This is a genomic window from Streptosporangium pseudovulgare, assembly GCF_014648055.1.
GTDB lineage: Bacteria > Actinomycetota > Actinomycetes > Streptosporangiales > Streptosporangiaceae > Streptosporangium > Streptosporangium pseudovulgare.
Map to the genome: position 1 here is coordinate 1 of NZ_BMQJ01000026.1, position 47,144 is coordinate 47,144.

Annotated in this window: 49 protein-coding genes and 2 pseudogenes; 19 read left to right on the forward strand and 32 right to left on the reverse strand. The window is 73.3% G+C overall.

All coding sequences use genetic code 11. The annotated features are described in order from the left end of the window. Positions 1-94: 94 nt before the first annotated feature. Entirely contained in the window at positions 95-490 is a 396-nt protein-coding gene (locus IEZ10_RS34115; protein WP_189250645.1) for a trypsin-like serine peptidase, read from the forward strand. A gap of 173 nt (positions 491-663) precedes the next feature. Here IEZ10_RS34115 and IEZ10_RS34120 read toward each other — a convergent pair whose 3' ends face one another. After that, on the reverse strand, positions 664-1,113 hold the full coding sequence (locus IEZ10_RS34120) for an HIT family protein (protein WP_189250646.1): 450 nt from the start codon (positions 1,111-1,113) through the stop codon (positions 664-666). A gap of 99 nt (positions 1,114-1,212) precedes the next feature. Here IEZ10_RS34120 and IEZ10_RS34125 point away from each other — a divergent pair. Further along, positions 1,213-1,296 (forward strand): annotated as a pseudogene (locus IEZ10_RS34125) (IS5/IS1182 family transposase); the annotation flags it as partial. Positions 1,297-1,539: 243 nt separating this feature from the next. Here IEZ10_RS34125 and IEZ10_RS34130 read toward each other — a convergent pair. Beyond that, entirely contained in the window at positions 1,540-1,923 is a 384-nt protein-coding gene (locus IEZ10_RS34130; RefSeq protein ID WP_268246406.1) for a DUF6461 domain-containing protein, read from the reverse strand. 94 nt (positions 1,924-2,017) lie between these two features. Between IEZ10_RS34130 and IEZ10_RS34135 the strand changes: the two genes are divergently transcribed. Next, positions 2,018-2,566, forward strand: a complete 549-nt coding sequence (locus tag IEZ10_RS34135; protein WP_189250648.1) for an AAA family ATPase — start codon at positions 2,018-2,020, stop codon at positions 2,564-2,566. 64 nt (positions 2,567-2,630) lie between these two features. Here the strand turns inward: IEZ10_RS34135 and IEZ10_RS34140 are convergent, their stop codons facing one another. From IEZ10_RS34140 to IEZ10_RS34170, 7 genes are all read right to left on the reverse strand, one after another. Continuing rightward, the gene (locus IEZ10_RS34140; protein WP_189250649.1) at positions 2,631-3,194 is read right to left on the reverse strand and encodes an RICIN domain-containing protein; all 564 of its coding nucleotides are present in this window, start codon (positions 3,192-3,194) and stop codon (positions 2,631-2,633) included. A 453-nt stretch (positions 3,195-3,647) separates the two neighbouring features. Continuing rightward, positions 3,648-4,070 carry a hypothetical protein gene (locus IEZ10_RS34145; protein WP_229811924.1) on the reverse strand — a complete coding sequence of 141 codons (423 nt, stop codon included), beginning with the start codon at positions 4,068-4,070 and terminating at the stop codon, positions 3,648-3,650. Between the two features lie 197 nt (positions 4,071-4,267). Continuing rightward, complete coding sequence (locus tag IEZ10_RS34150; RefSeq protein WP_189250650.1) at positions 4,268-6,445, reverse strand: M28 family peptidase; 2,178 nt, start codon at positions 6,443-6,445, stop codon at positions 4,268-4,270. A 92-nt stretch (positions 6,446-6,537) separates the two neighbouring features. Further along, positions 6,538-7,194 carry an RICIN domain-containing protein gene (locus IEZ10_RS34155; protein ID WP_229811925.1) on the reverse strand — a complete coding sequence of 219 codons (657 nt, stop codon included), beginning with the start codon at positions 7,192-7,194 and terminating at the stop codon, positions 6,538-6,540. A gap of 352 nt (positions 7,195-7,546) precedes the next feature. Continuing rightward, positions 7,547-7,942, reverse strand: a complete 396-nt coding sequence (locus IEZ10_RS34160; protein WP_189250651.1) for a VOC family protein — start codon at positions 7,940-7,942, stop codon at positions 7,547-7,549. Positions 7,943-7,977: 35 nt separating this feature from the next. Beyond that, on the reverse strand, positions 7,978-8,583 hold the full coding sequence (locus IEZ10_RS34165; protein WP_189250652.1) for an SRPBCC family protein: 606 nt from the start codon (positions 8,581-8,583) through the stop codon (positions 7,978-7,980). Further along, entirely contained in the window at positions 8,580-8,969 is a 390-nt protein-coding gene (locus IEZ10_RS34170; protein ID WP_189250653.1) for an ArsR/SmtB family transcription factor, read from the reverse strand. Before IEZ10_RS34170 ends, IEZ10_RS34165 begins: the two co-directional genes overlap by 4 nt. Positions 8,970-9,231: 262 nt before the next feature. On the opposite strand from IEZ10_RS34170, the gene IEZ10_RS34175 reads away from it, so the two are divergent. From IEZ10_RS34175 to IEZ10_RS34190, 4 genes are all read left to right on the forward strand, one after another. Continuing rightward, positions 9,232-10,365 carry an FAD-dependent oxidoreductase gene (locus tag IEZ10_RS34175; protein ID WP_189250654.1) on the forward strand — a complete coding sequence of 378 codons (1,134 nt, stop codon included), beginning with the start codon at positions 9,232-9,234 and terminating at the stop codon, positions 10,363-10,365. A gap of 136 nt (positions 10,366-10,501) precedes the next feature. After that, positions 10,502-11,380, forward strand: coding sequence for a carotenoid biosynthesis protein (locus IEZ10_RS34180; RefSeq protein ID WP_229811926.1), 879 nt, complete (start codon positions 10,502-10,504; stop codon positions 11,378-11,380). 80 nt (positions 11,381-11,460) lie between these two features. Next, a complete protein-coding gene (locus IEZ10_RS34185) occupies positions 11,461-12,957 on the forward strand; it encodes a phytoene desaturase family protein (RefSeq protein ID WP_229811927.1) in 1,497 nt (498 codons plus the stop codon). 106 nt (positions 12,958-13,063) lie between these two features. Beyond that, a complete protein-coding gene (locus tag IEZ10_RS34190; RefSeq protein WP_189250655.1) occupies positions 13,064-14,296 on the forward strand; it encodes a glycosyltransferase family 2 protein in 1,233 nt (410 codons plus the stop codon). Here the strand turns inward: IEZ10_RS34190 and IEZ10_RS34195 are convergent. Continuing rightward, a complete protein-coding gene (locus IEZ10_RS34195) occupies positions 14,238-14,879 on the reverse strand; it encodes a glycerol-3-phosphate acyltransferase (RefSeq protein ID WP_189250656.1) in 642 nt (213 codons plus the stop codon). The genes IEZ10_RS34190 and IEZ10_RS34195 overlap by 59 nt on opposite strands. A 40-nt stretch (positions 14,880-14,919) precedes the next feature. Here IEZ10_RS34195 and IEZ10_RS34200 point away from each other — a divergent pair, with 40 nt between their 5' ends. After that, a complete protein-coding gene (locus tag IEZ10_RS34200) occupies positions 14,920-15,576 on the forward strand; it encodes a spheroidene monooxygenase (protein ID WP_229811928.1) in 657 nt (218 codons plus the stop codon). Positions 15,577-15,599: 23 nt separating this feature from the next. Here IEZ10_RS34200 and plsX read toward each other — a convergent pair whose 3' ends face one another. The 20 genes from plsX to IEZ10_RS34295 form a co-directional block, all read right to left on the reverse strand. Next, on the reverse strand, positions 15,600-16,589 hold the full coding sequence (gene plsX, locus IEZ10_RS34205; RefSeq protein ID WP_189250657.1) for a phosphate acyltransferase PlsX: 990 nt from the start codon (positions 16,587-16,589) through the stop codon (positions 15,600-15,602). A 165-nt stretch (positions 16,590-16,754) separates the two neighbouring features. After that, a complete protein-coding gene (locus tag IEZ10_RS34210; RefSeq protein WP_189250658.1) occupies positions 16,755-17,654 on the reverse strand; it encodes a phytoene/squalene synthase family protein in 900 nt (299 codons plus the stop codon). Then, a complete protein-coding gene (gene crtI / locus IEZ10_RS34215; protein WP_189250659.1) occupies positions 17,651-19,120 on the reverse strand; it encodes a phytoene desaturase family protein in 1,470 nt (489 codons plus the stop codon). Before crtI ends, IEZ10_RS34210 begins: the two co-directional genes overlap by 4 nt. 276 nt (positions 19,121-19,396) lie before the next feature. Beyond that, a complete protein-coding gene (locus tag IEZ10_RS40355) occupies positions 19,397-19,876 on the reverse strand; it encodes an antibiotic biosynthesis monooxygenase (RefSeq protein WP_308426331.1) in 480 nt (159 codons plus the stop codon). 91 nt (positions 19,877-19,967) lie between these two features. Further along, the gene (locus IEZ10_RS34225; RefSeq protein ID WP_189250661.1) at positions 19,968-20,423 is read right to left on the reverse strand and encodes a hypothetical protein; all 456 of its coding nucleotides are present in this window, start codon (positions 20,421-20,423) and stop codon (positions 19,968-19,970) included. Positions 20,424-20,474: 51 nt separating this feature from the next. Then, a complete protein-coding gene (hypE, locus tag IEZ10_RS34230) occupies positions 20,475-21,521 on the reverse strand; it encodes a hydrogenase expression/formation protein HypE (protein WP_189250662.1) in 1,047 nt (348 codons plus the stop codon). A 224-nt stretch (positions 21,522-21,745) separates the two neighbouring features. Continuing rightward, on the reverse strand, positions 21,746-22,873 hold the full coding sequence (gene hypD / locus IEZ10_RS34235; protein ID WP_179817771.1) for a hydrogenase formation protein HypD: 1,128 nt from the start codon (positions 22,871-22,873) through the stop codon (positions 21,746-21,748). 6 nt (positions 22,874-22,879) lie between these two features. After that, a complete protein-coding gene (locus IEZ10_RS34240) occupies positions 22,880-23,158 on the reverse strand; it encodes a HypC/HybG/HupF family hydrogenase formation chaperone (RefSeq protein ID WP_189250663.1) in 279 nt (92 codons plus the stop codon). Further along, entirely contained in the window at positions 23,106-23,498 is a 393-nt protein-coding gene (locus IEZ10_RS34245) for a hydrogenase maturation nickel metallochaperone HypA/HybF (RefSeq protein ID WP_179817773.1), read from the reverse strand. The genes IEZ10_RS34240 and IEZ10_RS34245 overlap by 53 nt, the downstream gene beginning before the upstream one ends. 75 nt (positions 23,499-23,573) lie before the next feature. Then, entirely contained in the window at positions 23,574-23,678 is a 105-nt protein-coding gene (locus IEZ10_RS40500) for a DUF6893 family small protein (protein ID WP_373287446.1), read from the reverse strand. 22 nt (positions 23,679-23,700) lie between these two features. Further along, a complete protein-coding gene (locus IEZ10_RS34250; RefSeq protein WP_189250664.1) occupies positions 23,701-24,192 on the reverse strand; it encodes a hydrogenase maturation protease in 492 nt (163 codons plus the stop codon). Then, positions 24,189-26,027, reverse strand: a complete 1,839-nt coding sequence (locus tag IEZ10_RS39490) for a hypothetical protein (protein WP_229811929.1) — start codon at positions 26,025-26,027, stop codon at positions 24,189-24,191. Before IEZ10_RS39490 ends, IEZ10_RS34250 begins: the two co-directional genes overlap by 4 nt. Next, the gene (locus IEZ10_RS34260; RefSeq protein ID WP_189250665.1) at positions 26,024-26,656 is read right to left on the reverse strand and encodes a DUF6084 family protein; all 633 of its coding nucleotides are present in this window, start codon (positions 26,654-26,656) and stop codon (positions 26,024-26,026) included. The genes IEZ10_RS39490 and IEZ10_RS34260 overlap by 4 nt, the downstream gene beginning before the upstream one ends. Beyond that, entirely contained in the window at positions 26,649-27,623 is a 975-nt protein-coding gene (locus IEZ10_RS40150; RefSeq protein ID WP_268246407.1) for a DUF5947 family protein, read from the reverse strand. Before IEZ10_RS40150 ends, IEZ10_RS34260 begins: the two co-directional genes overlap by 8 nt. Continuing rightward, positions 27,620-28,285, reverse strand: a complete 666-nt coding sequence (locus IEZ10_RS34270; protein WP_189250666.1) for a NifU family protein — start codon at positions 28,283-28,285, stop codon at positions 27,620-27,622. The genes IEZ10_RS40150 and IEZ10_RS34270 overlap by 4 nt, the downstream gene beginning before the upstream one ends. After that, a complete protein-coding gene (locus IEZ10_RS34275; RefSeq protein WP_189250667.1) occupies positions 28,282-30,087 on the reverse strand; it encodes a nickel-dependent hydrogenase large subunit in 1,806 nt (601 codons plus the stop codon). The genes IEZ10_RS34270 and IEZ10_RS34275 overlap by 4 nt, the downstream gene beginning before the upstream one ends. Positions 30,088-30,089: 2 nt before the next feature. Further along, positions 30,090-31,181 carry an NADH-quinone oxidoreductase subunit B family protein gene (locus tag IEZ10_RS34280; protein WP_189250668.1) on the reverse strand — a complete coding sequence of 364 codons (1,092 nt, stop codon included), beginning with the start codon at positions 31,179-31,181 and terminating at the stop codon, positions 30,090-30,092. A 137-nt stretch (positions 31,182-31,318) separates the two neighbouring features. Continuing rightward, positions 31,319-32,011, reverse strand: a complete 693-nt coding sequence (locus IEZ10_RS34285) for a D-sedoheptulose-7-phosphate isomerase (protein ID WP_189250669.1) — start codon at positions 32,009-32,011, stop codon at positions 31,319-31,321. A gap of 18 nt (positions 32,012-32,029) precedes the next feature. Further along, positions 32,030-32,413 carry a HypC/HybG/HupF family hydrogenase formation chaperone gene (locus IEZ10_RS34290; RefSeq protein ID WP_189250670.1) on the reverse strand — a complete coding sequence of 128 codons (384 nt, stop codon included), beginning with the start codon at positions 32,411-32,413 and terminating at the stop codon, positions 32,030-32,032. Continuing rightward, positions 32,410-33,030, reverse strand: coding sequence for a D-sedoheptulose-7-phosphate isomerase (locus tag IEZ10_RS34295; protein WP_179817782.1), 621 nt, complete (start codon positions 33,028-33,030; stop codon positions 32,410-32,412). The genes IEZ10_RS34290 and IEZ10_RS34295 overlap by 4 nt, the downstream gene beginning before the upstream one ends. A gap of 414 nt (positions 33,031-33,444) precedes the next feature. Here IEZ10_RS34295 and IEZ10_RS34300 point away from each other — a divergent pair, with 414 nt between their 5' ends. The 8 genes from IEZ10_RS34300 to IEZ10_RS34335 all read left to right on the forward strand — a co-directional run bounded on the left by IEZ10_RS34300 (position 33,445) and on the right by IEZ10_RS34335 (position 42,641). Further along, positions 33,445-34,182, forward strand: a complete 738-nt coding sequence (locus IEZ10_RS34300) for a thioesterase II family protein (protein WP_229811930.1) — start codon at positions 33,445-33,447, stop codon at positions 34,180-34,182. After that, positions 34,179-35,021 (forward strand): metallophosphoesterase family protein, encoded by an 843-nt coding sequence (locus IEZ10_RS34305; protein ID WP_189250671.1) that lies wholly within the window; start codon positions 34,179-34,181, stop codon positions 35,019-35,021. The genes IEZ10_RS34300 and IEZ10_RS34305 overlap by 4 nt, the downstream gene beginning before the upstream one ends. Next, entirely contained in the window at positions 35,018-35,659 is a 642-nt protein-coding gene (locus tag IEZ10_RS34310) for a 4'-phosphopantetheinyl transferase family protein (protein WP_189250672.1), read from the forward strand. The genes IEZ10_RS34305 and IEZ10_RS34310 overlap by 4 nt, the downstream gene beginning before the upstream one ends. 452 nt (positions 35,660-36,111) lie before the next feature. Next, positions 36,112-36,627: a CGNR zinc finger domain-containing protein gene (locus IEZ10_RS39495; protein WP_229811931.1), complete on the forward strand. Its 516-nt coding sequence runs from the start codon at positions 36,112-36,114 to the stop codon at positions 36,625-36,627. A 135-nt stretch (positions 36,628-36,762) separates the two neighbouring features. After that, complete coding sequence (locus tag IEZ10_RS34320) at positions 36,763-37,161, forward strand: nuclear transport factor 2 family protein (protein ID WP_189250673.1); 399 nt, start codon at positions 36,763-36,765, stop codon at positions 37,159-37,161. Positions 37,162-37,285: 124 nt separating this feature from the next. Further along, positions 37,286-38,185: a phosphotransferase gene (locus tag IEZ10_RS34325; protein ID WP_189250674.1), complete on the forward strand. Its 900-nt coding sequence runs from the start codon at positions 37,286-37,288 to the stop codon at positions 38,183-38,185. A gap of 578 nt (positions 38,186-38,763) precedes the next feature. Beyond that, a complete protein-coding gene (locus IEZ10_RS34330; protein ID WP_189250675.1) occupies positions 38,764-40,680 on the forward strand; it encodes an ABC transporter ATP-binding protein in 1,917 nt (638 codons plus the stop codon). Beyond that, positions 40,677-42,641, forward strand: a complete 1,965-nt coding sequence (locus IEZ10_RS34335) for an ABC transporter ATP-binding protein (RefSeq protein WP_189250676.1) — start codon at positions 40,677-40,679, stop codon at positions 42,639-42,641. Before IEZ10_RS34330 ends, IEZ10_RS34335 begins: the two co-directional genes overlap by 4 nt. Positions 42,642-42,725: 84 nt before the next feature. On the opposite strand, the gene IEZ10_RS34340 is transcribed toward IEZ10_RS34335, so the two are convergent. Further along, a complete protein-coding gene (locus tag IEZ10_RS34340; protein WP_189250677.1) occupies positions 42,726-43,613 on the reverse strand; it encodes an EamA family transporter in 888 nt (295 codons plus the stop codon). Between the two features lie 105 nt (positions 43,614-43,718). On the opposite strand from IEZ10_RS34340, the gene IEZ10_RS34345 reads away from it, so the two are divergent. Further along, positions 43,719-44,219, forward strand: coding sequence for a MarR family winged helix-turn-helix transcriptional regulator (locus IEZ10_RS34345; RefSeq protein ID WP_189250678.1), 501 nt, complete (start codon positions 43,719-43,721; stop codon positions 44,217-44,219). 96 nt (positions 44,220-44,315) lie between these two features. Here the strand turns inward: IEZ10_RS34345 and IEZ10_RS34350 are convergent, their stop codons facing one another. Continuing rightward, positions 44,316-45,164, reverse strand: a complete 849-nt coding sequence (locus IEZ10_RS34350; protein ID WP_189250679.1) for an MBL fold metallo-hydrolase — start codon at positions 45,162-45,164, stop codon at positions 44,316-44,318. A gap of 157 nt (positions 45,165-45,321) precedes the next feature. On the opposite strand from IEZ10_RS34350, the gene IEZ10_RS40505 reads away from it, so the two are divergent. Both IEZ10_RS40505 and IEZ10_RS40510 read left to right on the forward strand, forming a co-directional pair. Then, positions 45,322-46,008 (forward strand): class I SAM-dependent methyltransferase, encoded by a 687-nt coding sequence (locus tag IEZ10_RS40505; RefSeq protein ID WP_373287447.1) that lies wholly within the window; start codon positions 45,322-45,324, stop codon positions 46,006-46,008. Positions 46,009-46,327: 319 nt separating this feature from the next. Continuing rightward, a pseudogene (locus IEZ10_RS40510) lies at positions 46,328-47,144 on the forward strand (RNA polymerase sigma factor); the annotation flags it as partial.

The following is a 47,144-nucleotide window of genomic DNA, read 5'->3' on the forward strand; positions in this document are numbered from 1 at the left end:
GTGAGGTGGCGGGGCACCTGGGCCGCTGACCTCACGAGATGGCCGGTTCGGCCGGGCCGTGACGCACGGCGGGCGACGGGGAGGGTGGAAGGGCATGCAGGTGCAGCGAGTCGTCGGTGTCACCGGTTCCGGTGGGCGGGGGTCGGGGTATGTGGTCGCGCCGAGGTTGGTGCTGACCTCGGCGCACGTGACCGGCCCGGCCGGCGCCGCCGTGCGGATCTTCCACCCCGGGCGGGCGGGGGTGTTCGGTGGTGCGGTGGTGTGGGCCGGTACGCCCGGCGGCCGCGACGACGCCGCGCTGGTGGCCGTCGACGACCCGGCCTGGGAGCCGCCGGAGGGTGGGGTGGTGCGGTGGGGCCGCACGATCACCTACCGGCCCGGTATCCGCTGTGAGAGCTGGGGCCTGCCCTCCTTCGCCCAGCGCGAGGACCGTCCGGCGGAGCTGTGGCAGCCAGCCGGAGCGCTGAACCCGGGAGGAGCCCCAAAGTAGAGCGTTGCCGCGGGCCACAGCGAGTGACGTCGGCAGTGCCCGCTATCGGGTTTCGGCCCGGGCGTTCGGGGATGAGTCCGGCGCTCCCCACCGCGATAACGACGGCAGGGACGTTTCCGCAGGCGGTGTTGCTCGCTGACAGCTTTCATGTCAAGCCGTCCGGGATCGCCTAGTTACTCACAGCTACTTTGCGGCTGATGGCACCGACCCGAGCGGATGGCCGTGATGAGCCGCTCCAAGACCTGCTCCAGCTCGTGGGCCGGGGCAGGCGGGGAGCCCCATGTCAGAAGCAGACCGTCCCCGCGCCGGCGCGGGACCACATGCACGTGGTAGTGGAAGACGTCTTGGCCGGCGGCCTCGCCGGTGTTGTGCTTCACGGTCACGCCCTCGGGGGCAAGGGTCGTCTTCAGCAGGGCGGCGACGCGATGCACCATGTCGGCGACCTCGCCGTGAGAGGTCCTGGAGATCTCCCACACGTCGCGCGCATGCACGCGCGGAACCACCAGTGTGTGTCCCGCGGACGCAGGTCTGATGTCCAGGAACGCAAGCGTGTGCTCATCTTCGAGGACCCGATAGGACGGCAACAGACCGGCCACGATCTTGCAGAAGGTGCAGTCGCTCATCCACGCAATGATCGCATCCGGCCAGCCTACTTGCCTTACATGCCTTAACGATCTTCAAGCGGCTGACCAGCTCGTTCGCTTGACAACCCCAGATAACGGCGGGACTGCCGACTCAAGGGCAACGGTGTTCACCTGGCCATGCTCGGCGTTGCACGCCTTCACAACATGGCCCTCACGGGATAACCCCAACTCCATACGGGACAACCTCTAGACGCCATGATCACCGGCTTAGGGGTGCCGTTAAGACTCGTGTCACCAGGTACACGCGATCACGTTGGACCTGGTGGTGAGCATGGCGTCATCGGACGACACTGTCGTTCCGTCGGGTCTTCCGCTCGGCAACGGAAGCTGCTGACCAGGCTCAATGCGATCGCGTGTACCTGGTAGCAACTTCGTTGACGGCAGGCCATCGGCCGCGGCGACGGATCAGTGGTCGAGGACGCCGTGAACGGCGCCGTCCCGGGGATGCTCGGTGACGTGCATGCCGGTGAGGTGCGCGGCCCGCGCCAGGGCGCGGTGCACGCCCGCGTCCGGGCCGTCCTCGCCGTTCTCGGTGACCAGCCCGAGGACGCATATCTCGGCGAGGTGACGGTCCGGGTCCTCCCCGCCGCGCGAGTCGGAGGGGAACCGCGGGTCGAAGGTGAGGATCTCCCGGCCCCCGACCCAGTGGGTGAATATCTGGTCGTGGTTGACGTTGCGGAACACGGCGGCTGTCGCCGTCCCGGCCGACGTTCCCGCTGCACCTCGTCCAGGGTTCCGGCGGGAACAGCCGTACGGTCCCGCGGCAGCTCCGTGGTGGCCGAGCGCCACGTCGAAATCGTGATCTCCTGGCCCTCCGGGTGACGCCGCGACCGGCCGGACCCGGGTGCGCCACAAGGCCGAACCGCGTCATTACGCTGTGACGATGCGCGTCGGTTCGCCGCACACCCGTCTCATCGTGCTGCGGGGCAACTCCGCCTCGGGCAAGTCCAGCGTCGCCCGGGCTCTACAGGTCACCCGTGACCGGGACCTGGCCGTGATCGGCCAGGACGTCGTACGGCGCGACATCCTGCGGGAGCGCGGCGTTCCGGGAGGGTCGAACATCGGGCTCATCGACGTCATCGCCCGCTACTCCCTCGACCGGGGGTACCACGTCCTGCTCGAAGGCATGCTGTACGCCGACCGCTACGAGCGGATGCTCCAGGCGTTGCGCGCCGACCACCGCGGCCCCGCGCACTTCTACTACCTGGATGTGTCCTTCGACGAGACCCTGCGGCGGCACGCCACCAAACCGCAGGCCGGGATGTACGGCGAGGCCGAGATGCGCCGGTGGTACCGGCCGCGGGATCTCCTCCGGGACGGCTCCGAAACGATCATCGGGGAGGACAGCTCGCGGGAGGAGACCGTACGGCGGATCCTGCGCGAGACCGGCCTGTCCTCCCGGCCGCGGGGCGGCGCCGGCGAGCCTCGGTGAACGGCCGGGCGGGCGGCTCGTGTGTCCGGACCGCCCACCCGGCCGGTGTGCCGGTCGGCCCGGCTCACATGTAGCGCACGCCCCACATGCGTGAGGGCTGCTTGTCGCAGGTGTACTGGACGGCGGTGCTGCCGTCCGGGCCGATGGTCAGGCACTTGCCGGTCTGCACGTTCTTCAGCTGGTACTGGCGGGCGCCGGCCGTACCCCAGAACATCCAGCGGAACGCGGGGTGGTCGACGCAGGTGTACTGCACGGCGGTGTAGTTGTTGGCGGTGCTGGCGCCCCCGGCGATGGTCAGGCACTTGCCCGTCTGGGCGTTCCGCAGCATGTACTGGCGGGTGCCCGTCGCGTCCGTCATGGTCCACTGGCGGGTCGGGTAGGCGTCGCACTCGTACTGCGCCGCCCGGAGGTTGTCGGTCGCGCGCCCGCCTCCGGCGACGGTCAGGCACTTGCCGGTCTGCCCGTTCACCAGCATCCCGGTCACGGCCGCCGCCTGCTGGCCCTCCGGGGAGACGTCGGCGGCGGGGTCGGCCTGGGAGCAGGCCGCGGCCGGGAGCACCGGAACGAACAGGGCGGCGGCGGTGACGAGGGTCAGGGCGGAGCGGCGGACTGGGCGGAGAACGGCCATGGGGTTCCTCCCGTGGATGAGCTGGTCGTTTCGTGGTCACGGCGTTCCGGCCCGCGTCCGTCGACCCGCCGCTGGCGCGGCGGCGGAGGTCTCCGGCAGACCGGTGCCCGCGCACGCGGGGAAGCGTGCGCGGGCACCGGGTACGCGGAACCGGGTCGCCCCGGCCTGCCGGGCCCGGGAGGATGCCCGTGGATCGTGTGGTCGGGCGGCCCCGCAACCGGGCGACGCTCAGTTGTAACACCGGAAGACGATCTTTCAGGTGGCGACATGCCGTGACCAGGGCAGACGAGCGGGCACCCGGGGCGGTGCGGCACGGTGCGCCGCCCCGGCGGGCGGCATATGCCGGGAACATCGCGCCGCGCGTCCGGCTCTCCCCGCCGACCGGCTACCGGCTCTCCCGGCCTGACCGGTTACGGCTCGGAGCGAGTCGCGGGCGAGGCCGCCCGGCGCGGGTCACCGGCCGCCGATGAAGTATCGGGCGGGGATGAACAGCTCGTGCCCGGTGTCGAAAGCCACCCGCACCCCGGCGGTCGTCCACTCGGTGGTCCTCACGGTGCCGGCGGACGTCTCGATGCCCACCAGGTGCCCGTAGGAGAAGCCGGGATCCCGGCCGACGACGATCAGATGCGTCTCGCCGAGAAGGGTGCTCCTGCGGACCAGACCCAGCAGGTGCTTCGAATCGTCGCCGTAGGTCACGGTGGCCGGCTGGTCGCTGCGGTAGACCACCTCGAACCGCGGCCACCTCGCCGCGACGGCCAGCGCCACGCTCAGCACCATCCCCAGCACGACGCCGAGAACGACCAGCCCGAGGCCCTTCAGCCGCCGTGATCGGCTCGGGCGGCCCGACGGCGGTTCCACGGCGAGGGACGAAATCATCAACGGCCTCCGTAATGGTCGACTACATGGTTCGTCGCTTCCGCGGGGTGGAAAGTTCACGAGCATCCGCGCTCGTCCGCCGGCTCCTCGGCCACGTGTGACGATGCATCGCGATCCCCGGGATCACCTCGACAGGGCCATGCCCGTCGGGCGATACTCGCCGCTCATGCCGCCGGTGTCCCGGCCGGCCGGACCCGTCACAGCCGGTGGACGCGGAAGGCGACGGCCGAGGGACGCAGGTAGGCCGTGTCGGGTGCGGGCCGGAAGCCGGGCACCACCGACAGGTCGTACACCTCCTGGAACGCCCGTACGGCCGAGCGCCCGGCGGGCAGGTCCAGCGTCACCTCCACCCCTCCGGCGGGCGGGGCGTGGTAGGCGAACCCCTTCCGCCTCCCCAGTGCCCTGCCGTCCACGCTGACGGGTACGGCCCGCTCCAGGCTGAGCCCGACGACGGGCGCGTCTCCGGACGGCGTGAGCCGTACCACGACCCGCCGTCCCGCCCCTGGCCCCGGGCCCGATCTGACCACGGTCAGCCGGGGCTCCGCCAGCCGGGCCACGGGCGCGGGTCGCGTGCCGTATCCGTCCTCGCCGAAGTACCGCGCACTGTCAGGGGAGGTGGCGCCCGGTTCGCCCCAGACGGCGGTGCCCGATCCGGTGTCGAGGGCGTAGGCCAGGTGGGCCTGCCGGGGATGCTCGGAGTCGAACCGGTCCACGGCCGGCCCCGCCGCCAGGAGCACCGCCGCCGCCGTGGACGCCGCGACCGCCACGGCCGTGACGCGGACGTGCTGGAGGAGAGGCGACAGCAGGAGCAGGAACAGGGCCAGGTACAGCCCGGCCTGCACGCCGCCGAGTTCCAGCCCGATGTCGAATCCGAGCACCGCCCCGCCGCCGAGCAGGACGGCCGCCGGCACGAGCCCCAGGGTGAGCGCGACGCTCCTGAACCGCGGGGTCGCCCCCGGCGCGGACCCCGGGGTGAGCGCGGTGCCCCTGGACCGCACGGCCTCCGCCGCCAGCCCGCCGGCGGAGGCGAACAGCGCCGGCCACACCAGCGTGTGCGACCCACCGGGGAGCAGCACCGCGGAGGCCACCCCGAGCAGCGCCACCAGCAGCACTCCCCCGACGGCCGGCTCCCGTTCGCCGGTGATCCGGCGCGCGAGCGCCCACCACGCCGCGGTCAGCGCCACGACCAGGGCCGCCAGTGCTCCCTGGTACGGCCAGGGCCGGTACGGGTCGCCGGTGAACATTCCGGCGTACTCGAGCCGCAGCATCCCGAGCAGCGGCCAGAGGAAGAACCCCGCCGCCCCGGCCACCAGTACCGGGACCAGCCCGAGTCCGGCCGCCGCCGCGGTCCTGGGCAGCCGGATCAGCCCCCGCCGCCGCGACACCGCCAGGAGAGTCCCCGCCAGTACCAGCCCGCCCAGCGCGATCGGCAGCTCCAGCCAGGCCGGATACCGCACCAGCAGCCACGGGATCGTGAAGTGGACGGACTCACCGCCCCGCAGCCGTTCCAGGTCGGCATCGGCCAGTACCCGCGCCACGGCGAGCGTGTTGTCGCCCATCTGCTGCAGGCTGGCCCGCGACAGATGCGCGGGATCGTCCAGCGGCGTGTGGTAGTACGCCCCGCCTCCGCTGTAGGCGGAGTCGAGGCCCAGCCAGCCGTTCTTCTCGAAGACGTAGAAGTCGGTGTTGTTCGGCAGCAGGGAGAGGACGGCCGCGAATCCGGAGTCCGCCATGGGATGCGGTGCGGCCGAGCCGTACACGTCGACCAGGGGCCCCGAGTCTCCGGAGGCGCGGAACATCATCACGGCGCCGCGGTTGCCGCGGGCCTCGTTGTTGAGCACCACGGTGCGCCCGCCGGGGGGCAGGGCGGCGGCACCGAGCAGGCCGGCCTCCTCGCCGTCGGTCAGCAGGAAGGCCAGGTCGTTGCGGGTGGATTCGGGGAGTCTCCTGGCGACCTCCAGCAGGGTGGCCACCCCGGCGCCGTCGTCGGAGGCGCCGGGAGCGCCCGGTACGGAGTCGTAGTGCGCGGCGACCACCAGCCGGCCGGTGGGCGCGGTGCCGGGGCGCTCGGCGACGATGTTGCGGACCCGGCCCATGGGGACGACGCCGTCGTGGTCCAGCGGGAGCACGCCGACGCCCTCCTGGACGCGTACGTCGAGGCCGAGCCTCCGCAGCTCGGCGACCAGGTACTCACGCACCCGGTCGTGCTCGGACGTGCCGACGGGGTGCGGTGCGCGGGCGATGGCCTGAACGTCGGTGAAAGCCCTGGAGCCGTCGAAGGCCGTGGCGGCCCTGGTTCCCGGCGACTGGGCCCACACCGTGAGGGCCACGACGGCGACGAGAGCCGCCAGGCCGAACAACGCTTTCCTGGTCACGTCATCGACGTTATGAGCCGAAGACGGCCGCCTCCAGGCTCCGGAGAACGATCTCGGCCTACATCGAAGTGACTACACCGGGCCGGTGCGTCCTACAGGGCGCCGGTCAGGTTCAGGGTCCAGCGGCGCGAGGGGTGGTCGTCGCAGTCGTACTGCACGGCCTCGACGTTGTCGGCCGTGCTCACGCCTCCCGCGATGGTCAGGCACTTGCCGGTCTGCGCGTTGCGCAGCTGGTACTGGCCGCTGCCCGTGACGTCGATCAGGGTCCAGCGGCGCGAGGGGTTGCTGTCGCAGGTGTACTGCACGGCCGTGACGTTGTTGGCCGTGCTGACGCCCCCGGCGATGGTCAGGCACTTGCCGGTGTTGACGTTGCGCACCTGGTACTGGCCGGTTCCGGTCACGTCGGTGAGGAACCAGCGGCGGGACGGGTGGGTGTCACAGGCGTACTGAACGGCCTGGACGTTGTTCTCCGCGCTCACGCCCCCGGCGATGGTCAGGCACTTGCCGGTCTGCGCGTTCACCAGCATCACGGTGAGCTGTGCCGGGCGGCGGCCGGCGGCCCCCGCCCCTGCCCCGGCTGCGGTCCCTGCCCCGGACTCGGTCCCGGTCCCGGACTCGATCCCGGCCGGAGCGACGGGTACGGCGGCGGCGAGGGCGGCGGCCGGGAGCGCCGGGGTCAGGGAGGCCAGGGCGGGCGGCGCCGAAGCGAGAAGGGCCGTGACGGCGAGGGCGCGGCGGTGGACGGTCATGGGTTCCTCCCGTGGACGAGCGGTCGTTTCGTACTTCCGGCCGCGCGTGTCCGTGCCTGCCGGAAGCACGCTCGCGCGGGACGGGGAAACGGGCGCGCGTGAGGCCGAGCCGCCCGGAGCGCGGAGGCGGGAGGAGGCCCCGGCGATCGTGGATTTCGGCGTGGCGGTCCCGCGACAGGACGACGCCTCTCGTTGTAACAGGTGGCGGCGCGCACCCGGTGACGCCATGCCGTACCGGGTCACGGGTGTGAGCGGATACGGGCCCCGTCGTACCGGGTCCGCGGGCACGGACGGACACGGGCCCGCCGTGCCGGAGGTTCCGGTACGGCGGGCCCGCGCGGGAGGCGCCTGGTCAGGCGAGGTTGAGCTGCCAGGAGACGCCGAAGCGGTCCGCGACCCAGGCGAAGCGCTTGCTGAAGCCGTAGGAGTCGAGCGGCATCATGGTGCCACCCTTCTCCGACAGCGCCGCGTACAGCCGCTCGATCTCCGCGTCGGAGTCGCACTGGACGTACAGCGACACCGCCGGGGTGAAGGTGAAGCCGTGCGACACCGAGCTGTCGATGGCCATGTACTCCTGGCCCGCCAGGCTGAACGTGGCGTGCTGCACGGTGCCCTCCTTGCCGGGGCCCTCGGAGCCGTAGCGGGTGATGTCGAGGATCTCCGCGTCGTCGAACAGCGAGGTGTAGAACGTCATCGCCTCCTCGGCGGCGCCCTCGAACATCAGGAAAGTGGTGATCTTCTGCGTCATCGCGCGGGTTCCTCTCAGCGGGTGTGGAAAGCGGTTCAGGGGGTGTAGAAGGCGATGGTCCGCTCGGCCGCCGCGGTGGCCTGTTCCTCGGTGGCCCCGGCGGCGCGGTGGGCCTCGCCCCAGGCGCGGCCGCTGGCCGCGATGAAGTCCGCGCCCTCGGGGGTACGGCCGAAGCCGTCGGGGTCCGAGACCGACCTGCCCGTCCGCAGGTGCAGGACCAGGCCCAGCAGCGCCAGGTCCCAGCCGAGGCCGACGGCTCCGGGTCCGTACTCGTCCCACATCTCCGGCGGGACGGCGGCGGTGTGGCGCAGCTCCAGCAGCGTGGCGTCGCCGTCCTCGGCCAGCCGTACCTCGACCTCGGAGGTTCCGCCGCCGAAGACCCAGGTGAGCTTCAGGTGGTGGGGCGGCTCGCAGGTGAGGATCTCGCCGCCGGCGTTGCCCTGGATCTGGTAGTGGCCGCCTTCCCGCAGGTCGCCGGTGACCGGGGAGAACCAGCGGGCGATGCGGTCGGCGGTGGTGATGGCGTCCCAGACGTCCTTGACCTCGGCGTGGTAGCGGCGCCGGACCAGGATGGTCCTGGTCTCGCCGTCCGCTCCCACCTCCCGGTGGGCGAGGCCGATCTCGTTGACGATGTCCTTCATCGGTTCTCCTCGTGTCCGGGGTCTTCCTCGTGATCTTCCTCAGGGCCGGGGCCGTCGGCGATGCGGCGCTCGCGCCTGCCGCGGGCCAGTTCGGTCGCCAGCGCGTCGAGACGCTGCTCCCAGAACCGGCGGAAGCGGTCCAGCCACATGTCGACCTCCCGCAGCGGCGCCGCTTCGACGGCGTACAGCCGCCTGGTGCCCTCGGCCCGCACCCTGGCGAAACCGTTGTCGCGCAGCACCCGCAGGTGCTGGGAGACCGCCGGCTGGGAGATCCCGTACTCGTCTCTGATCACGGCGGTCACCTCGCCGGAGCTCAGCTCACCGTCGGCCAGCAGCTCCAGGATCCGGCGCCGGACCGGGTCCCCGAGGACGTCGAATGCGTGCACGCGACAATGATTCAGGCAATGCTTATATAAGTCAAGGCGCATGCTTTGTTTTCTCCGGAGCCGAGAGTCCAAGCATTGGTTGATCCGATTGAAAAGTTTATCTGTTGCACTTATTGATCTGGTGTGCTTTTCTGGAGCGGCGGTTCCGGGGCACCGCCCGGCCGCCGTTTCCTCCCGGCGAGATCCCGCCGTGCCCCTGACCCAGGCATCCCTTCAGCACGGCAGTCACGGCACTGCCGCACGGAACGAACGGAGCACCACCATGAACACCGCCCCGGCACCCCGCATCGCCATCATCGGAGCCGGCCCCGGCGGCCTGACCTGCGCTCGCATCCTTCAGCGGCACGGCATCACCGCCGCCGTCCACGACCGCGACGCCGGACCCGCCACCCGCGACCAGGGCGGCACCCTCGACCTGCACGCCGACAACGGCCAGATCGCCCTACGCGAAGCCGGCCTCCTGGAGGAGTTCTTCCGGCTGGCCCGGCCCGAGGGTCAGGAGATGCGCCAGATGGACCCGGCCGGCACGATCCTCTTCCATCACGTCCCCGCGCAGGACGAGCTGTTCAAGCCGGAAATCGACCGCGGCCGGCTGCGCGACCTGCTGCTCGACTCGCTTCAGCCCGGCACCGTGCACTGGGGCCACACCCTGCAGACCGTCGGCGGCCCCGCCGGAGGCCCCCGGCGGCTGCACTTCACGGACAGCACCACCGTCGAAGCCGACCTCGTCATCGGCGCCGACGGCGCCTGGTCCAAGGTCCGCCGCGCCGTCTCCCAGGCCACCCCCCGCTACAGCGGCGTGAGCTTCCTGGAAGCCTGGTTCCAGGACGTCACGACCCGGCACCCCGACATCGCCGAACTCGTCGGCCAGGGCGGCGCCGCCGCGGCCGACGGCGACCGCGGCCTGTTCGCCCAGCGCAACGGCGGCGACCACATCCGCGTCTACATCATCCAGCGCGTCCCGGCCGACTGGATCACCGCCGGCGGTCTCACCCCCCAGGCCACCGACGGCATCCGCGCCCTCCTCCTGGAGCGCTACCGCGACTGGTCGCCCCGCCTGCGCCGGCTGATCACCGACAACGACGGCCCCTACGTCGACCGCCCGATCTTCGCCCTGCCCGTCCCCCACACCTGGGAGCACGACCCCACGGTGACCCTGCTCGGCGACGCCGCCCACCTCATGCCCCCGCTCGGCGTCGGCGTCAACCTCGCCATGCTGGACGCCTGCGAACTCGCCCTCGCCATCGCCCGCCACGACACCGTCGGCGAAGCCGTCCGCGCCTACGAGAAGACCATGCTCCCCCGCTCCACGGAGATGGCCCGGCTCCTCGACGGCGGCGCCGAAGAGCTGCTGTCCACCGAGCTGCCCGACTTCGCCACCGCCGACGTCCACTGACCGTCCCCCACAGCCAAGGTGGTCAGGACGGGGTGGCGGTACTCGCGCGGGTCCCGGCCCGTACCGGCCCCGGCGGGAACGATTTTCCGATCCCAGAAGTGAATCTGACCCTGGGCCACCGCTCGAATGACCTTGCATGGGGCACAGCCAACAGGTGGACAGGGGAAGATCCGGTCTCGGCGCGGCGGGAGACGCGACGGAGGGGATGCGGGCCGCCGGGAGACCCGCCGCGCGGGAGGGGTCGCCGGTCGCCGGCGGTCCACGGGTGCTCGGCCCGCTCGGCTGCGCCCTGCTCCTGGCGATGGTCGCGGCCCAGGTCGCGTCCGGGCCGCAGCCGCGGCCGATCCTGCTGACCAGCGTGGTGGTGCTCCTGCTGGCGGCGAGCGCGGTGGCCTTCGCGGCGCGGGCCCACACCTTCCCGAGGGCGGTCGCGGCGTTCGCCGCGGCGGTCCTCAGCGGATACGCCGCGGAGTGGATCGGCATCCGGACCGGCCTGCCGTTCGGCCCGTACCACTACACCGGCGTGTTACGGCCGCAGCTCGGCTCGGTGCCGGTGATCGTGGCACTGGCCTGGGGCGGCATGGGGCTGGCGGCCCACGCGACGGCCGCGGCCGTCTTCCCTGCGGCGACGGCGTACGGCAGGGCCGCGCGGGTCGCCGCGGGGGCGGCGGCGCTGACCGCCTGGGACCTGTTCCTCGACCCGCAGATGCTCCGGCTGGACCTGTGGGTGTGGCACGACGACGGGCCGTACCGGGGTGTCCCGCTGAGCAACTTCGCCGGCTGGCTGCTGGTGTCGGCGCTGGTCATGGTGCTGATCAACGTCATCGTGGCCGACCCGGCGGCGCGGAGCGCCGGGCTGCGGTCCGTCTACGCGGTGATGGCGTTCATGGAGACCGTCGGGTTCGCGGCGGTGTTCGACCCGCCGGACCGGCTGGTGGCGGCGACGGGAGGGGCGTGCATGGGCGTGTTCGCCGTACTGGCGTGGTGGCGCGGACGCCGGGCGGGACCGGCGTGACGCCCCGGGGCCCGGACCGCGAAGAGGACGGGGACCGGAAGAAGAGCGGCGGAGAGCGCGGAGGGGCGGCGGAAGCGGCGGTGAGCGGGGGAAGGGCGGCCGGGGTGGCGGGATCGGCGGAGCGGGCGGCCGAGGTGGTCGTGGTCGGCGGCGGGGTGGGCGGCATGGTGTCGGCGCTGCTGCTGGCCCGGCGCGGGCACCGGGTGCGGCTGTACGAGCAGCGTGACCGGCTGGGCGGCAAGCTGGCCGAGCACGTCCGGGACGGTTTCACCTTCTCGATCGGCCCGTCCCTGCTGACGCTGCCCGAGGTGTTCACCGGCCTCGGCCTGGAGCTGGACCTGGTGGAGCTGGACGAGCTGTGCCGCTACCGCTTCGCCGACGGCTCGACGCTGTCGGCCCGGCGCGACCCGGGCCGGATGGCGGCGGAGGTGGACCGGCTGGCCCCGGGTGAGGGCCGCAACTGGCTGGCCTTCCACGACTGGGCGCGGGACTGCTTCGTGGCGGCCCGGCGGGCGTTCTTCGCCGGCCCCCTCCTCCCCTCCTGGCCGCCGGCCCGGCCACCGTCCGGCGGGGCCCGCCTGTCGGACCTGACGGCGGTCGCGCCGGGCCGTACGGTGGCCGGGCTGGCCCGGCGGTTCTTCACCGACCCCCGGATGCGCCGGTACGTCGGCCGCTACGCGACCTACGCGGGCTCCAGCCCCTACCGGGCCCCGGCGGCGCTGGCCTGCATCCCGGGGATCGAGCACGGCGAGGGCGGCTGGTACGTGCCGGGCGGCCTGCCCCGCATCGCCGACGCGCTGGCCGCGCTGCTGGACAGGGCGGGCGTGGAGGTCCGTCTCGGCGCCGAGGTGCTCGACGTGCTGGACGACGGCACGCGGGTCACGGGCGTACGGCTGGCCTCCGGCGAGCGGGACCGCGCCGACGTCGTGGTGGCCAACACCGACGCGGCGGCGCTGTACGGGCGGCTGATGCCGGACCGGCGGCGGCTGCGGCGCATCGCCCGGCTGGGCACGTCGTCGTCGGCGTTCCTGCTGCTGGCGGGGGTGGAGGGCCGGACCGAGGGGCTGGCGCACCATTCCGTCGTCTTCTCGGCCGACTACGAGCGGGAGTTCGGCGACATCTTCGACCGGCGGGTGCCGCCCGCCGACCCGACCGTCTACATCGGCTGCTCGGCGGTGCACGATGCGACGCAGGCGCCGGAGGGCACGGAGAACTGGACGATGCTGGTCAACGTCCCGGCCCGCGCCCCGGGCCGGTGGCCGATGACGCCGGAGGCGTACCGGGACCTGGTGCTGGAGCGGCTGGCCGCCCGGGGACACGACCTGTCCGGACGGCTGCGGTTCGTGGACCTGTTCACCCCGGCCGACCTGCGGGAACGCTACGGCTCCTGGGGCGGGTCGATCTACGGCGGCGCCTACTCCGGGCGGCTGTCCGCCTTCCGCCGCCCCGGCAACCGGGGGCCGCGGCGCGGTCTGTACCTGGTCGGCGGTTCGGCGCATCCGGGCGGCGGGTTGCCGCTGGTGGCGATGGGCGGGCGCATCGTCGCCTCGCTGGTGGAGGAGGACTTCCCGTATTGAGCACCACGCCGGAAGCCGCGTCGAAGATCGTGCCGGGAGTCGTCCCGGGAACGGCCGTACCGGGAACCGCCGTGCCGGGGACCCCCGTATCGAAGGGACTCACCGGATGAGGCTCCTCACCGCGGCGCAGGCCGCGGCCGCGGTGGTCGTGGCGGTGCGGCTGGCGCGGGGACGTGACCGGCTGCCCCCGCTGGCGCCCGTCGCCGGCGCCGGGCGGGTCTCGGTGGTGATCCCCGCCCGCGACGAGGAGCACCGCATCGCCCCGTGCCTGGCGGCGGTGCTGGCCGATCCGGCCGTGGCGGAGGTGATCGTCGTCGACGACGAGTCGGCCGACGGCACGGCACGGCTGGCCGCCGGGCTGGGGGCGAGGGTCGTCGCGGGTGAGCCGCCGCCCGCGGGCTGGGTGGGCAAGCAGTGGGCGTTGCGGCAGGGCGTCCGGGCGGCCTCGGGGGACGTCGTGGTGACCCTCGACGCCGACACCCGGCCGAAGCCGGGGCTGTTCGGCGCGCTGTCGGCCGCGCTGGACCGCTACGACCTGGTGAGCGCGGGCCCGAGGTTCGTCTGCGACGGGGTGGCCGAGCAGGCGTTGCACGCGTCGTTCCTGGCGACGCTGGTCTACCGGCTCGGTCCCGTCGGCCCGTCCGCTCCCCCGCCGCCGCACCGCGTGATGGCCAACGGCCAGTGCATGGCCTTCCGCCGTACGGCGATGCTCGCGGCGGACGGGTTCACCCGGGTGCGCGGGCACATGACCGACGACGTGGCGCTGGCCCGGGAGCTGGCGGCCGGCGGCTGGTCGGTGGGGTTCCTGGAGGCCGGAGGCCTGCTCGAGGTGGACATGCACTCCTCGGCGGCGGAGGTGTGGCGGGAGTGGGGGCGGTCGCTGCCGCTGCGCGACGTCACGTCTCCCGGGCGGCGGGCCGCCGACCTGGCCGTGGTGTGGCTGACCGCCGCGCTGCCGGTGCTGCGGCTGGCGGCCGGGCGGCCGACCGGGCTGGACGCGGGGCTGCTGGCCGTACGGCTGCTGCTGACCGGGGCGCTGCGCGGCAGCTACGTCCGGCCGGGGCCGGGTGTGCCGCTCTCCCCGCTGCTGGACCCGCTGGCGGCGCTGCGGCTGACGCAGGCGACGCTGCGGCCGGTACGCCGCTGGCGGGGCCGCGTCTACCCGGACGCCGCCGGGGGGCGGCCGGGCCGGACACGGGAGGCGACCGGCGCGCGGGCCGGGGACGGAGCCGGGAGCGTGTCCGGGGCGCCCGGTGGCCGGGCTCCGGACACCGCCGGGGTCACGACGGCCGGGACGCCCGTCCGGCCCGGGACGCCTGCCCGAAGCGCAGGCCGATGAGGCACATCAGCGCCCCGGTGGCCGCCACGTACCCGACCGGGGCGAGCAGGAGCTGCAGCACCGGCAGGCCGAACACGCCGACCCGCGCGCCGGCGGCGAAGGACCGGGTGACCAGGGTCGTCACGACCAGGGCCGCGACGCCGAGCAGGAACGCGGGCGGGCAGATCACCGCGAAGCCGCCCGCGAAGGTGAGGACGGACCGGCCGCCCCGGAACCCGGCGAACACCGGCCAGGCGTGGCCGGCCATCGCGGCGGCCACCGCCAGGTACACCGGGACGGCGCCGGCGGCGGTGACCCCGCCGGGCCAGGTGAGCCGCCCTCCGGTGACCGCCAGGGCGAGCAGCCCGGCGAGGACGCCTTTGAGCATGTCGCCGGCGAAGACCGGTACCGCCGCCCGCCGGCCCAGCAGTTCCATGACGTTCCAGAAGCCGGGGTTCCGGTCGCCCGCCTCCCGGGGGTCGAGGCCGTGCGCCCGGGCGACGAGCACCGCGACCGGCACCGAGCCGAGAAGGTAGCCGCCGATGACCGAGACGAGCACCGCGAGCGCGACGGGCAGGCCGGGTGAGCCGGGCGGAGGAGTCATCGCTTCTTTCCATCTCACGAGATATGCGGACATGGGCGCTATGAAGCACATGGCGTTCGACCGGCCGGTGCTGGGGCGCACCCCCGGGCTGGTGTTCTGGCGGCTGCTGGGGACGGGCCGGGGCGCGTCGATGAGCCTGGGCGCCGACCTGCGTCGCTGGGCGCTGCTGGCGGTCTGGCGGGAGGAGGCGGCCCTGGACGGCTTCCTGGCCGGCTCGCCGGTGGCGGCGCGCTGGCGCGCGGAGGCGCTGGAGTCGTGGCGGGTGCGGCTCCGGCCGCTGTCGTCCCGCGGCCGGTGGGGCGGCGCCGACCCGTTCGGCCTCCCGCCCGGGACGGCCACGGGCGGGCCGGTCGCGGTGCTGACCCGGGCGGCGATCCGGCCCTCCCGGCTGGTGGCGTTCTACCGGTCGGTCCCCCGGGTGGACCGCCTGCTGGCCGAGCAGGAGGGGTGCCTGGCCTCGGTCGGCGTCGGCGAGTGGCCGCTGGCCCGGCAGGCGACGTTCTCCCTGTGGCGGGACGCCGACGCGGTGCGCGACTTCGCCTACCGGGGGGCGGCGCACCGGCGGGTGGTCAGACGGACGCGGGCCGAGGGCTGGTACTCGGAGGAGCTGTTCGCCCGGTTCGCCCCGTACGGCAGCGAGGGCGCCTGGAACGGCGCCGATCCCCTGGCCGGGCACGGCGGCCCCGGCCGCCTCTGACGTGAGGCGGCCGGTGGAGCCGGTCAATTGACCGGCTCCACCGCCAGGTGGTCGCCGACGCGGTCGGTGACGCCGCCGTCGGCGAGGTCGCGCGCGACGGCGCAGGCCCGGGCGATCGTGGCCGCCCGGGACGCGCCGTGCGCGACCACGACGGTGCCGGTGAGGCCGAGCAGCGCGGCACCGCCGTGGGTCTCGGGGTCGTAGAGGCGGGCCACCTCGCGCAGCGCCTCGGGCGTCGCGGCGCCGGTCCGCGCCACCAGGGAGAGCGTGGCGCGGACGGAGCCCTCGACGTTCTTGAGCACGACGTTGCCGGTGAAGCCGTCGGTGACGATCACGTCGGTCGTCCCGGCCAGCACGTCGTGGCCCTCGACGTTGCCGTGGAAGCGCAGCGGCAGGACCGGCAGCAGCTCCCCCGCCCGCCGGGTCAGCCGGTTGCCCTTGCCCGGCTCGGAGCCGATCGACAGCAGGCCCACGGACGGGTCGGCCACGCCGAGCACGAGCCGGGCGTAGGAGGCGCCGAGCAGCGCGAACTGGGCGACCATCTCGGGTGTGGGATCGGAGGTCGCCCCGGCGTCGATCAGCACGGTCGCCCCGCCGGCCGTCGTGGGCAGGGCGATCGCCAGGGCCGGGCGCAGCACGTTCGGGGCGCGGCCGATGCCCCGGATGGCGCACGAGACGACCGCGCCGGTGGAGCCGGCCGACACCAGCGCCGAGACCGTGCCCTGCCGTACGAGCTGGCAGGCGACGCCGAGGCTGGAGGTGGCGGAGACCGCGGAGGCGGCGGTGCTGACGGCTCCGGCGCCCCGCTCGGCCATGGGGACGACGTCCTCGGCGTGCACCACGCCGATCTCGCCGACGGCGCCGTGGTGCGCCAGCTCGCGGCGGATCTCCCCGGCGCGGCCGACGAGCACGACGGGGACGCCGTGCTCGCGCATGGCCGTGACGGCCCCGCCGACCGTCTCGGCCGGTCCGTGGTCTCCGCCCATGGCGTCGACGGCAACAGGCTGGGGCATCGCGTTCTCCTCCGCGAGGGTGTGATGTCGGTGTCCGGCTCGGCGGGTGGCGGCGCCGGGTCCGGAGCGGACCCGCTCCACCGGCGCCACCCGGGTCGGGGCGCCCACCCGGATCACGGTGCCCACCCGGCTCGGGACGGCCGCCCGGCTCCGGGCGCCCCCGGTTCAGGGCGCCCGTACGGTGACCCGGCGTTCGGCCCGGTCCGCGGCGGACGCCGCGAGCAGGTGCCGGGTGAAGATCGCCACCCTGCGGCGGCGGGGCACGGCCACGCGGGCGCGCAGCACGTCGTGGCCGGCGGCCTCGATCCGGTCGAGGATGCCGCCGTACAGCTCGTAGGCCGCGCGGATGCACGGCCGTGACGAGGGGATGAGCAGGTCGATCCCCTCCAGCGCGAGGCGGTAGTGGGCGTGCGCCCGCCCGGCCTCGAAGGCCAGCAGTTCGCGCAGGGCGGGAGTGGGGGCGGGCCGCCGCAGGTCGTCGACGGACACGCCGAACCTGTCGAGGTCCTCCAGCGGCAGGTAGACCCGGCCGCGGGCGATGTCCTCGGCGACGTCGCGCAGGAAGTTGGTGAGCTGGAAGGCCAGGCCGAGCCGGCGGGCGGGCTCGCGGGCCTTCTCGGCTGCGCCGGGCAGGGCCTCCAGGACGGGCAGCATCATCGTGCCGATGGCCGCGGCCGAGCCCTCCATGTAGTCGAGCAGGTCGGCGTAGGTGGCGTAGCGGGTGACGGTCAGGTCGGCCCGCATCGACCGCAGGAAGGCGTGGATGTCGGCGTGGTCGACGCCGAACGAGCGGACGGTCTGGGCGAACGCCGGAAGCACCGGGTCGTCCACCGGCTCGCCGGTCAGCGCGGCGGCGGTCCGGTCGGTGAGGGTGTCCAGTGCGGCGGCCCGGTCGCCGGTCACGGTGAACGAGTCGACGATCTCGTCGGCGTAGCGGGCGAAGCCGTACAGGGCGTGGACGTGGGGGCGTTTCCAGGCGGGCAGCAGCAGGGTCGCCAGGTAGTAGGAGCGGCCGTGCCGCGCGTTGAGCCTGCGGCACAGCTCGTAGCTGCGGGTGAGGGTCATCGGGGGCTCTCCAGGATGCGTTCGGCGGCCAGCCGGCCGGAGATCAGCACCGGCGGCACCCCGACGCCCGGCGCGGTGTGCATGCCGGCGAAGTGCAGGCCGGGGACCCGCCGGGCGGCGCCGGCCGGGCGGAACCAGGCGGTCTGGGAGAAGCGGTGGTCCAGGGCGAAGGGGGTGCCGGCCGAGTGGCCGAGCCGCGCCCAGGCGGGCGGGTCGAAGCGGAGGCGGGGACGGCCGGCGAGGTCGCCGTAGCCGAGGTCGGCCATCCTGTTCAGCAGGCGGTCCTCCAGCTTCGGGGCGAGGCGGTCCCAGTCGGCTCCGCCGTGCAGGTTGGGGGCGGGTTCCAGCACGGTCAGCGTGGCGTGGCCGGCGGGCGCGGCGGCGGTGTCGGTCGCGGGGCAGGTGACCAGCAGGCTGGGGTCGGGCTGCGGCCGTCCGGCGGCGAGGGCGGAGAAGGTCGAGCGCCACTCGCGGCCGAAGTGCAGGGTGTGGTGGGCCTGGCCGTCGAGCCGCCGGTCGAGGCCGACGTGCAGCACGACGCAGGAGGGCGAGTGACGGGGACGGCGCAGCCGCCAGTCGCCCGCCGCCTTCGGCAGCAGGCCGTCGTGGGCGCCGGGCAGGTCGCAGGCGACCACGACGTGCCGGGCGGGGAGGCGCTCGCCGGTGTCGAGCAGGACTGCCGAGACGCCGTACGGGCCGGTCTCGACCTTCAGCGCCCGCGTGCCGTACCTGATCCGGGCGCCGGCCTTCTCCGCGGCGGCGGCCATGGCCTGCGGGATGGCGTGCATGCCGCCGTGCCGGGGGAAGAAGACGCCGCCGACGGTGTCCATGTGGGCGATGACCGCGTAGATGCCGAGGGCCCGCTGCGGGGACAGCCCGACGTAGAGGGCCTGGAAGGTGTGCGCCCTGACGAGACGGTCGTCGGTGAGGTGGGCGCGCACCAGGCCGTCGAGCCGCCGGAAGCCGCCGAGCGCGGCCAGCCGGGCCAGGACCAGCGGCCGGACGAGGTGACGCAGCCGGGTCATGTCGCGGTCGATGAAGACAGGCCACTCGGCGGCGAACAGCTCGCCGAGCCGGGCGCGGAACCGCCGGTAGCGGTCGGCCTCCGCCGCCCCGCACAGCGCGCGGACCTGCTCGACCATGGCGTCCTCGCCGGGGACCACGTCGAGGTGGGTGCCGTCGTGGTAGCGCATCCGGTAGTACGGGTCCAGCCTGCGCAGCGGCAGGCGGCTCTCCATGTCCTCCCCGGCCGCGGCGAAGGCGTCGGCCAGCACCTCCGGCATGGTCAGCACCGACGGCCCGGTGTCGAAGCGGTAGCCGTCCAGGCTCGCGGTCCCGCAGCAGCCGCCCGGCACGTCACGGGCCTCGACGACCGTGACGTCACGCCCGGCGCCGGCCAGCCGCATCGCCGCGGCGAGACCGCCGAGCCCGGCGCCGATCACCACGATTCCGCCGGTCCCGCTCATCGGGCGCCCCCGGTCGTCGCGGCCGGGCCCGCCGAGCGCCGTGGAGCACGGGGCCGGGAATCCGGGTTCCGTCCACCGGGCCGGCTCCCGGCCGCCGCGAGGGCCGGTGACCGCCTCCCCGGGGAGACGGGGTCGTCCGTCCCGGGCGGCTCGCCGGTGCGGTGCTCGGTCTCGCGGGTGCCGGTGGCCATGGGCATCGCTCCTCTGCGTCGGTGAAGGTGACTTCGCGAACGGGAGCGTGTCCGGATGCGCCTTCGCGACGAAGATTCGGTTCCCTCATCCGCCGGGGGCGGGGCCGTCCGGTCTGGCGGCGCGCTCCTCCAGGAACGCCCTGCCCTCCTCCAGCAGGCCGCGCCGTACGTCGGAGTTCAGCCAGGCGTTCAGCTGGTCGGGGCTGGAGAAGCGGAACACCACCATCCACGTGTTCTGCTCGCCGGAGCCGGGCGGATATGTCTCCATACGCTCGAATCCGGGAAAACGGCGGGCGGCCTCGTCGGTTCTCTCCTGCCATCGACGGTATTCCTCTTCACATCCCTTACGGACCCGCGAGGAGATCATGACAATGGCGCCGTCGCCGCTTTTCCTGCCACTCACGCTCGGTTCCACCCCGACAACTCTATGCACTTCATCACGGAGAAGGAGGAGTGCGACACACAAGGTGACGTGATCGCCCGGGACGGATTCCCCCCAATTCTTCTTTGCGATTTCCGGTGCCGGACCTCGCGGCGGCTTCCCGGCCGGGGGCCGCCGTGACATCGCGGGACGAGCCTCCCGGCCCGTCCCGCGATGGGGTCGGAGGCCCGTTCAGGGACCCGGGGTCCGCACGGGCTCTCGGTTCGTACCGGTTCTAACCGGCCTGGTCCCCCGGCGGCAGGTAGGGGCTCTCTTCATCCGCCGTCCCCTGCGGCGCGACGCCGGTGGCGTCCTCCGGTCCGGAGGTCCCGTACGGTCTGCCGGTCCGCTCGTCGACGCCGACCGTCCGGCGGCCCCTCTCGCGTTTCCGGGCCGCGAGCTTCTCCGGGCTGCGGGTCTCGCTGACGCCGACGCCCATCGGCCCCACGGGGGCGGGCTCGGTGGAGGAGATCCCCTCACGCTCCGCCCGCGACACCTCCCGTTCCGGCCGCAGGCCCTCGGGCGGAGGTCCCCAGGCGCGGTCACCCGCCCGGACCACCTCCTCGCTCGCCCGGCCCACGGCCGGTGCGAAGCCGTGCCAGACGGTGCCGCCGGTGCCGCCGTCGTCCCGTGCCGCGCCCGGCGCGGTGTCCGGTGCGACACCTTGTCGTTTATCGCGTGGTTTCTTCACGTCCGCCACCCCCGTGGGTCTCGGTTCTCAGTGGTCTCCCGGCGGGAGCCGTCAGCAGATCCTCGGCAGCGGGTCGCCGACCAGCAGATCGACGATGCGGGTGCCGCCGAAGGACGTCCGCAGCAGCACCAGCCCCGGCGGGTCGTCGGCGATCCGCCCGATGACGGCCGCGCCGGAGCCGAGCGGGTCGGAGCGCAGCGCCGCGAGGGCGGCGTCCGCGGCCTCCCCGTCGACCACCGCGACCATCCGGCCCTCGCAGGCCACGTACAGCGGGTCGAGTCCCAGCAGCTCACACGCCCCGCGTACGGCGGGCCGCACCGGGATCGCGTCCTCGTCGAGCACGACCGCGACCCCGGAGGCTCCGGCGATCTCGTTGACGACCGTCGCCACCCCGCCCCGGGTGGCGTCGCGCAGGCAGCGCACCCGGCCGTCTCCGCAGGCGGCCAGCAGCCGCTCGGTCAGCCCGTTGAGGGGCGCGGTGTCGGAGGCGAGGTCGGCCTGGAGGTCCAGCTCACCGCGGGCGATCATGACGGTGACGCCGTGCTCGCCGATCGGCCCGGACACGATGACCGCGTCCCCGGGGCGGGCGGCGGCGGCGCTGAGCCGTACCGGGCGGTCCATCGTCCCCACCCCGGCGGTGGTGATGTAACAGCCGTCGGCCTTGCCGCGCTGGACGACCTTGGTGTCGCCGGTGACGATCCACACGCCCGCCGCCCGCGCCGCCGCCGCCATCGAGGCGGTCACGCGCCGCAGGTCGGAGACGGGGAAGCCCTCCTCGACGACGAAGGCCGCCGACAGGTAGCGGGGTCGCGCCCCGCACATCGCCAGGTCGTTGACGGTGCCGTTGACGGCCAGGTCGCCGATGTCGCCGCCCGGGAAGAACAGCGGCGTCACCACGAACGCGTCGGTGGTGAGGGCGAGGCCGTCGAAGACCGCGCCGTCCTCCAGGGGTTCCAGCAGCGGGTTGCGGAACTCCTCCAGGAACACCGCCTCGACGAGGGTGTGCGTCGCCTTGCCGCCCGCGCCGTGCGCGAGGGTGACGCGGTCCTCCCGGACGCGGGCCGGGCGGCGGCGCACCCGCTCGATGCGTTCCAGCACCAGCGCCTCGCGGTCCTGCTCCGCCCTCTCCCCCGGTTCCCCGAAACCTCCCGGTCCCCCGAAACCTCCCGGTTCCCCGGAACTCCCCGGTCCCCGGAAACCCCCGGGTTCCCCGAAACCCTCCGGTCCCCCGAGACCTCCCGGTTTCCCGGAACCCGGAGCCGGAGGATCCCCCCGGCGTCCGGGGCGCGCCGCCTCGCCGGCGCCGGTGGTCGCGTCGGTGTTCACGTGCGGGTCGCCTCCCTGACCCGGTCCCGGGAGAACCGGCCGAAGTTGTAGTAGGCCGCGCAGGCGCCCTCCGACGACACCATGCAGGTGCCGATCGGCGTCTCGGGCGTGCACGCGGTGCCGAACACCTTGCACTCCCACGGCTTGAGCACGCCCTTGAGCACCTCGCCGCACTGACACGCCTTGGGGTCGGCCACCCGCACGCCGGGAAGGTCGAAGATCCGCTCGGCGTCGAAGTCGGCGTAGCGCTCGCGCATCGCGAGCGCCGAGGAGGAGATGAACCCCAGGCCCCGCCACTCGAAGTACGGTCTCGGCTCCATCACCTCGTTGATGACGTCGAGGGCGCGGGCGTTGCCGTCCCAGGGAACGACCCGGGCGTACTGGTTCTCCACCTCGGCCCGCCCGGCGGCGAGCTGCTCCAGCAGCCGCAGGACGGTCTGCAGCACGTCGAGGGGCTCGAACCCGGCCACCACCAGCGGCTTGCCGTAGTCGCGGGCGATGAACCCGTACGGCCGGCACCCGATGACGGCCGAGACATGGCCGGGCCCGACGAACCCGTCCAGCCGCAGGTCGGGCGAGTCGAGGATCGCCTTGATCGCCGGGATGATCATGACGTGGTTGCAGAGGACCGAGAAGTTGCCGATCCCCTCGGCCCGTGCGCGCAGGACGGTCATCGCGGTGGAGGGCGCGGTGGTCTCGAACCCGATGCCCATGAACACCACCCGCTTGCCGGGGTTGTCCCTGGCGATCCGCAGGGCGTCCAGCGGGGAGTAGACCATGCGGATGTCGGCGCCGCGCGCCTTGGCGTCCAGGAAGGAGCCGCCGCCCCCGGGCACCCGCATCATGTCGCCGAACGACGTCATGATCACGTCCGGTCGCATGGCGACGTGGATCGCGTCGTCCACCCGTCCCATCGGGATCACGCAGACCGGGCAGCCCGGGCCGTGCACGAGCGTGACGGCCTCGGGGAGGTGGTCCTCCAGCCCGTGCTTGTAGATGGCATGGGTGTGACCGCCGCACACCTCCATGAACTTGTAGCGCCGGCCGGGCTCGCACAGCCCGGCGATCCGCGCGGCCAGCGCCCGCGCCCGGCCGGCGTCACGGTACTCGTCGACGAAACGCACCGGTCATCACCCCTGCTCGATCATGGATTCTCGGAGGGCCGCGATCTCCTCGTCATAGGCGTCGCCGATGCTCTCGAGGAAGTCGAGCGCGGCCCGCGCCTCGGTCTCGTCGATCTTCGACAGCGCGAAGCCGACGTGGATGAGGATCCAGTCGCCGACCGCGAGCCGCTCGCCCTCCAGCAGGCCGATGTTGATCGCGCGCCGTACGCCGCTGACGTCGACCATGGCCAGGTCAGGCCGGTCGGTCAGGATTTCCGCGATCTCCCCCGGGATTCCCAGGCACATGGGTGGCCTCCGCCATCTGGATGGATTCGAGGACGAGGTCGTCGCCGCCCTCCATGTCGAGGTCGACGCCACCGCACTCCGGGCAGGTGGCGTAGGGGTCGAGGGACGCGGCCGTCTGGCCGCAGGAACGGCAGATCAGCTGCACGGGCACGACGACCAGGTCGACGTGGGCCCCCTCGGCGGCCGACCCGCCGGCGATCATGGCGAACGCCTGGTTGATCATCGGTTCGGTGACCCGGAGCATGGCGCCCGCCTGCACCCGCGCCCGTTCCACCCTGCGGCCCCTGGCGCGTTTCTCCACCGCGCTGAGGATCGCCTCGGCGATCCCGAATTCGTGCATGTCCGCCTCACTGGTCTTGCCGGTCTCACCGGCCCTCGCTGGTTCTCGCTGGTCCTCGCTGGTCCTCGCCGGGTGTCACATCCTGCGGATCCGCATGTAGCGCTTGAGGTCGGGGATCGACTGGTAGACCAGCACCCCGATCCCCACCAGGACGGCTCCGACGAACAGGCGTCTCAACACGGTCTCTCCTCCTTACGGCCGGCTACGGCGAGGGGGCGCTCGCGGGTGCCGCGGCCATCTCCTGATGGACCAGGTCGGCGACCAGGTCCGCGGCCGCGCCGACGGCCGCGGCCACCGGCGGGCTCAGTTCCATGCCGGGCGACAGGTCGGCGGGCTCGCACCCGACGAGCAGCACCCGTCCGGTCCCGCCGCCGAGCGCGCCGGCCAGGGCCAGCACGGTCTCCGGGGTCATGTCGTGGGCGTCGAGGACCGGCCCGGACACCTCGCCGGGCGTCGGTTCCAGGACGTACAGCGTGCCGGGCGGGCCGCCGCGGGCCACGGCGTCGATGAGGATCGCGGTGTCGTGGCCGCCGCCGGTGAGCTCGTAGGCGAGGTGGACGCCGCGGATGCCGAAGTCGGCCACCGAGACCCCGGCGGGCAGGTCGCGTTCCGCCAGGCGCCCGGCCACCGCGACGCCGAACCCGTCGTCGCCGAGGAAGACGTTCCCGACGCCCGCGACGAGGATGCCGCTCATGGGGCGTCCCGCCTCTCCGGCGCCTCCCTCGGGTTCCCCATATCCCTCATGTCCCTCGGGTCCCTTGGGTCCCTGGCGTCCGTCCCGGTGCCGGAGCCGTCCGGGTCGCCGGGCCCGCTCGGCATCCCTCCGGAGACGCCGGGGCCCGCCGTGTCGTCCGCCGGGCCGGCGGCGTCGAGCGGTTCGACCTCGTCGGGGGCGAAGTAGAGGAAGCGGCCGTGGGAGCGGTGCAGGTCGGCGCCGGGGTCCTCATCCAGGGTGACCGCCAGGTGGCGCGCCCCGTCGAGGTCGGTGAGCACGGCCTCCACCCGGGCGGTCCGGCCGGACAGGAACATGTCGTGGGCGTCGGCGCGCCGCCTGCCGGGCGCCAGCCGGACCCGGCTGCCCCTGGCGACCTCCACCCCGGCGACGGACACGGCGTCGGTCTCCGGTGAGGAGCCGGGCCCGGCCGCGAGATCGCTCCAGAAGGCGTCCCCGGGTCCGTCCCAGGGCGCGGCGCCGGGATTCGCGACGCCGGGCGTGGGGTCCGGCGGAGGCGTCGCGTCCCGGGGCCGGAGGCCGCCCGGGGACCCGTCGTCCGGACCGGTGCCGCCCTCGGACACGTCGTCCCACGGCGCGGCGCCGGCGTCGGACACGTCGTCCCACGGCGCGGCGCCGGCGTCGGCCGCCGAACCCCAGCGGGGCGCGGTGCCGCCGCGGGCGGGTGTCTCCAGGTGGCGGATCGCGCCGTGCAGCCGTTCGGCCAGCTCGGGCGGCAGGGTCGCCACCATGTCGAGGAGCCGGGCCGCCCGGGGGTCGGTCGCGCGGGCCTGCCGCCGCTCCTCCTCGGTGAGGGTGAGCGTGCGCAGGTGCAGCATCTCGTCGATCTCGGTGGCGTCGAACATGTCGCCCGGGCTCTCCGGGGCGGTCTCCGGGTAGTCGTAGAGGATGATCGGCGACGACAGCAGCACGTCGCGGTGGCCGGGCTCGCCGACGAGGACGGGCCAGGTGCGCTCGTTACGGCAGGTCTCGGCGGCGGGCCGGGCCCATTCGGGCGGGTCGAGCAGGGAGACGAACGCGCCGCCGGTCACCCCGATGATCAGGTGGGCCGAGATCAGCGAGCGGCGCAGCGCCTGCTCGCGGGTGGCGTCCGGATCGTCCCAGCCGGTGACGTTCTCCACCCGCACGCGCAGCCGGACGAGGTCGTACGGCCCCGCCACCCGTTCGGCGCGGGCCCGCACGACGGCGTGCAGCGGCAGGTGCTCGCGGACGACGCGGCCCCGGGCCCGGCCGGACGGCCCGGTGATCGCCTCGACGGACCGGTCCCCGGGCAGGCGCACGTCGGCGGCGCGTTCGCCGTCGAGCAGTTCGGCGACGGGGAAGGCCACCTCCGTCTCGCGCTCGGTGGCCTCCTCGAAGGACAGGTAGGTCGTCGCCCCGCCCGGAGCCCCGGTACCCGCCGTCCCCGGGCCCGCCTCCCGGCCCGTCTCCCCGGCCGTCCCCGGGCTCGGAACCCCGTCCGCCGCACCGGTTCCCGGCCCGGCCGGTCCGGCCGTCTCGACGGTCAGTTCGGCGACGGGCCGGTGGCCGCCGTCCTCGGCCCGTTCGACGAGGCGGGTCCTGACGTGCAGGAACCGCAGCCGCAGCCGTACCTCGGCGTCGTCGGCGCGTTCCAGCAGGCACTCGGTCACGCTGGAGGAGTGCTCGCAGGTGGTGTCGAACCCCGGCGGCACGAGCACCCCGAACTGCCAGCGCACCCGGTTCTTGGCGGCCGACGCCCGGTAGGGGTAGAGCAGGTAGCCCTCGTACAGCACCGCGTCGGCGACCCGGCGGGCGATCTCCATGGGAGCGGTCATCGCCGGCTCTCCTCCAGCAGTAGTTCCACGGCCTCGTCCCAGGTGGCCAGGGCGCGTTCGGCCTTGAGGCGGCGCAGGGCCCGCAGCGTGCCGCGGTTCAGCCGCAGCCATCCGCTGTCCGGGAAGTAGCGGTCCATCAGCTCCCGCCACACCCCGACCGGCAGCCGGTGGCGGGCCTCCCGGTGCCAGGGGATCTGGGTCACCGAGAAGCCGTTCCCGGCGCGGGCGAAGACCGTGCCGCCGAACAGCAGGATCAGCGGGATCTCGCCGTCCTCCAGCGCGGCGAAGTACTTGCCCGCGGCCACCTCCAGGTCGTAGCTGCAGGGCACGGGCAGGTCGATCTCGGTGACGCCGCGGAAGGCGGGGACGGTGGCCGAGACGGTCGCGAAGTGCAGGGGCTTGAGCGTGTCGCCCCACCGGGACGGGTCGCCGAACAGGTCGCCGAGCAGCTCCGCCTCCGCGGGGCCGTACCGCCGCAGGTGCGGTTCCACCCGGATCTGGCACCGCAGCAGTACGGCGTGCACCCCGGCGGACGACGGCTCGGTGACGCGCAGCCGGAAGACCAGCGTCGGGAAGGCCGCGTACGGCTCGGCCCGCGCGCCCAGACAGGTGAAGGCGATCTCATCCATGACCGCCCCCGTGTGTCTCCGGGGCGCCGCGGCCGTCCCCGCCCGGTGAGGGGGCGCCACGGCCGTCCTCACCGGATGGCGGGACACCGGGGTCGTCCCCGCCGGGTGACGGACCGCCACGGTCACCCGCACCGGCTCCCGGGACTCCCCCGCCTTCGCCGGAGACCATGCCGTGACGGGGTGGCAGGGTGCCGGGCGGCGGGACCACGGGCGGCAGCACCCCGGGCGGCGGGGCCCCCGGGGCGGGTGTCCCCGGACCGCCCGGCGCCCCGGGCCTCCCGGGCGTGCCGGGGTCTCCGGGCGCGCCCGGCGGGTATGCGGGGCCGTCCGGCGGGTACGCGGGGCCGTCCGGCCACGGAACCCGGCGGCCGCGGCGGCGCAGGTCGGCGAAGAAGCCGTCGATGGCCCGCCAGACCTCCGGGCCGCCGTCGAAGCCCTTCCAGTGCAGCCGCACCAGGCCCACCAGGCGGTAGCAGGCGTCGATCGGCGCCAGGTGGCAGGCGAAGCCGCCCTCCGGACGGCGGTCCACCAGCAGCGCCTCGACGTCGGGCAGCACGCCGGCCATCGCCGGGCAGGCCGACAGGACCCGTTCCCAGGTGTCGTGCGGCAGCAGGGACTCGGTGGCCCCGGCGGGGCTGGGGTAGCAGGCGACGATCCGGCCGAGCGCTGAGTTGCGGAAGAAGAACGCGGTGCGCACCGGGATCCGCATCTCCTCCCAGTCGGCCTCGGTCAGGGGGAACGAGGGCGCGTGCAGGTGGCGGCGCGGCACCCCCCGGTAGCGCCGCCGCGAGTCGCCGTCGTGGGAGAACAGCAGGTGGCAGCCGGCGCAGGAGCACAGCAGCGCCCGGGTCTCCAGGTTCACCACGTGCCCGTGGTCCTCCCCGGCCGCCTCGCCGCACAGCTCGCACCGGGTCGCGGTCCCGGTGTCCCGCGTCCGGAACCGGCGCAGCCCGGTGGCCGCCGTCATGGCGTTCCCCCGCCCGCGGCGGCCGGGCGGCGGCCGATCTGCAGCAGGGGCGACCGGCCCGCCGCCGGGCCGCCTGCCTCGGTGATCTCGACGCGCGCCGCCTCCGGCACTGCCCGCGTCACGGCGTCCTCCACGGTGCGCAGCAGGGCGCGCCGGGAGGAGGGGCAGCCGTGACCGGCGCCCGTCAGGCGGAGCCGTACGACGCCCGTCTCGTCCACGCCGAGCAGCTCGGCCTTCTCCTCGCGGCCGGCCAGGGCCCGCTCCACGGCGACGGCGGCGCGTTCGGCGGCGCCGAGCGGGTGCAGGTCGTGCAGGATGAGCAGGCCGGAGACGAGGTCGTCGCCGGTCAGACGGTGCAGCACGTCGGCGGCCCCGGCCTCCACGACGGCCTCGACGACGCGTTCCAGGCCGGCGCCGTACAGCTCGACGAGGGCGCGGACGAGCTCCTCGGCCCTGGCGCGCGTCGCGGGGTCGGCGTGCGCGCCGAGGTCGGTGAGCAGCGCCTCGACGCGCTCACCGGCCGCCTGGACCTCCCGCCCCCGGGACCCGCCCGCCCGGACGTCACGGGCTCCGGGCCCGCCCGCCCGGACGTCGCGGGCGGCGGGCCCGTCGGCGAGCGGTCCCGCCCCGGGCCGCCGCCCGGTGGCCGCCGGGCCGGTCATGCCGGGCCGAAGGCGTGCGGGCTGTGCAGCTTGCGCAGCTCCTTGCCGCCGCCGAGGTACATGTGGACCCCGCACGGCAGGCACGGGTCGAAGCTGCGTACGGTGCGCATGATGTCGATGCCCTTGAAGTTCTCCGGCGGGTTCTCCTCGAAGATCGGGGTGTTCTGCACCGCGTCCTCGTACGGGCCGGGCGTGCCGTAGGGGTCGCGGACGCTGGCGTTCCACGGGGTGGGCGGGTAGGGGTGGTAGTTGGCGATCTTGCCGTTCCTGATCACCATGTGGTGCGACAGCAACCCCCGGACCGCCTCGGTGAACCCGCAGCTGATCGCCTCCTCCGGCACTTCGAAGGGCGCCCAGGTCTGGGTGCGCCCGGCACGGACCTCGGCCAGGCCCTGCTCGGCGAAGTGCAGCGCGCAGGCCGCCGCGTACGCCTGGAAGTAGGAGCGGGCCCGGTTGCGCTCCAGCGCGTTGGACAGCGGCTGCCCGTCGTGGGTGGGGATGGTCCACTCCAGCGTCTTCTCCGGGCGGGTGGCGGTCTTCGGCAGGTTGATCTGCACGCTGTGGCCGGTGGCCTTGACGTAGCCGATGTCCACCCGCCCGGACAGGGCGGTGGACCACAGGCGGGCGAGGGGGCCGCCGCCGGTGTCCAGCGGGAGCATGTCGGCGCCGTCGAACCAGCGCGGCGACATCACCCAGCTGTACTTGCCGGTGAAGTCGCGTTTCTGCGGGTGGGGGATGGTGTGCTGGTTCCACGGGTGCCGGATGTCGACGGGGTTGCCCAGCGGGTCGTGGGTGACGAACGGCTCCTGCCCGGCCCAGTCGTCGTAGTAGGAGCTGCCCAGCAGGATGCGGATGCCGAGGTTGATGTCGACGAGGTCGTTGGTGACCAGACGGCCGTCCACGATCACGCCGGGGGTGACGAACATCCGCCGGCCCCAGTCGCTCATGGTGCGGTAGTCGAAGTCGCAGTGCTCGGGGTCGTTGAAGCTGCCCCAGCAGCCGAGCAGCACCCGGCGGCGGCCCACCTCCTCGTAGCCGGGCAGCGCCTGGTAGAAGAAGTCGAACAGGTCGTCGTGCATGGGCACGACCCGTTTGAGGAACTCGACGTAGCGCATCAGCCGGGTGAGGTAGTCGGTGAACAGCTGCACGGTGGCGACCGTGCCGACCCCGCCGGGATACAGGGTGGAGGGGTGCACGTGCCTGCCCTCCATCAGGCAGAACATCTCCCGGGTGACCCGGCTCATGGCCAGGGCCTCGCGGTAGAACTCCCCCTCCAGCGGGTTGAGGGAGCGCATGATGTCGGCGATGGTGCGGAAGCCGTGGTCGGCGGCGTGCGGAGCCTCGGTGTTCTCGGCCAGCGCGAGCACGCCGGGGTTGGTCTCGCGCACCATCTTCTCGCAGTAGTCGACCCCCACCAGGTTCTCCTGGTAGATGTTGTGGTCGAACATGTACTCGGCGGCCTCGCCGCAGTTGATGATCCACTCCCCCAGCGCCGGGGGGCGGGCGCCGTAGGCCATGTTCTGGGCGTAGACCGAGCAGGTGGCGTGGTTGTCGCCGCAGATGCCGCAGATCCGGCTGGTGATGAAGTGCGCGTCGCGGGGGTCCTTGCCCTTCATGAAGATGCTGTAGCCGCGGAAGATCGACGAGGTGCTGTAGCACTCGGCGACCTCCCGGTTGGCGAAGTCGATCTTGCAGTAGATGCCGAGGCTGCCCACGATCCGGGTGATCGGGTCCCACGACATCTCCACCAGCTCCCGGCCGCCGGGCGGCGCGGTCTCCTCCGTCTTGGGTGAGGTCTTCATACTCAGCTCCAGGGCGCCTTGTAACCGGTGAGCAGGGCGCGGCCCTTGGTGCGCCACTTCGGTTCCTTGTCGACTGTCTTGAGGGTGATGCGGCGCAGGCCGCGCACGACGCCGCCGTAGACGCCGCTGGCCGTGGACGACACCCGCGCCCCGGGCGGTTCGTCCATGAACGGCATGAACTTGTCGGGGAAGCCGGGCATCGTGCAGGCGATGCAGATCCCGCCCACGTTGGGGCAGCCGCCGATGCCGTTCATCCAGCCGCGCTTGGGCACGTTGCACCGTACGACCGGCCCCCAGCAGCCGATCTTCACCAGGCACTCCGGCGAGCCGTACTCGGCGGTGAACTGGCCCTGCTCGTAGTAGCCGGCCCGGTCGCAGCCCTCGTGCACGGTCTGGCCGAACAGCCACGTCGGCCGCAGCGCCTCGTCCAGCGGGATCATCGGCGCCTGCCCGGTGAGCTGGTAGAGCAGGTACAGGATCGTCTCCGACAGGTTGTCCGGCTGGATCGGGCAGCCCGGCACGTTGACGATCGGCAGCCCGGCCTTGGAGCGCCAGTCCCAGCCGAGGTAGTCGGCGACGCCCATCGCGCCGGTCGGGTTGCCCGCCATGGCGTGGATGCCGCCGTAGGTGGCGCAGGTGCCGGCCGCCAGTACGGCGGTCGCCTTCGGCGCGAGGATGTCCAGCCACTCGCTGGTGGTCCGGGGCTGCCCGGTGGCCGGGTCGTTGCCGAACCCGCACCAGTAGCCCTCCTGCTTGATCGACTCGTTCGGGATGGAGCCCTCCACGACCAGCACGAACGGCTCCAGCTCGCCGCGCGCGGCCCGGAAGAACCACTCGATGAACACGTCGGAGCCCTGCATCGGCCCGGACTCGAAGTCGACCAGCGGCCAGTGCACGGCCACCTTCGGCAGGCCGGGCAGCGCCCCCAGGGCGATCTCCTCGATGCTGGGCTGCGTCGCCGCGGTCAGCGCGACCGAGTCGCCGTCGCAGCTCAGCCCGGCGTTGATCCAGAGGATGTGGACGATCGGCTCCTCCTCCGGCTGTTCCGCCGCACCCCGTTTCCCCTGCCGTTCCTGGTCCGCCGGTGCCGTCATGCCGTCCTGCCTTCCCGGGGCTCCCCGCGCCTCGATGCCGGTGGTCGATGGTGGTGGGGGAGGTCTCGTGCGGTACGGATCATGACGCGTCTCCTCGGGCTCCTCGCGTTCCTCGTGCTCTCGTGTCCGGTTCGCCGTCAGCCGACGTTGCGGACCGGCGGGGCGGGGACGGCGCCGAGGGCGTGCTGGGTCAGCTCCCACAGCACGTGGTAGACCGTCGTCTGCGCCTCCTGGATCCGGTGCACCGAGGAGGAGGGGATGACGAACAGGTAGTCCAGCAGCTCCAGCTCGGCCAGCCTGCCGCCCCTGTCGCCGGCCAGGGCGATGGTGAGCATGCCCTGCCGGGCCGCCTCCTCGAAGGCGCGGACGACGTTGGCGGAGCCGCCGCTGGTGGTCAGGCCGAAGGCCATGTCGCCGCGCCGCCCGAGGGCGGCGAGCTGGCGGGCGAAGACGACGTCGAAGCCGACGTCGTTCGACAGGGCGGTCACCACGGCGACATCGCTGGTCAGCGACAGCGCCGGCAGGGACAGCCCGTAACCCGGGTGCAGGAACGCCGTCGCCACCTCCTGGGCGTCGGTGCTGCTGCCGCCGTTGCCGAAGGCGAACAGCCGCCCGCCGGCGGCGAACCGGATGGCCATCTCCCCGGCGCACTCGACGAGCTCGTCGGCCATCGACTCGGCCAGCTCCCGGCGCAGCCGGACGATCTCGGCGGCCTTCTCGCCGGTGGAGCGCAGCGCCTCGGTCAGCACCGCGTCGAGGTCGCCCGGGCCCGGGTAGAGAAAGGGGTAGAGCCCGCCCATCCCCTCGGGCGGCTGGTCACCGGTGCTCATCGCCGTTTCCTCTCCTGATCACCGTGTTTCCCGATGTCCGCCGATCACGGCGCCTCCGGCCGCCGCGTCTCCGGCGGCCGCGCCCCAGGGCACCACGTCCCTGACGGCCGCGCCCCCGGTCGCCGCGTCCCTCGTCGCGGCCCCGGTCACGGCGTCCCCGGTCGCCGCGTCTCCCGGCGTCCGCCGATGCCTGCCGACGACCGCGATGGCCTCCCCCGCGTGGACGAGGACGGTGTCGCCCTCGGCGGCGTCCACCAGGGCCACGCTCACCTCCGTGGTGACCGGGCCCGCGCCGGCGACGGCCAGCCCGCCGTACCTGATGCGGATCACCCGCATCGGCACGGCCTCGTCCGCGCACGTGACGCACGGTCCGGTGTCGCAGCAGCCGTCCTCGCCGCTCATCCTGTCTCCTTTCCGCCGAGCAGGCCGGGCCGGTCGTGGAAGACGTGGACCAGCTCCCACAGCACGTGGTAGACGGTGACGTGGATCTCCTTGACCACCGCCGGGTCGTCGGAGGCGGCGATCAGGATGTGCTCGGCCGCCCGCTCCCGCACCACGGCGCCGCCGTCGCCGCCGACGAGGGCGAGGGTGAACAGGCCCAGCGCCCCGGCCTCCTGCAGGCCGCGCAGGACACCCGGGCAGTCGCCGTCGCGGGAGATCCCGAGCGCCATGTCGGCCGGGTCGGCCCAGCGGCGCAGCTGGTGGGCGAACGACTCGGCGGGCCCCTCCCGGGCGCTCACCCCGCTGACGGTGGCGGCGTCGTTGCTGAGGGCCAGGGCGGGCAGCGCCTTCTTGCCCATGATGACCGGGTGCATGAACTCGACCGCGATGTGGGCCGCGTCGGTGCCGCCCCCGCCGCTGCCGAACACGATCAGCTTCCCGCCGCGGTGGAACCGGTCCGCCATCTCCCGGCACGCGCGGGCGATGCGCAGGGAGTCCTCCGCGAGAGCGTGACCGGCGGAGTCCCTGCGGGCGAAGGCCTCGCTGACGGCCAACTGCATGGTCGATGTCACTGGCATGTGAACGCTCCGTTATTTACGGTAGTCGTCAGATTACGTTCCGTGTTCGGCGAATCGACACCTTCGACGCCACAAAGCGGAGTAAAGATCTGATCACTCGCCCGACCGCCCGCGATGGCCGGCGGCGGCGGGGATTCGCCGGGATTCCCGTATCCCACGGGGTTCCCGGCCTTGGTGATGATCAACGTTCCCCGTTATCGTCTCGCAGTGGGATCGTCTCGCGGCGGGGCACGGGCGGGACGGCGCGCCGCGGGCACCCCGGGCCGCCGCCGTACGGCGCGGGTCCGGCACGGCGGCCGCCGTACGGCACGCGTTCCGCGGAGCCGCCGCCGTACGACGCGCGTCCAGCAGGGCCGCCGCCGTACGGCACGCATGCGGCACGGCGGCCCGCCGACCGACCAAAGGAGAACGACCTTGACGGCAGCCGCCCGCTGGATCCGGTGCTTCCACCCCTCACCCGGGAGCGACGTCCAGGTGGTCTGCTTCCCGCACGCCGGGGGCACCGCGAGTTACTACCACCCGCTGTCGGCGGCCCTGGCGCCCGCCGCCGAGATGCTCGCCGTGCAGTACCCGGGCCGGCAGGACCGGTTCGACGAACCGCTGATCGACGACCTGCCCCTGCTCGCCGACCGGGCGGCCGAGGCGCTCGGCGGCGGCGACCGGCCGCGGGTGTTCTTCGGGCACAGCATGGGGGCCGTCATGGCCTTCGAGGTCGCCCGGCGGCTGGGCCGCGGCGGGCCCGTCGCGCTGTTCGTGTCCGGGCGGCGCGCCCCCTCCACGACCCGGCAGGAGACCGCGCACCTGCTCGGCGACGACGAGCTCGTGGCCCTGGCCCAGAGGCTCGGCGGATCGGACCCGGAGGTGCTGCGGCACGAGGAGCTGCGCGGGCTGATCCTGCCGAGCCTGCGCGCCGACTACCGGGCGGTCTGCACCCACCGCCCCGACGGCGAGGCGCGGCTCGCCGTACCGATCACCGCGCTCACCGGCGACGCCGACCCGGTGACCAGCGTGGCGGAGGCCGAGGCGTGGGGCCGGCACACCACCTCCCGCTTCGAGCTGAAGGTCTTCCCCGGCGGCCACTTCTTCCTCGCCCACCACGTACCGGAGATCGCCCGGATGATCCTCGGCTCGCTGAGGGCGGTCCACGCGTGACGGCGCTGCTGGCCGTCAGCGACCTGCACGTCGGCTACAAGGAGAACCGCCGGATCGTCGAGGAGATGCGGCCGTCGTCCGGGTCCGACTGGCTGCTGGTCGCCGGGGACGTCTCGGAGAAGGTCGCCGACATCGAGTGGGCGCTCGGCCTGCTGGCCGAACGCTTCGAGAAGGTGGTGTGGGTCCCGGGCAACCACGAGCTGTGGTCCCACTCCAGCGACCCGGTCCGGCTGCGCGGCGAGGAGCGCTACCGGCACCTGGTGAAGGTCTGCGGCGACCTCGGCGTGGTGACCCCGGAGGACCCCTACCCGGTGTGGGAGGGGCCGGGCGGGCCTGTCGTGATCGCCCCGCTGTTCGTGCTGTACGACTACACCTTCCGCATGCCGGGGGTCGCCACCGCCGAGGAGGCGCTGGCCCTGGCCTACGACAGGGGCGTGGTCTGCACCGACGAGGTGTTCCTGCACCCCGACCCCTACCCCTCGCGTGCCGCCTGGTGCGAGGCCAGGGTCGCCGAGACCGAGCGGCGGCTGGCCGAGCGCCCGGGGGGGCTGCCGACCGTGCTCGTCAACCACTACCCGCTGGTGCGCGAGCCGACCCGGGTCATGCACCACCAGGAGTTCACGATCTGGTGCGGCACCGAGCTCACCGCCGACTGGCACCTGCGGTTCGACGCCCGCGCGGTCGTCTACGGCCACCTGCACATCCCCCGCACCACCTGGTACGACGGCGTGCGCTTCGAGGAGGTCTCGCTGGGCTACCCGCGCGAGTGGCGGCCCCGCCCCACCCCGCCGGGCCGGCCGCGCCGCATCCTGCCCGCTCCCCCGGCGGCGGCGTCGTGATCGGGGAGATCCTGCCGTCGTGGGTGGCATGCGCCGAGGCGTTCGCCGACCCGCCCGACGCCCGGCTGTTCCCCGAGGAGGAGGCGGTCATCGCCCGCTCGGTGGAACGGCGGCGGCGCGAGTTCACCACCGCCCGCCACTGCGCCCGCCGGGCGCTGGCCCGCCTGGGCGTGCCGCCCGCCCCGATCCTGCCCAGCGAGCTGGGCGCGCCCGTCTGGCCCGCCGGGGTACGGGGAGCCATCACCCACTGCGAGGGGTACCGTGCCGCCGCGGTCTCCCTCAAGGCCCTCACCGTCGGCATCGACGCCGAGCCGCACGAGCCGCTCCCCGAGGGGGTCATGGAGACCGTGGCCCTCCCGGAGGAACGGGCCGAGCTGGCGCGCCTCGGCGACGGGATCCACTGGGACCGGCTGCTGTTCAGCGCCAAGGAGAGCGTCTACAAGGCGTGGTTCCCGCTGGCCCGGTGCTGGCTCGACTTCGACGAGGCCCACGTCACGTTCGATCCGGCCGGGACGTTCACCGCCCGGCTGCTCGTGGCCGGGCCGGAGGTGGAGGGCCGGGAGCTGACCGGCTTCACCGGCCGCTGGCTCGTCTCCGACGGCCTGGTGGTCACCGCCATCGCCCTGCCGCCGGGGTGACACCCCGCACCATCCAGGCTCACGCCGCCGTCCTGGTGACGTGAGGTGTGATGACCGGCGGGCCGCTGCGGCATTTCGACCAGCGTCTCATGCGGACCCGGCGCGGGATGCGAGGTTCCCGGACCCAGGTCATGGAAAGGGTGTGACCGAGATGCGCCGGGAACAGCGGCAGCGATCGCGTCGCGCGGTGAGTAGGGCCCGAGATGATCTCCCCACAGGGATCGTCCCGGTTCCGCGCTCGTGCCCTCGGCCTGCCCGTCAAGCCGCCAGAAGAATCTGTCGGTCAGGATCTCCGCCCGCAGCGCCGTCGTCTCGGCCACCGGTAAATCCAGCGCGAGGTCCCAGAGGCCGGCGCGCTTCAGAGACCGCGCGATACCCTCCACGGAACCGGCAATGTAGTCGTTGTTCATGCTCATGCGGCCTACTATGCAGACAGGGAGGTAGGTGGTCAAGTGCGATATGTCGCCTACATAGGCAATCTGGCAAGGCTGGCCGTCGAACTGGTCAACGGCGACGACCCCAGCGAACTACGGCGGAAGTTCTTCGCCCAGCACCGCGTCGCCGAACCGGACGCCGACACACTCGCGGAGCTTCTCCCCGCCTTGCGCGACGCGGTCGCGGCCGTGGCGGACGCGGGTCCGATCGCGCCCGTCAACCTGCTCCTGGAGAGGTTCCCGCCCGCGATGCATGTGAGCACGCACGACGAGAACAGCGGGCCGCACCTGCACTTCGCGCGCGATGGAGAGAGCCCCGCATACTGGCTCGGCCGCAGTTGCGCCGCCGCGCTCGCCCATGTGATCTGCGGGGATCCCGACGTCACCGTGGGCCGATGCCGGGCGGACGGCTGTGCGCGCTTCTATGTCGACGACTCCCGCAACCGCAGCCGCCGGTTCTGCTCCAACACCTGCGCCAGCCGAACCACCGTCGCCGCCTACCGCGCCCGCCGCAGAACGGCGCCCGATGCCTGACCCGGCAGCGCAGGACACGTCCCACCGGGCGGGAACGCACCGGCCGCTCCGGCCCCCCGGGCTGCGAATCAAGAGCCGCCACCGGCATCCGGCCGGCCCCGATCACCACGTACGACTCGGTGTTACTGTCCCGCCATGTCAAAAATCGAGATCGATTCGGTGACCGCCGATTTCTTCGGAGCCTTTGACAACCGGGGCGGTAAGGCTGCCGACGTGGCCCGGATCAAGCGGCTGGTTCTTCCGGGTGGTGTGATCGTGAAGACCGGCCCGGAGCTCACGGTCTACACCGTCGACGAGTTCATCGAGCCCCGCCGGCGACTGCTGACCGACGGGCGGCTCGTCGAGTTCTCCGAGTGGGAGACCTCCGAACGAACCGAGATCGCGGGCGATATCGCGTCACGGTTCAGTGAGTACCGAAAGTCGGGGATCTTGGACGGCGAACCGTTCGAGGGTGGCGGGACCAAGACCATCCAGCTCGTCCGCACCTCGGAAGGCTGGCGGATCGCAGCGCTCGCCTGGTATGACCAGCCCTGACCGCACCGGGGAGGCGGAGTCGTGAGAGGTGCCTTCCCGCGCTGGAACCTGCCCGGGACCACCGTCGCCACCGCCCTTCTGCGCCATCGGGCGCGTTGACCCTGAGGACCTGTAGGAGGTCGCGATGCCTTTCGTCGATACGCCGCTGACCGTCCCCATGCGGCGCGCGGTCCAGGACGCATGGGGACGGCGCATCGCCGGTGCCCCGGTGCGGCTGTACGGCGGGGAGGAGTCGGCGGCGTATCGGGCCGATGACCTCGTCGTACGCGTCGGCCCAGCGAGACGTACGAGCGCCGAGGCCGAGTGGTGCCACTCGATCGCCGTACATGCCGCCTCCACCCTTCCTGAGGCGGTGGCGCCGTTGCGTGCACGCGACGGGGCCACGGTCATCCGGGTGGACGGCCGGCCCGTGTCGGTGTGGCCCTACGTCGAGGGCGAGTGGCCTGATGAGGATCAGCCGCAGGTGCGTACGCAGGGCGCGCGGCTTCTCGCGCGGCTGCACCGTGCGCTGGCCTTCCACCGGCCGCCGCCGCGCCCGGTGGCCTCGTTCGTGGAGACCGGCCTGTACGGGGAATCACCGCACGATGTTCCCGAGCTGGCCGATCGAGGGCTGGACCGCTGGCTGGCGGACTTCCATCGTCGCAACCTCGTACGCCAGCCGCTGCACGGGGACTTCTACCCGGGAAACACCCTCGCCAGGGACGGCCGGTTGGTGGCCGTCCTGGACTGGGATGAGGCCGTCGTCGGAGCGCCTGAGATGGAGGTGGCGTCCGCCGCGCTCGAATGGGCCGATGAGTACGGCGACGGTCCGGCCCGGCGTCGCCGCTTCGTCGCCGATTATCACGAGGCCGGTGGAACCGCGGGCGACATGGACGATGAGACGCTCGTCCAGCTGATCAGGCACCGGCTGCGCCGCGAGGCGGCATATTTCGAGCATGCTCGGCGTCAGGGCGCCGAGCATGACGAGGACGGTCTCGAACACCACGAGCGCCGCGTGAAGGCCTTCTTCGACCTCAGGCCGTGACCGGGGTTGAGGAACCCGGGGACGGCCGTTGGCGCCAAGAAGGATCCTGTGGCGTTCTCCCTGCTCAGCCGTGGGGCCATCCCCTCGGATGGCGCCGATGCGCCGCCGGGTGTGAGCCGGGCCCGGCGGGTCGTCGGCCGCGCGGGACAGACTGCTCGGGTGACCTGCCCGGACCCGCCCGAGCCCGCCCGAGGGGCGCGTGGCGGCGCGGGGGCGCGCAGCCCCGCCTGCCGCCGCGGTTACGGCAGCGCCACCCCGTAGGGAGTTGCCGAGGCCGTACGGCGGGCGGAGACTCAAGGAACCCCTCCGCCAGACGAGCCACCGTGAGCCGCCGTGAGCCCTGGCGGGTCACGATGGGTCATGGCGGGTCGCGGCGGGCCGCCGTGGGCGACGCCGGGACGCCGGTTCGCCGGGGCGATCCCGGGTGAGCCCGCGGCGCCGAGGCCCGGTGTCCGCGGTCCGGGACGCCGGGCCCCACCGACCGGAAAATCGGTTGACGGCTGCCTTAGCCTAGGCGGGTTCTGTGCGCCGGTCGGCGATCAACCACCCCTAGACCGTGAGGAGAGTGCTGCCTGCTGATGCCCCCTGATACGGACCCTCTCGAACAGAAGGACTCCAAGGACTCCACCGGAGACGACACCGCCGGGCGCGCGGAGGACGCCCGCCCGGTCCCCGCTCCCCCGCCGCGCCGCCGCGGCCTGACCTCCCTGTGGCGGATGAGGTCCTACCTCCGTCCCCACGTCACCCGCATGGTCTTCATCTGGCTGCCCGCCCTCGTGGCGACCGGCATCGCGATCGTCATCCCGATGGTCGCCCGGAAGATCATCGACGGTCCCGTCGCCGACAAGGACACCGGCGCCCTGGTCCCGCTCGCCCTGCTGGCCCTGGCGCTGGGCGTGCTGGAGGCGGGCCTCATCTTCGCGCGCAGATGGCTGATGTCCGACGTCGTCCTGGACGTGGAGACCCGGCTCCGCGACGACGTCTACCGGCACCTGCAGCGGCTGCCGATGAGCTTCCACGGCGCCTGGCAGTCCGGGCAGCTGCTGTCACGCGTGACCACGGACCTGTCGGTGATCCGGCGGTTCCTCGGCTTCGGCATCCTCTTCCTCGTCCTGATCACCGTGCAGATCGTGACGGTGACCGTCCTGCTGCTGAACATGTACTGGCCGCTCGGCCTGCTCGTCGCCCTGTCCGCCGCGCCGGTGGTGATCACCTCGTTGCGCTTCGAGCGGGGCTACATCGACGTCTCCCGGCGGGTCCAGGACGAGCAGGGCGACCTCGCCACCGTGATCGAGGAGTCCGCGGTCGGCATCCGGACGATCAAGGCGTTCGGCCGCGGGCGGCACGTCGCGGGCCTCTTCGGCGAGGGCGCGGACAAGGTCTACCGCTCCTCGATGGAGAAGGTGCGGCTGTCGTCGAAGTTCTTCACCTTCCTGGAGGTGGTCCCGAACGTCACGCTCGCGCTGGTGCTGCTGCTGGGCGCGCTCGCGGTCGGCTCGGGCTCGCTGACGCTGGGCACGCTGGTCGCCTTCACCACGCTGATGCTGCAGCTCGTGTGGCCCATCTCGGCCCTGGGCTTCATCCTGGTGCAGGGCCAGGAGGCGATGACCGCGGCGGACCGCGTGCTGGAGGTGCTCGACACCGAACCGGAGATCGTCGGCGGCTCCCGGGAGATCGAGCGGCCCCGGGGGCACCTGCGGTTCGAGGGCGTGGAGTTCCGCTTCCCCGGCGCGGCCGAGCCGGTGCTGCGCGACGTCTGGCTGGACGTGCGGCCCGGTGAGACGGTCGCGATCGTCGGTGCGACGGGCTCGGGCAAGACCACGCTGACCTCCCTGGTGCCGCGGCTGCACGACGTCACCGCGGGCCGGGTCACGATCGACGGGCACGATGTGCGGGACTTGTCGCTGCCCGCGCTGCGCTCGCTGGTCGCCACGGCCTTCGAGGAGCCGACGCTGTTCTCGATGAGCGTCCGGGAGAACCTGACGCTGGGCCGGCACGACGCCACCGAGGAGGAGATCGAGGCGGCGATCGAAACGGCGCAGGCCGGGTTCGTCCACCGGCTGCCGTGGGGGCTGGAGACCAGGATCGGCGAGCAGGGGATGTCGCTGTCCGGCGGGCAGCGTCAGCGGCTGGCCCTGGCCCGCGCCGTGCTGAGCCGGCCGAGGATCCTCGTGCTGGACGACACGCTCTCTGCGCTGGACGTCGAGACGGAGATCCTCGTGGAGGAGGCGCTGCGGCACGTGCTGCGCGACGCGACCGGGATCGTCGTGGCGCACCGCGCCTCCACCGTCCTGCTGGCGGACAAGGTGGCGCTGCTGCTGGACGGCACGATCGCGCACGTCGGCCGGCACCACGAGCTGCTGGCGAGCGTGCCGGAGTACCGCGCGCTGCTGTCGGCCGCCCTGGACGACGATCCCGTCCCGGACACCGGCCCGGACGGGGAGACCGGCCTGGGCGCCGGCATGGACCTGGACAGCGAGGGGGCGCTGCGATGAGCACGACGGACCACACGGGACCGGCGGAGACGGCAGGACCAGCGGGAACGGCGGGAACAGCGGAAACGGCCCGCCCGGATCGGCCGGAGCACGGGCAGGACGGACAGGACGAGCGGGACGGGCAGGCGTGGCGGGGGGTGGCCGCCGAGAAGGACGACGACTCGCCGCAGCAGGAGTCCCTCGTGCTGCGCTCCCAGTCCAGGCGGCTGCTCGGTGAGCTGCTGCGCCCCTACCGGGGGCGGATCGCGCTGCTCGTCACGGTCATCGTCGTCTGCAACGCCGCCGCCCTGGCCATCCCCTTCCTGGTCGGGGTGGGCATCGACTCCGGCATCCCGCCGATGGCCGCCGGTCAGGGGCCGGGGACGCTGGTGACCGTCGTGGCGGCGATCCTGGTCGCGGCGGCCGTGCAGGCGGTGAGCCGGCAGGTGTTCCTCAGGATGGCGGGCCGGATCGGCCAGAACATCCTGCTGGAGCTGCGGCGGCGGGTGTTCGGCCACTTCCAGCGGCTGTCGCTGTCGTTCCACGACGACTACACCTCCGGGCGGGTCGTCGCGCGGCTCACCTCCGACATCGAGGCCATCTCCGAGATGCTGCAGTCGGGCTTCGACGGGCTGGTCACCGCCGTGCTGACGCTGGTCGGCACCGCGGTCCTGCTGCTGGTCCTGGACGTCCCCCTGGCGCTGGTCGCCCTGCTGCCGCTGCCGGTCCTGCTGCTGTTCACCCGGTGGTTCCGGCGGCAGTCGAGCATCGCCTACCGCCGGACCCGGGAGACGGTCGCCCTGGTGATCGTCCACTTCGTGGAGTCGATGACCGGCATCCGGGCGGTCCAGGCGTTCCGCCGGGAGCCGCGCAACCAGGAGATCTTCGCCGGGCTCAACGTCGACTACCGGGACGCCAACGTCCGCAGCATGCGGCTGATCGCGATGTTCATGCCGGGGGTCAAGCTGATCGGCAACGTCACGATCGCGGCCGTCCTGCTGTACGGCGGCTGGCGGGCCATCGGCGGTGACATCCAGGTGGGCGTGCTGGCGGCCTTCCTGCTCTACCTGCGGCAGTTCTACGAGCCGATGCAGGAGATCTCGCAGTTCTATAACACGTTCCAGTCCGCGGCGGCGGCGCTGGAGAAGCTCGCCGGCGTGCTGGACGAGCGGCCGGCGGTGGCCGAGCCGCGCGAGCCGGTGACGCTGGAGCGGCCGCGCGGCGAGGTGCGGTTCGAGGAGGTGGAGTTCTCCTACCTCGACGGCACGCCGGTCCTGCCGCGGATGGACCTGGTGATCCCGGCCGGGCAGAGCGTGGCGCTGGTCGGCACCACGGGGGCGGGGAAGACCACGCTGGCGAAGCTGGTCGCCAGGTTCTACGACCCCGTCGCCGGCCGGGTGCTGCTCGACGGGGTCGATCTGCGCGACCTCGCCGAGGAGACGCTGCGCGGCGCGGTGGTCATGGTGACCCAGGAGAACTTCCTGTTCACCGGTACGGTGGCCGACAACATCCGGTTCGGCCGTCCGGACGCGACCATGGACGAGGTCATGGCGGCCGCCCGGTCGATCGGCGCCCACGACTTCATCTCGGCGCTTCCGGAGGGCTACGACACCCAGGTCGGCAAGCACGGCGGCCGGCTGTCGGCGGGCCAGCGGCAGCTGGTGGCCTTCGCCCGCGCCTTCCTCGCCGACCCGGCGGTGCTGATCCTCGACGAGGCCACCTCCAGCCTCGACGTGCCCGGTGAGCGGCTCGTGCAGCGGGCGATGCGCACGATCCTCGCCGACCGGACCGCGCTGATCATCGCCCACCGGCTGTCGACCGTGGAGACCGCCGAGCGGGTGCTGGTGATCGAGGGCGGCCGGATCGTGGAGGACGGCTCCCCGGACCGGCTCATCGCGGAGGGGGGCCGCTTCGCCGGCCTGCACCGGGCCTGGCTGGACAGCGTGTCGGAGGGGTCCGGGGCCCCGGCCGGCCGCGGGTGACCGTCCCCGGTGTCCCGGCGGAACGGCGACGGCCGTTCCACCGGGACACCGGTCCTGGGCGATGGGCGCCAGCGACCTGCGCGGTCATGAGGATCTCCTGTTCAGGGTCTGACCGGCGACGAGTGCGCCGAGGGCGATGGCGAAGCCGGTGACCTGCCAGCCGGTGAGGGTCTGGCCGAGCACGACGAGGCCGGCGAGGGTGGCGACCAGGGGGTTGGCCAGACCGAGCAGGGACAGCGAGGTGGGCGGCAGCTGCTCGATGCCCCGGAACCACAGGGCGTAGGCGAGGGCGGTGCCGATGACGCCGAGGTAGGCGAAGCCGAGGATGTTCTGGCCGGTGAGAGTGTCGGGCACCCCTTCGACGGCGAGGGTGAGCGGGGCCAGCACCAGTCCGCCCGCGACGAGCTGCCAGCCCGCCATCACGAGGGGCGACTCGGGCCGCCCCCATTTCTTGGCCAGCACGATGGCCGCCGCCATCAGCGAGGTCGCGGCGAGCATGGCGGCGATCCCGAGCGGGTCCAGCCGGGCCCGGGAGGTCAGGGTCAGCAGGGCGACGCCGCCGGTGCCGGCCAGCGCGGCGTACAGGACGGGGCGGGTCGGCCGGATCCGCAGGATCAGCAGCGAGAGCAGCGCGACGACCAGCGGCTGGACCGAGGAGATCGTGGCGGCGACCCCGCCGGGCAGGCGGTAGGCGGCGAAGAAGAGGAGCGGGAAGAAGGCTCCGAAGTTGAGCATGCCGAGCACCGCCGACTTCCACCACCACTCTCCCCTGGGAAGCCGGCGGGTCGCGGCGAGTAGCACCAGGCCCGCCGGGAGCGCCCGCAGGGTCGCGGCCAGCATCGGCCGGTCGGCGGGCAGCAGGGTCGCGGTGATGACGTATGTGGTCCCCCAGCTCGCCGGCGCCAGGGCGGCGAGGGCGAGGTCGCCGGTGCGCTGGGCGCGCACGACCGGGGGGAGGGCGACAGTGGCCATGGGATTGCCTCTCATTGATAATCTCAACGTTGAGATGACACCACGTTTGTTCTGCGAACGTCAAGTCTGTGAACGTTGAGATTATTTCCATTGAGAGGAGTGCCGATGAGCGACGCGGTGGACGCCGTCACCGCCCAGTGGAACCGGGAGCGGCCCGACATCGACGTGTGGCCGATGGGGATCGTCGGGCGGCTCTCCCGCCTCTCCATCCTGTTCGAGCGCGAGCTCAAGGAGTTCTTCGCCCGGCACGGGCTGGAGCGCTTCGAGTTCGACGTGCTGGCCACGCTGCGCCGCTCCGGCGCGCCGTACGAGCTGACGGCCGGGGCGCTGCTCAAGGCGGCCATGGTCACCTCGGGGGCGATCACCAACCGGATCGACCGGATGGAGGCCAAGGGTCTGGTCGAGCGGGTCCGCGACGGCGGGGACCGCCGATCGGTGCGGATCCGGCTCACCCCGCGCGGCCTGGAGATCGTCGATGGGCTGGTCGGGCCGCACGTGGACAACGAGGCGCGGCTGCTGGCCGCGCTCGGCCCCGCCGAGCGCGATCAGCTCGCCGGACTGCTGCGCGTGCTGCTGGAGTCCATGGGCGACACCTCGCTCACCTGATCCGCCCCGCCGCATCCACCCGGCGCGGGCCGTACGGACGTCCGGGAGCCCCGGGCGGGCCCGCGGATCCGGCACCGGGCGGATCCGGCGGGACGGTCAGGACCGCTGCGACGCCGGGGCCTCCCTGCGGGCGGTGCGCACCGGCAGCGGGCAGGTCTCGCCGCGGGCGAGGTAGCGCACCCGGTCGGACATGCCGCGCCGCTCGATCTCCTCGCGGAAGTCGTCGAGGCCCGAGGAGAACGCCTCGTAGTCGTCGTAGTGGATCGGCACGGCGTGCCTGGGGCCGATGAGGGAGAGCCACTCGGCTCCCTGCGCGCCGTCCATGGTCACCATCATCATGCCCAGGATCATGGTGCCGCCCAGGTGGACGACGCCCACGTCGATGTCGGGGTAGCGCTCCGGGATGGGCGCGAGGAGCTCGCGGTCCATCAGCGTGTCGCCGCTGATGCACATGCGCAGGCCGACCGAGCCGTCCTGGCGGACGAACTCCAGCATGCTGCCCATCACCGGCGGCAGCAGCACCTGCGCCGCCCCGGGCGCGTGCCGGCCGGGCAGCGCGGTGACCTTCAGCGTGCGGCCGTCGCGGCGGAGGGTCCGCTCCTGCCAGGTGCTCAGTCCCTGCGCCTCGCCGAAGCCCTGGCGCCGCAGCCGCCGCGCCGCCTGGCGGGTGGTCACGATCGGCACGGACCGGTCGAGCCCGTGGCGGGCGACCCGGTCCCAGTGGTCGCCGTGCATGTGCGACAGGACGACGGCGTCGAGCGGGGGCAGGTCCTCCACCCGTATCGCCGGATCGGTGCGGCGCCTGCTGCTCAGGCCGTAGCCGAGGTAGGCGCGCTGCCCCCGGTGGAGGAAGTTGGGGTCGGTGAGCAGGGTGAACCCGTCGTAGCGGATGAGCATCGTGGCGTTGCCGACGAAGAAGACGCCGGACTCCGGGAAATCGACCATGATGGGCCTCCAGCTGGTGCGGCACCCGGGCCGCGACCCCGGTCACGCTTCGGGTGCTCCCTCGGTTTCCAGCGTGCCATGCCCGTTTCGGGGGTTTTCTCACCGGGCTCGCCGTACCGCCGCGCGCGGCCCCCGGCGGCGGCGCATGATGGGGATCATGGAAGCGAAGCGGCTCTACCACGGCACCGGTCCCGGCCCCATCACCCCGGACGGCTGCGCCGTCGACTACTACGCCATGCTGACCCCGAGCGGCGAGCCGGAGCTCGTGCACGGCGCCGTCCCGGCCGGCGCGAGCATCCTGGAGCTCGGCGCGGGCGCGGGAAGGATCACCCACAGCCTCCTGGCCCTCGGCCATCCGGTGACCGCCGTCGACGAGTCGCCCGAGATGCTCGCGCACATCGAGGGCGCCGAGAAGGTCTGCTCCCCCATCCAGTCGCTTTCCCTGGGCCGGACGTTCGACGTGGTCCTGCTCATGTCGTTCGTGATCGAGACGGCCGACGACGGGCTGCGCCGGGCGTTCCTGCGCGCCTGCCGCGACCATGTCGCCGACGGCGGACTGGTGATCCTCCAGCGTAAGCCCCCGGAGTGGTACGACACGGTCGGGCCCTCCGAGCGGCTGACCGACGACGGCCACGTCCTGCGCATGACGGACGTCAGCCGGCCGGAGCCCGGTCTGCTGGCGGCCACCATGGAGTACACGGTCGGCGACCGGCGCTGGACCCATTTCTTCCTCAGCAGGCGCCTCGACGACGACTTCCTGGCGCGGGAGCTCGACGACGCCGGCCTGGCGATGGACGGTTTCATCGGCGGGGACCGCGGGTGGGTGCGGGCCGTACCGCGCTGACCCATCCGGTGACGTGCTCTGTTCGGCCTCCCCGGCGGGCGGTACGGCGCCGCCGCGCGGGACCTGCCGGGGGCGCCGGGCGCGGCGCCGGAACGGGACGTCCGGGCAGATCACGACGGGTGGCGCGGGCCGCGTGGTCGGGGCGGGGCCGATTCAGGCGGAGGGGAACGGGGCAGAAGACCGGGGTGGTCCCGGGCCGCGGGCGGGCCTCCGCGTGTCCGCAGCACGCCGGCACGGGACGTACGTTGAAGGAGTAGGTGTTCGCCCTGCTCGGCTCATGAAGGGTGTGATCGCGGTGACGGCCCCGGTTGACAACGACACGCTGGTCCTGACCGACGATGACGACGACTTCAGCGGCGTCTCGGCGGGCGCGACCTCCGACCCGGTCAAGGACTACCTCAAGCAGATCGGCAAGGTCCCCCTGCTCAACGCCGAGCAGGAGGTGGAGCTGGCCAAGCGCATCGAGGCCGGTCTGTTCGCCGAGGAGCAGCTCGCCACCGACGGCGACGGCCTGTCCACCGACGTCCGCGCGGAGCTGGAGTGGATCGCCGAGGACGGCCGCCGGGCCAAGAACCACCTGCTGGAGGCCAACCTCCGCCTGGTGGTCTCGCTGGCCAAGCGCTACACCGGCCGCGGCATGCTGTTCCTGGACCTCATCCAGGAGGGCAACCTCGGCCTGATCCGCGCGGTGGAGAAGTTCGACTACACCAAGGGTTTCAAGTTCTCCACCTACGCCACCTGGTGGATCAAGCAGGCCGTCACCCGGGCCATGGCCGACCAGGCGCGGACCATCCGCATCCCGGTCCACATGGTCGAAGTGATCAACAAGCTGGCCCGCGTGCAGCGGCAGATGACGGCCGACCTGGGCCGTGACCCCACGCCCGAGGAGCTGGGCCGCGAGCTCGACATGCCGGCGGAGAAGATCGTCGAGGTCCAGAAGTACGGCCGCGAGCCGATCTCCCTGCACAGCCCGCTCGGCACCGAGGGTGACAGCGAGTTCGGCGACCTCATCGAGGACTCCGAGGCGCCCACCCCGGCCGACGCGGTCAGCTTCACGCTCCTGCAGGAGCAGCTGCACTCGGTGCTCGACACGCTGTCGGAGCGCGAGGCGGGCGTGGTGTCCATGCGGTTCGGCC

What these genes read in the sequence shown, in the direction of transcription:
- IEZ10_RS34275 (WP_189250667.1), bottom strand. Translation starts at nt 30,087, where the DNA reads ATGAAGACCTCACCCAAGACGGAGGAGACCGCGCCGCCCGGCGGCCGG.
- IEZ10_RS40355 (WP_308426331.1), bottom strand. Translation starts at nt 19,876, where the DNA reads ATGTCACGGCGGCCCCCGGCCGGGAAGCCGCCGCGAGGTCCGGCACCG.
- IEZ10_RS34285 (WP_189250669.1), bottom strand. Translation starts at nt 32,011, where the DNA reads ATGAGCACCGGTGACCAGCCGCCCGAGGGGATGGGCGGGCTCTACCCC.
- IEZ10_RS34320 (WP_189250673.1), top strand. Translation starts at nt 36,763, where the DNA reads ATGTCAAAAATCGAGATCGATTCGGTGACCGCCGATTTCTTCGGAGCC.
- IEZ10_RS34260 (WP_189250665.1), bottom strand. Translation starts at nt 26,656, where the DNA reads ATGGATGAGATCGCCTTCACCTGTCTGGGCGCGCGGGCCGAGCCGTAC.
- IEZ10_RS40505 (WP_373287447.1), top strand. Translation starts at nt 45,322, where the DNA reads ATGGAAGCGAAGCGGCTCTACCACGGCACCGGTCCCGGCCCCATCACC.
- IEZ10_RS34245 (WP_179817773.1), bottom strand. Translation starts at nt 23,498, where the DNA reads ATGCACGAATTCGGGATCGCCGAGGCGATCCTCAGCGCGGTGGAGAAA.
- IEZ10_RS34145 (WP_229811924.1), bottom strand. Translation starts at nt 4,070, where the DNA reads ATGATTTCGTCCCTCGCCGTGGAACCGCCGTCGGGCCGCCCGAGCCGA.
- IEZ10_RS34280 (WP_189250668.1), bottom strand. Translation starts at nt 31,181, where the DNA reads ATGACGGCACCGGCGGACCAGGAACGGCAGGGGAAACGGGGTGCGGCG.
- IEZ10_RS34325 (WP_189250674.1), top strand. Translation starts at nt 37,286, where the DNA reads ATGCCTTTCGTCGATACGCCGCTGACCGTCCCCATGCGGCGCGCGGTC.
- IEZ10_RS34330 (WP_189250675.1), top strand. Translation starts at nt 38,764, where the DNA reads ATGCCCCCTGATACGGACCCTCTCGAACAGAAGGACTCCAAGGACTCC.
- IEZ10_RS34160 (WP_189250651.1), bottom strand. Translation starts at nt 7,942, where the DNA reads ATGACGCAGAAGATCACCACTTTCCTGATGTTCGAGGGCGCCGCCGAG.
- IEZ10_RS39490 (WP_229811929.1), bottom strand. Translation starts at nt 26,027, where the DNA reads ATGACCGCTCCCATGGAGATCGCCCGCCGGGTCGCCGACGCGGTGCTG.
- IEZ10_RS34180 (WP_229811926.1), top strand. Translation starts at nt 10,502, where the DNA reads ATGGGGCACAGCCAACAGGTGGACAGGGGAAGATCCGGTCTCGGCGCG.
- IEZ10_RS34270 (WP_189250666.1), bottom strand. Translation starts at nt 28,285, where the DNA reads ATGACCGGCCCGGCGGCCACCGGGCGGCGGCCCGGGGCGGGACCGCTC.
- IEZ10_RS34210 (WP_189250658.1), bottom strand. Translation starts at nt 17,654, where the DNA reads ATGACCCTCACCCGCAGCTACGAGCTGTGCCGCAGGCTCAACGCGCGG.
- IEZ10_RS34345 (WP_189250678.1), top strand. Translation starts at nt 43,719, where the DNA reads ATGAGCGACGCGGTGGACGCCGTCACCGCCCAGTGGAACCGGGAGCGG.
- IEZ10_RS34155 (WP_229811925.1), bottom strand. Translation starts at nt 7,194, where the DNA reads ATGACCGTCCACCGCCGCGCCCTCGCCGTCACGGCCCTTCTCGCTTCG.
- IEZ10_RS34120 (WP_189250646.1), bottom strand. Translation starts at nt 1,113, where the DNA reads ATGAGCGACTGCACCTTCTGCAAGATCGTGGCCGGTCTGTTGCCGTCC.
- IEZ10_RS34290 (WP_189250670.1), bottom strand. Translation starts at nt 32,413, where the DNA reads ATGAGCGGCGAGGACGGCTGCTGCGACACCGGACCGTGCGTCACGTGC.
- IEZ10_RS34295 (WP_179817782.1), bottom strand. Translation starts at nt 33,030, where the DNA reads ATGCCAGTGACATCGACCATGCAGTTGGCCGTCAGCGAGGCCTTCGCC.
- IEZ10_RS34115 (WP_189250645.1), top strand. Translation starts at nt 95, where the DNA reads ATGCAGGTGCAGCGAGTCGTCGGTGTCACCGGTTCCGGTGGGCGGGGG.
- IEZ10_RS34340 (WP_189250677.1), bottom strand. Translation starts at nt 43,613, where the DNA reads ATGGCCACTGTCGCCCTCCCCCCGGTCGTGCGCGCCCAGCGCACCGGC.
- IEZ10_RS34195 (WP_189250656.1), bottom strand. Translation starts at nt 14,879, where the DNA reads ATGACTCCTCCGCCCGGCTCACCCGGCCTGCCCGTCGCGCTCGCGGTG.
- IEZ10_RS34140 (WP_189250649.1), bottom strand. Translation starts at nt 3,194, where the DNA reads ATGGCCGTTCTCCGCCCAGTCCGCCGCTCCGCCCTGACCCTCGTCACC.
- IEZ10_RS34200 (WP_229811928.1), top strand. Translation starts at nt 14,920, where the DNA reads ATGAAGCACATGGCGTTCGACCGGCCGGTGCTGGGGCGCACCCCCGGG.
- IEZ10_RS34350 (WP_189250679.1), bottom strand. Translation starts at nt 45,164, where the DNA reads ATGGTCGATTTCCCGGAGTCCGGCGTCTTCTTCGTCGGCAACGCCACG.
- IEZ10_RS34240 (WP_189250663.1), bottom strand. Translation starts at nt 23,158, where the DNA reads ATGTGCCTGGGAATCCCGGGGGAGATCGCGGAAATCCTGACCGACCGG.
- IEZ10_RS34135 (WP_189250648.1), top strand. Translation starts at nt 2,018, where the DNA reads ATGCGCGTCGGTTCGCCGCACACCCGTCTCATCGTGCTGCGGGGCAAC.
- crtI (WP_189250659.1), bottom strand. Translation starts at nt 19,120, where the DNA reads ATGAGCGGGACCGGCGGAATCGTGGTGATCGGCGCCGGGCTCGGCGGT.
- IEZ10_RS34190 (WP_189250655.1), top strand. Translation starts at nt 13,064, where the DNA reads ATGAGGCTCCTCACCGCGGCGCAGGCCGCGGCCGCGGTGGTCGTGGCG.
- plsX (WP_189250657.1), bottom strand. Translation starts at nt 16,589, where the DNA reads ATGCCCCAGCCTGTTGCCGTCGACGCCATGGGCGGAGACCACGGACCG.
- IEZ10_RS40150 (WP_268246407.1), bottom strand. Translation starts at nt 27,623, where the DNA reads ATGACGGCGGCCACCGGGCTGCGCCGGTTCCGGACGCGGGACACCGGG.
- IEZ10_RS34250 (WP_189250664.1), bottom strand. Translation starts at nt 24,192, where the DNA reads ATGAGCGGCATCCTCGTCGCGGGCGTCGGGAACGTCTTCCTCGGCGAC.
- IEZ10_RS34175 (WP_189250654.1), top strand. Translation starts at nt 9,232, where the DNA reads ATGAACACCGCCCCGGCACCCCGCATCGCCATCATCGGAGCCGGCCCC.
- IEZ10_RS34165 (WP_189250652.1), bottom strand. Translation starts at nt 8,583, where the DNA reads ATGAAGGACATCGTCAACGAGATCGGCCTCGCCCACCGGGAGGTGGGA.
- IEZ10_RS34335 (WP_189250676.1), top strand. Translation starts at nt 40,677, where the DNA reads ATGAGCACGACGGACCACACGGGACCGGCGGAGACGGCAGGACCAGCG.